Source organism: Demequina sp. NBRC 110054 (genome assembly GCF_002090115.1).
In the GTDB taxonomy this organism is placed as follows: domain Bacteria; phylum Actinomycetota; class Actinomycetes; order Actinomycetales; family Demequinaceae; genus Demequina.
On the sequence record NZ_BBRK01000004.1, the window covers coordinates 454,348 to 509,148 of the forward strand.

The 54,801-nt window shown below is 70.6% G+C and carries 59 protein-coding genes (2 of these 59 cut by a window edge); 16 read left to right on the forward strand and 43 right to left on the reverse strand.

Going from position 1 to position 54,801, the window contains the following annotated elements; all coding sequences use genetic code 11:
- The 4 genes in view from B7K23_RS15800 to rarD are tightly spaced (at most 53 nt apart) and all read left to right on the forward strand, a layout consistent with a single transcriptional unit that may run on beyond the window.
- Positions 1-840, forward strand: the 3' end of a protein-coding gene (locus B7K23_RS15800) for a glycosyltransferase family 2 protein (RefSeq protein WP_200809755.1). 2,262 nt of this gene lie to the left of the window's left edge; the window shows 840 of its 3,102 coding nt (coding positions 2,263-3,102); its start codon lies off the left edge, out of view; it ends in the stop codon at positions 838-840.
- A gap of 42 nt (positions 841-882) precedes the next feature.
- Positions 883-1,608, forward strand: a complete 726-nt coding sequence (locus tag B7K23_RS02085; RefSeq protein ID WP_084124680.1) for an HlyD family efflux transporter periplasmic adaptor subunit — start codon at positions 883-885, stop codon at positions 1,606-1,608.
- Positions 1,609-1,661: 53 nt separating this feature from the next.
- Positions 1,662-2,135 carry a tol-pal system YbgF family protein gene (locus tag B7K23_RS02090; RefSeq protein WP_084124682.1) on the forward strand — a complete coding sequence of 158 codons (474 nt, stop codon included), beginning with the start codon at positions 1,662-1,664 and terminating at the stop codon, positions 2,133-2,135.
- Between the two features lie 49 nt (positions 2,136-2,184).
- On the forward strand, positions 2,185-3,183 hold the full coding sequence (rarD, locus tag B7K23_RS02095; RefSeq protein ID WP_234996372.1) for an EamA family transporter RarD: 999 nt from the start codon (positions 2,185-2,187) through the stop codon (positions 3,181-3,183).
- 235 nt (positions 3,184-3,418) lie between these two features.
- Here the strand turns inward: rarD and B7K23_RS02100 are convergent, their stop codons facing one another.
- The 19 genes from B7K23_RS02100 to B7K23_RS02190 all read right to left on the reverse strand — a co-directional run bounded on the left by B7K23_RS02100 (position 3,419) and on the right by B7K23_RS02190 (position 24,028).
- On the reverse strand, positions 3,419-4,924 hold the full coding sequence (locus tag B7K23_RS02100; RefSeq protein WP_084124685.1) for a hypothetical protein: 1,506 nt from the start codon (positions 4,922-4,924) through the stop codon (positions 3,419-3,421).
- Positions 4,921-5,454: an RNA polymerase sigma factor gene (locus tag B7K23_RS02105; protein WP_084124687.1), complete on the reverse strand. Its 534-nt coding sequence runs from the start codon at positions 5,452-5,454 to the stop codon at positions 4,921-4,923. Before B7K23_RS02105 ends, B7K23_RS02100 begins: the two co-directional genes overlap by 4 nt.
- Positions 5,455-5,570: 116 nt before the next feature.
- Positions 5,571-6,587, reverse strand: a complete 1,017-nt coding sequence (locus B7K23_RS02110; protein WP_234996373.1) for a polyprenyl synthetase family protein — start codon at positions 6,585-6,587, stop codon at positions 5,571-5,573.
- 10 nt (positions 6,588-6,597) lie between these two features.
- A complete protein-coding gene (gene nuoN / locus B7K23_RS02115) occupies positions 6,598-8,175 on the reverse strand; it encodes an NADH-quinone oxidoreductase subunit NuoN (RefSeq protein ID WP_084124690.1) in 1,578 nt (525 codons plus the stop codon).
- Entirely contained in the window at positions 8,175-9,665 is a 1,491-nt protein-coding gene (locus tag B7K23_RS02120; RefSeq protein ID WP_084124692.1) for an NADH-quinone oxidoreductase subunit M, read from the reverse strand. Before B7K23_RS02120 ends, nuoN begins: the two co-directional genes overlap by 1 nt.
- A complete protein-coding gene (gene nuoL, locus B7K23_RS02125) occupies positions 9,666-11,546 on the reverse strand; it encodes an NADH-quinone oxidoreductase subunit L (protein WP_084124694.1) in 1,881 nt (626 codons plus the stop codon). It lies immediately after the preceding gene.
- Between the two features lie 3 nt (positions 11,547-11,549).
- Complete coding sequence (gene nuoK / locus B7K23_RS02130) at positions 11,550-11,849, reverse strand: NADH-quinone oxidoreductase subunit NuoK (protein ID WP_084124696.1); 300 nt, start codon at positions 11,847-11,849, stop codon at positions 11,550-11,552.
- Positions 11,846-12,646 (reverse strand): NADH-quinone oxidoreductase subunit J, encoded by an 801-nt coding sequence (locus B7K23_RS02135; RefSeq protein ID WP_234996374.1) that lies wholly within the window; start codon positions 12,644-12,646, stop codon positions 11,846-11,848. The genes nuoK and B7K23_RS02135 overlap by 4 nt, the downstream gene beginning before the upstream one ends.
- A 2-nt stretch (positions 12,647-12,648) precedes the next feature.
- Positions 12,649-13,419, reverse strand: coding sequence for an NADH-quinone oxidoreductase subunit NuoI (nuoI, locus tag B7K23_RS02140; RefSeq protein WP_084124698.1), 771 nt, complete (start codon positions 13,417-13,419; stop codon positions 12,649-12,651).
- Positions 13,416-14,948, reverse strand: a complete 1,533-nt coding sequence (gene nuoH, locus B7K23_RS02145; RefSeq protein ID WP_084124701.1) for an NADH-quinone oxidoreductase subunit NuoH — start codon at positions 14,946-14,948, stop codon at positions 13,416-13,418. The genes nuoI and nuoH overlap by 4 nt, the downstream gene beginning before the upstream one ends.
- Positions 14,948-17,404 (reverse strand): NADH-quinone oxidoreductase subunit G, encoded by a 2,457-nt coding sequence (locus tag B7K23_RS02150; protein WP_084124703.1) that lies wholly within the window; start codon positions 17,402-17,404, stop codon positions 14,948-14,950. The genes nuoH and B7K23_RS02150 overlap by 1 nt, the downstream gene beginning before the upstream one ends.
- The gene (nuoF, locus tag B7K23_RS02155; RefSeq protein ID WP_084124704.1) at positions 17,401-18,714 is read right to left on the reverse strand and encodes an NADH-quinone oxidoreductase subunit NuoF; all 1,314 of its coding nucleotides are present in this window, start codon (positions 18,712-18,714) and stop codon (positions 17,401-17,403) included. The genes B7K23_RS02150 and nuoF overlap by 4 nt, the downstream gene beginning before the upstream one ends.
- Positions 18,711-19,373 carry an NADH-quinone oxidoreductase subunit NuoE gene (nuoE, locus tag B7K23_RS02160; RefSeq protein ID WP_084124705.1) on the reverse strand — a complete coding sequence of 221 codons (663 nt, stop codon included), beginning with the start codon at positions 19,371-19,373 and terminating at the stop codon, positions 18,711-18,713. Before nuoE ends, nuoF begins: the two co-directional genes overlap by 4 nt.
- The gene (locus B7K23_RS02165; protein WP_084124706.1) at positions 19,370-20,719 is read right to left on the reverse strand and encodes an NADH-quinone oxidoreductase subunit D; all 1,350 of its coding nucleotides are present in this window, start codon (positions 20,717-20,719) and stop codon (positions 19,370-19,372) included. The genes nuoE and B7K23_RS02165 overlap by 4 nt, the downstream gene beginning before the upstream one ends.
- Positions 20,716-21,420, reverse strand: a complete 705-nt coding sequence (locus B7K23_RS15805) for an NADH-quinone oxidoreductase subunit C (protein ID WP_084124707.1) — start codon at positions 21,418-21,420, stop codon at positions 20,716-20,718. The genes B7K23_RS02165 and B7K23_RS15805 overlap by 4 nt, the downstream gene beginning before the upstream one ends.
- Entirely contained in the window at positions 21,417-21,968 is a 552-nt protein-coding gene (locus B7K23_RS02175; protein WP_084124708.1) for an NADH-quinone oxidoreductase subunit B, read from the reverse strand. The genes B7K23_RS15805 and B7K23_RS02175 overlap by 4 nt, the downstream gene beginning before the upstream one ends.
- A 4-nt stretch (positions 21,969-21,972) precedes the next feature.
- A complete protein-coding gene (locus B7K23_RS02180; RefSeq protein WP_083979643.1) occupies positions 21,973-22,332 on the reverse strand; it encodes an NADH-quinone oxidoreductase subunit A in 360 nt (119 codons plus the stop codon).
- A 39-nt stretch (positions 22,333-22,371) separates the two neighbouring features.
- Positions 22,372-23,715, reverse strand: a complete 1,344-nt coding sequence (locus B7K23_RS02185) for an NAD(P)/FAD-dependent oxidoreductase (RefSeq protein WP_084124709.1) — start codon at positions 23,713-23,715, stop codon at positions 22,372-22,374.
- A gap of 52 nt (positions 23,716-23,767) precedes the next feature.
- Positions 23,768-24,028 carry a hypothetical protein gene (locus tag B7K23_RS02190; protein ID WP_084124710.1) on the reverse strand — a complete coding sequence of 87 codons (261 nt, stop codon included), beginning with the start codon at positions 24,026-24,028 and terminating at the stop codon, positions 23,768-23,770.
- A 169-nt stretch (positions 24,029-24,197) separates the two neighbouring features.
- Here B7K23_RS02190 and B7K23_RS02195 point away from each other — a divergent pair, with 169 nt between their 5' ends.
- Positions 24,198-25,463, forward strand: coding sequence for an isochorismate synthase MenF (locus B7K23_RS02195; RefSeq protein WP_234996376.1), 1,266 nt, complete (start codon positions 24,198-24,200; stop codon positions 25,461-25,463).
- Between the two features lie 64 nt (positions 25,464-25,527).
- On the opposite strand, the gene B7K23_RS02200 is transcribed toward B7K23_RS02195, so the two are convergent.
- The 7 genes from B7K23_RS02200 to B7K23_RS02230 form a co-directional block, all read right to left on the reverse strand.
- The gene (locus B7K23_RS02200) at positions 25,528-26,967 is read right to left on the reverse strand and encodes an HNH endonuclease signature motif containing protein (protein WP_084124711.1); all 1,440 of its coding nucleotides are present in this window, start codon (positions 26,965-26,967) and stop codon (positions 25,528-25,530) included.
- A 137-nt stretch (positions 26,968-27,104) separates the two neighbouring features.
- Entirely contained in the window at positions 27,105-28,385 is a 1,281-nt protein-coding gene (locus tag B7K23_RS02205; RefSeq protein WP_307175065.1) for an alpha-amylase family glycosyl hydrolase, read from the reverse strand.
- 99 nt (positions 28,386-28,484) lie between these two features.
- On the reverse strand, positions 28,485-29,633 hold the full coding sequence (locus B7K23_RS02210) for a hypothetical protein (protein ID WP_143338047.1): 1,149 nt from the start codon (positions 29,631-29,633) through the stop codon (positions 28,485-28,487).
- A complete protein-coding gene (gene menD / locus B7K23_RS02215; RefSeq protein WP_159451272.1) occupies positions 29,630-31,402 on the reverse strand; it encodes a 2-succinyl-5-enolpyruvyl-6-hydroxy-3-cyclohexene-1-carboxylic-acid synthase in 1,773 nt (590 codons plus the stop codon). Before menD ends, B7K23_RS02210 begins: the two co-directional genes overlap by 4 nt.
- Positions 31,399-32,286, reverse strand: a complete 888-nt coding sequence (locus B7K23_RS02220; RefSeq protein ID WP_084124715.1) for an o-succinylbenzoate synthase — start codon at positions 32,284-32,286, stop codon at positions 31,399-31,401. Before B7K23_RS02220 ends, menD begins: the two co-directional genes overlap by 4 nt.
- A 108-nt stretch (positions 32,287-32,394) precedes the next feature.
- Positions 32,395-33,819, reverse strand: a complete 1,425-nt coding sequence (locus tag B7K23_RS02225) for a hypothetical protein (RefSeq protein WP_084124718.1) — start codon at positions 33,817-33,819, stop codon at positions 32,395-32,397.
- Positions 33,816-34,367 (reverse strand): RNA polymerase sigma factor, encoded by a 552-nt coding sequence (locus B7K23_RS02230; protein ID WP_084124720.1) that lies wholly within the window; start codon positions 34,365-34,367, stop codon positions 33,816-33,818. The genes B7K23_RS02225 and B7K23_RS02230 overlap by 4 nt, the downstream gene beginning before the upstream one ends.
- A gap of 119 nt (positions 34,368-34,486) precedes the next feature.
- Here B7K23_RS02230 and B7K23_RS02235 point away from each other — a divergent pair, with 119 nt between their 5' ends.
- The gene (locus tag B7K23_RS02235) at positions 34,487-35,416 is read left to right on the forward strand and encodes a 1,4-dihydroxy-2-naphthoyl-CoA synthase (RefSeq protein WP_084124723.1); all 930 of its coding nucleotides are present in this window, start codon (positions 34,487-34,489) and stop codon (positions 35,414-35,416) included.
- A 75-nt stretch (positions 35,417-35,491) separates the two neighbouring features.
- Here the strand turns inward: B7K23_RS02235 and B7K23_RS02240 are convergent, their stop codons facing one another.
- Positions 35,492-36,556 carry a DUF3048 domain-containing protein gene (locus tag B7K23_RS02240; RefSeq protein WP_084124725.1) on the reverse strand — a complete coding sequence of 355 codons (1,065 nt, stop codon included), beginning with the start codon at positions 36,554-36,556 and terminating at the stop codon, positions 35,492-35,494.
- Between the two features lie 43 nt (positions 36,557-36,599).
- On the opposite strand from B7K23_RS02240, the gene B7K23_RS02245 reads away from it, so the two are divergent.
- Positions 36,600-37,703, forward strand: coding sequence for an AMP-binding protein (locus tag B7K23_RS02245; RefSeq protein WP_200809756.1), 1,104 nt, complete (start codon positions 36,600-36,602; stop codon positions 37,701-37,703).
- Complete coding sequence (locus tag B7K23_RS02250; protein WP_084124727.1) at positions 37,700-38,569, forward strand: 1,4-dihydroxy-2-naphthoate polyprenyltransferase; 870 nt, start codon at positions 37,700-37,702, stop codon at positions 38,567-38,569. Before B7K23_RS02245 ends, B7K23_RS02250 begins: the two co-directional genes overlap by 4 nt.
- Before the next feature lie 69 nt (positions 38,570-38,638).
- Here the strand turns inward: B7K23_RS02250 and B7K23_RS02255 are convergent, their stop codons facing one another.
- The 3 genes from B7K23_RS02255 to B7K23_RS02265 all read right to left on the reverse strand — a co-directional run bounded on the left by B7K23_RS02255 (position 38,639) and on the right by B7K23_RS02265 (position 40,201).
- Positions 38,639-39,481 carry a DUF2202 domain-containing protein gene (locus tag B7K23_RS02255; RefSeq protein WP_084124729.1) on the reverse strand — a complete coding sequence of 281 codons (843 nt, stop codon included), beginning with the start codon at positions 39,479-39,481 and terminating at the stop codon, positions 38,639-38,641.
- Between the two features lie 145 nt (positions 39,482-39,626).
- Positions 39,627-39,971: a type II toxin-antitoxin system PemK/MazF family toxin gene (locus B7K23_RS02260; protein WP_084124731.1), complete on the reverse strand. Its 345-nt coding sequence runs from the start codon at positions 39,969-39,971 to the stop codon at positions 39,627-39,629.
- A complete protein-coding gene (locus tag B7K23_RS02265) occupies positions 39,968-40,201 on the reverse strand; it encodes a ribbon-helix-helix domain-containing protein (RefSeq protein ID WP_084124733.1) in 234 nt (77 codons plus the stop codon). The genes B7K23_RS02260 and B7K23_RS02265 overlap by 4 nt, the downstream gene beginning before the upstream one ends.
- 142 nt (positions 40,202-40,343) lie before the next feature.
- Here B7K23_RS02265 and B7K23_RS15605 point away from each other — a divergent pair, with 142 nt between their 5' ends.
- Positions 40,344-40,508: a hypothetical protein gene (locus B7K23_RS15605; RefSeq protein ID WP_159451273.1), complete on the forward strand. Its 165-nt coding sequence runs from the start codon at positions 40,344-40,346 to the stop codon at positions 40,506-40,508.
- Here B7K23_RS15605 and B7K23_RS02270 read toward each other — a convergent pair.
- The gene (locus B7K23_RS02270; protein ID WP_159451274.1) at positions 40,505-40,771 is read right to left on the reverse strand and encodes a DUF4229 domain-containing protein; all 267 of its coding nucleotides are present in this window, start codon (positions 40,769-40,771) and stop codon (positions 40,505-40,507) included. The genes B7K23_RS15605 and B7K23_RS02270 overlap by 4 nt on opposite strands.
- A 37-nt stretch (positions 40,772-40,808) precedes the next feature.
- Here B7K23_RS02270 and B7K23_RS02275 point away from each other — a divergent pair, with 37 nt between their 5' ends.
- Together B7K23_RS02275 and B7K23_RS02280 are read left to right on the forward strand one after the other, a co-directional pair.
- Positions 40,809-41,114, forward strand: a complete 306-nt coding sequence (locus B7K23_RS02275) for a PLD nuclease N-terminal domain-containing protein (RefSeq protein ID WP_084124737.1) — start codon at positions 40,809-40,811, stop codon at positions 41,112-41,114.
- Positions 41,115-41,190: 76 nt separating this feature from the next.
- Complete coding sequence (locus B7K23_RS02280) at positions 41,191-41,487, forward strand: PLDc N-terminal domain-containing protein (protein WP_084124739.1); 297 nt, start codon at positions 41,191-41,193, stop codon at positions 41,485-41,487.
- Positions 41,488-41,494: 7 nt separating this feature from the next.
- On the opposite strand, the gene B7K23_RS02285 is transcribed toward B7K23_RS02280, so the two are convergent.
- The 7 genes from B7K23_RS02285 to B7K23_RS02315 form a co-directional block, all read right to left on the reverse strand.
- Positions 41,495-42,613 carry a glycosyltransferase family 4 protein gene (locus B7K23_RS02285; RefSeq protein WP_084124741.1) on the reverse strand — a complete coding sequence of 373 codons (1,119 nt, stop codon included), beginning with the start codon at positions 42,611-42,613 and terminating at the stop codon, positions 41,495-41,497.
- Between the two features lie 75 nt (positions 42,614-42,688).
- Positions 42,689-43,744 carry a c-type cytochrome biogenesis protein CcsB gene (gene ccsB / locus B7K23_RS02290; RefSeq protein WP_084124742.1) on the reverse strand — a complete coding sequence of 352 codons (1,056 nt, stop codon included), beginning with the start codon at positions 43,742-43,744 and terminating at the stop codon, positions 42,689-42,691.
- On the reverse strand, positions 43,744-45,414 hold the full coding sequence (locus tag B7K23_RS02295; protein ID WP_084124743.1) for a cytochrome c biogenesis protein ResB: 1,671 nt from the start codon (positions 45,412-45,414) through the stop codon (positions 43,744-43,746). Before B7K23_RS02295 ends, ccsB begins: the two co-directional genes overlap by 1 nt.
- A gap of 13 nt (positions 45,415-45,427) precedes the next feature.
- Positions 45,428-46,207, reverse strand: a complete 780-nt coding sequence (locus B7K23_RS02300) for a cytochrome c biogenesis CcdA family protein (RefSeq protein WP_234996382.1) — start codon at positions 46,205-46,207, stop codon at positions 45,428-45,430.
- Positions 46,204-46,842, reverse strand: a complete 639-nt coding sequence (locus B7K23_RS02305) for a TlpA disulfide reductase family protein (RefSeq protein ID WP_084124744.1) — start codon at positions 46,840-46,842, stop codon at positions 46,204-46,206. Before B7K23_RS02305 ends, B7K23_RS02300 begins: the two co-directional genes overlap by 4 nt.
- Positions 46,839-47,459, reverse strand: coding sequence for a histidine phosphatase family protein (locus B7K23_RS02310; RefSeq protein WP_084124745.1), 621 nt, complete (start codon positions 47,457-47,459; stop codon positions 46,839-46,841). Before B7K23_RS02310 ends, B7K23_RS02305 begins: the two co-directional genes overlap by 4 nt.
- A gap of 88 nt (positions 47,460-47,547) precedes the next feature.
- Entirely contained in the window at positions 47,548-47,799 is a 252-nt protein-coding gene (locus B7K23_RS02315; RefSeq protein ID WP_084124746.1) for a glutaredoxin family protein, read from the reverse strand.
- 96 nt (positions 47,800-47,895) lie between these two features.
- Here B7K23_RS02315 and B7K23_RS02320 point away from each other — a divergent pair, with 96 nt between their 5' ends.
- Positions 47,896-48,744, forward strand: coding sequence for an HAD family phosphatase (locus B7K23_RS02320; protein WP_084124747.1), 849 nt, complete (start codon positions 47,896-47,898; stop codon positions 48,742-48,744).
- A gap of 133 nt (positions 48,745-48,877) precedes the next feature.
- Here the strand turns inward: B7K23_RS02320 and B7K23_RS02325 are convergent, their stop codons facing one another.
- Positions 48,878-48,976: a 30S ribosomal protein bS22 gene (locus B7K23_RS02325; protein WP_005504750.1), complete on the reverse strand. Its 99-nt coding sequence runs from the start codon at positions 48,974-48,976 to the stop codon at positions 48,878-48,880.
- A 65-nt stretch (positions 48,977-49,041) separates the two neighbouring features.
- Complete coding sequence (locus tag B7K23_RS02330) at positions 49,042-49,281, reverse strand: helix-turn-helix domain-containing protein (protein WP_084124748.1); 240 nt, start codon at positions 49,279-49,281, stop codon at positions 49,042-49,044.
- A gap of 198 nt (positions 49,282-49,479) precedes the next feature.
- Here B7K23_RS02330 and B7K23_RS02335 point away from each other — a divergent pair, with 198 nt between their 5' ends.
- From B7K23_RS02335 to B7K23_RS02350, 4 genes are all read left to right on the forward strand, one after another.
- Positions 49,480-50,871 (forward strand): TrkH family potassium uptake protein, encoded by a 1,392-nt coding sequence (locus B7K23_RS02335; protein ID WP_084124749.1) that lies wholly within the window; start codon positions 49,480-49,482, stop codon positions 50,869-50,871.
- The gene (locus tag B7K23_RS02340) at positions 50,864-51,526 is read left to right on the forward strand and encodes a TrkA family potassium uptake protein (protein ID WP_084124750.1); all 663 of its coding nucleotides are present in this window, start codon (positions 50,864-50,866) and stop codon (positions 51,524-51,526) included. Before B7K23_RS02335 ends, B7K23_RS02340 begins: the two co-directional genes overlap by 8 nt.
- Before the next feature lie 203 nt (positions 51,527-51,729).
- Entirely contained in the window at positions 51,730-52,710 is a 981-nt protein-coding gene (locus B7K23_RS02345) for a DUF4349 domain-containing protein (RefSeq protein ID WP_159451275.1), read from the forward strand.
- A gap of 67 nt (positions 52,711-52,777) precedes the next feature.
- Positions 52,778-53,395 carry a hypothetical protein gene (locus B7K23_RS02350; RefSeq protein WP_084124752.1) on the forward strand — a complete coding sequence of 206 codons (618 nt, stop codon included), beginning with the start codon at positions 52,778-52,780 and terminating at the stop codon, positions 53,393-53,395.
- On the opposite strand, the gene B7K23_RS02355 is transcribed toward B7K23_RS02350, so the two are convergent.
- The 3 genes in view from B7K23_RS02355 to B7K23_RS02365 are tightly spaced (at most 55 nt apart) and all read right to left on the reverse strand, a layout consistent with a single transcriptional unit that may run on beyond the window.
- Positions 53,344-53,985 carry a phosphoribosyltransferase gene (locus B7K23_RS02355; RefSeq protein WP_084124754.1) on the reverse strand — a complete coding sequence of 214 codons (642 nt, stop codon included), beginning with the start codon at positions 53,983-53,985 and terminating at the stop codon, positions 53,344-53,346. The two genes, B7K23_RS02350 and B7K23_RS02355, sit on opposite strands and share 52 nt — an antisense overlap.
- A 55-nt stretch (positions 53,986-54,040) precedes the next feature.
- Complete coding sequence (locus B7K23_RS02360; protein ID WP_084124756.1) at positions 54,041-54,763, reverse strand: anti-sigma factor; 723 nt, start codon at positions 54,761-54,763, stop codon at positions 54,041-54,043.
- Positions 54,747-54,801 carry the end of an RNA polymerase sigma factor gene (locus B7K23_RS02365; protein ID WP_234996384.1) on the reverse strand. Its footprint extends 551 nt past the window's final position, so 55 of the gene's 606 nt are visible here — the last part of the coding sequence; its start codon lies beyond the right edge, outside the window; its stop codon occupies positions 54,747-54,749. Before B7K23_RS02365 ends, B7K23_RS02360 begins: the two co-directional genes overlap by 17 nt.

A 54,801-nucleotide genomic window follows, 5' to 3' on the forward strand; every position in this document is an offset into this window, starting at 1 on the left:
CCCCTGCCCGGCGACCCCGAGAGCGCGGGACCGGTTCCGGCCGGACCGCGCGAGGCGCCCTTCGCTCCCGCCCCGGCGGCGGCGTGGGGCCAGCCCTACGAGCCCGGCGACTATCCCCTCCCGGGAGACTTCCCGCAGTTCGAGGAGGCGGGCTACGGGTACCCGGCCTATGGCCAGCCGCCGTACGGTCAGCCCGCATACCCTCCGCCGGGCTATGGCCAGCCCGGATACGCGGCGGCGTACGGCCACTCACCCTATGGACCGCAGGCCGGCTACCCCGGACCTCAGGGTCCCGGCCAGTACGGCGCGTACGACCGGTGGCAGGGCTATCCGCCGCAGGCGCCTCCGAACTACCAGGGGCACCCGGCGAGCCAGGGCTATGGCGGTCAGCAGGAGCGCCCGGGCGCGCAGGCCTACCCGACCCAACCCGGCCATGCCGCACACCCGGGATACGACGCGCCCCAGGAAGCGCCGTCGCCGGGCCAGTGGTACGCGGGCCCGCCCGCACGCGAGTCGGGGTACCCGCCCTACGGCGCCCCGACCGGCTACGACCCGTACACGGGTCTGCCGTACCCGCCGTCGGCACCGTCCGCTCAGGCCTATCCGTACCAGGAGGCGGTCGGCTACGGCTGGCAGCCTCCGCAGGCCCCCTACCCGCCGTCGCCCGCCTCGCCGGGAGCCGGTGCCCCCGCGATGCAGGACGGCGCCGCCTCGGGCCACCCCGGGGCACAGGGCCCCGCCCGGTCGCGCCAGCCGCGACCTCCCCATGCGCCGTCTCCGTACCCCACCGACGCGACCGGCCGCTTCCCCGGCGCCGGCGGGCCGACCCCGCGCTCCTGACGTGACGACGTCCCCTCTCGATCTGCTGAAGGACCTCCCCTCATGCTTCTGACCAACCAGCTTCGCTTCGCGCTCGGTCTCGTCGTGGTGCTGCTCATCGGCGCCATCGCCACCGTCGTCTTCAACCAGCGCGAGCACCGGCTCGACAGCGTGACGGGCTCGATCCAGGCCGTCGAGCACCCCGTCGGCACCGACTACGCGGGCATCGTGACCGCGACCTTCATCGCGAAGGGCGACGAGGTCAGCGCGGGCGACGCCCTGATGCAGATCTCGTCGACCACGCTCGAGCGCGACGTCGCCGAGGGCCTCGTGGACGCGGAGGACGGCCTCGTCACCGCGGACGGCGTGATCACGATCGTCGCCTCGGTCGACGGCATCGTCACCGACGTCGCCGTCAACGCGGGCAGCTACGCGTGGCAGGGCTCGCCAGTCGCCACGATCTCGGAGCGGGACACCCTGTACGTGACGTCGGACTTTCAGGTCAACCGCCTGGACTTCGACAGGATCCCCCACGTCGAGTCGGTCGACATCACGCTGCCGGACGACACGATCATCACGGGCATGCTTGAGGACTTCACCGTCGAGCAGGCGGGCGACTACTCGACCGTCACCGGCGTGATCACGTCCGACGAGCTCGGGTGGGGCGACGTCAACGGGCTCGTGGTGCCGGGCACCCCGGTGCTGTCCACGATGAACCTCGAGGACTCGGGCCTCCTGTCGGGCGTCGGCGACATGCTCCAGCAGTTCGTCCACCGCATCGGCCTGTGACGGCGGCACTTCCCCGGCGCCGCACGGGGCGCCGGACCTATGGCGAATCCGCAGTGGACCAGCGGCTCGACGCCGTGCTCGCGGCCCGCGATCTCGACGATCTGGGTCCAACGCTGGCCGCGCTCGAGGAGCTGGCGGCGGAGCACCCGAACTCCCCGCAGGTGCTCTACGAGCTCGGCGGCTCGCACCTCATGCTCGGAGACCTCGGCGCTGCCCGCCGGTGGTTCGAGGAGACGCTCGCGACGGGACCCTCGGGCGAGCTGCTGCGGCGATGCCTGATGCGCTACGCGAACGTGCTCCACGCGCTCGGGCATGAGGACGATTCGACGCAGATCATCGCGGAGGTGCGTCGCCGCTTCCCGGGAGCCCCCTCGCAGAAGGTCTTCGACGCGATCGCGCTCCACACTGCGGGCGACGTGGACGAGGCGTTCCTCACGCTGCTCGAGGTGCTCGCCGAGGCGTACGGCGTGACCGAGGAGGATCGCTTCCACTCGGGCTTCCTGCGCGCCCTCGCCGTGCGCGACTGACGCCAACCGCGGGTGGCGTGGCACCGTGCCACGGGACGAGACTGGCGAGGTGACCGAACCCTCACCAGCGACCGCATCGTCCGTCTCCACCGCATCGTCCGTGCGCCCGGGGGTGCTCGACCGCACCGGCCTGGGGCTCGGTCTGGGCGCCTACCTGGTGTGGGGGCTGTTCCCGATCCTCATGCACGCGCTCGAGCCCGCATCGGCCGTCGAGATCACCGCGCAGCGGATCCTGTGGTCCGTCGCGGTGTGCGCGGTGATCGTCACCGCGGTGCGCGGCTGGGGTCGGCTGCGCGCCGCCCTGACCGACCTCAAGACGCTCGGCACGCTCGCACTCGCCGCCGCGTTGATCGTCACCAACTGGCTCACCTATGTGTTCTCCGTCGTCACCGACCGCGTGGCGCACGCGTCGCTCGGCTACTACATCAACCCGCTCGTGCTGGTGGCGCTCGGGGTGCTGGTCCTCGGCGAGCGGCTGCGGCGGCTGCAGATCGTCGCGGTCGGCATCGCGACGATCGCGGTCGGCGTGATCAGCGTCGAGCTGGGCGGGGTCCCGTGGATCTCGCTCGTGCTCGCGTTCTCGTTCGGGATCTACGGGCTCATCAAGAAGCGCGTGGCCGTCGACCCGATCACGGGGCTGAGCGTCGAGACGATGGTCCTCGCGCCCGTCGCCGCGGTCGTGGTGTGGCGGCTGTCCGCGTCCGGCGAGGCGACGTTCGGCGTGCGCGGCTCGGCGGGGCTCGGGCTCTCCCACGATCTGCTGATCGCGTCGACCGGCGTGTTCACCGTCGGCGCGCTGCTGCTGTTCTCCGGCGCCGCCCAGCGGCTCCCACTGAACGTCGTCGGACTGCTCCAGTACCTCGCGCCGACAATCATGTTCATGCTGGCCGTGTGGCTGTGGGGCGAGGAGATGTCCCCAGCGCGCTGGGTGGGCTTCGCGCTCGTGTGGATCGCGCTCGTGGTGCTGACGGTGGACAGCCTGCGCGCCTCGCGGTCGTCGCTGCGCGACCCGCGCGAGGCCGAGGTCGAGCCGGCCGAGCCGGTGTAGCGCCCGCCCTCCATGCACTCCGCACGGATTCTCGCGCGACACGCGAGCGTGTCGCCGTCCGCGCAGGCGTGGCGTTCGGGGTGTCGAACCGAAATCCGTGCCCAGTGCTTGGGCACGGACGATGCGCCACTCGCCTCCACGACGAGAAGCCCGGACGATGCGGTGGTCGCGTCGTCCGCGCCGCATCGTCCGGGCCTCGTCAGGCGTACCCCCGCCTGCCTGGTCTGGGGCTAGCTCAGTCCTGGATCACCTCGTACCATGCCCACTCCATGGTCTCGACGGAGGCGCCGTAGCCGGTGAGCAGCACCGGGGTCGCGACGGCGATCTCCTCGTCGGTCGTGTCGCCGCAGGCGATCCGCTCGGCCGAGTCGAAGACGTGGACCTGCGTGGGCGCGCTGAGGCCTCCGCCCCACACATTGAAGGTGTCGTCGTCCGACCACGGATCGGAGTAGCCGACGATGGCGCCGTCCTCATCGACGAAGACCTCGAGAAGGTAGTCGAGGTAGCCGGTTGTCGGCTCACCCGTCTCCGGGTCGTACCCGTACGCCCCACCCCAACCCTTGCTCGTGTAGCCGTCGTACTGCTCGTAGTCCTCGAACTCCTCGCTGCGCTGCGGGAGCGCGACCACCGTCGCGCCGTCGCCGTAGTCGATCTGCATCGCCTGTTCCTCGTCGTAGTAGATGCCGCTGCGGCGCTCCTCCCAGACGGTCTCCGCCTCTAGGTCCGGGTCGAGCGGCTCCCTGCACGCGAAGACCTCCGCTTCGGGGCCGTCGAGGTAGGCGACCTCGCGCTCGGGCTCGGCGGATGCCGAAGCCTCCGCGTCCTGCGCCGCCATCTCGTTCTGCCACTCCGACGTGTTCTCGCCGCACTTCGCCTCGTAGGTCTGCGACGCGTCGTACGTGGAGACGATCTCGGTGACCTCGCCCTCGGGCGACGTCACCCGCGTCGTGACGCTCGCAAGGTCGGTAGTGTCCTCGATCTCGCCGGTCGGCTCGCCGAACAGGATGCGCGTGGTCTCCTCGGTGCCGTCGGTACGCGTGACGATCTGCTCGACCAGATCCTCCTCGCCCACCATCGTGGCGTCCACGCCGTAGCCGGTGTGCACGATCGGGTACTGGTGCACCTGCGCGAGCATGTACAGCGTGATCTCCTCGGGCGCCTCATCCGGCACGACGGTGGTCCACTCGTAATACAAGTCAGTGGGGTCCTCGACGTAGTTGAGTCCGCCCTGCGTGGTGACGTCAAAGACCATGCGGTCGAGGCCCCACTCCACGACTCCGTCCGGGCCGTAGATCTCCATCAGCTCGCTGTAGTCGTACTCCGTCACCGGGTCCAAGAGTGCACCGCCCTCTACCTGCTCGAGCTGGTGCAGCTCGCCGTCGAGGGTTCGCAGCATGTACGTCTCTGTCGTGAAGTCCGCGTAGAGCCGGCCCTCGAGCCCGTAGTACGGCACGGCGTCCACGTTCGGCACCGGGTAGTCATCCAGGTCGCACCAGGCGTTCACACCGTCGCCCGTCGGCGCCGCCGGCACCGACTCCTCGGGCCCGAGCGCCGCCATCGCGGTCATCCCGAGCGCACCGACGGCGGCCGCGGCGACCAGCCCTGTGGCACTCGCCCGGAACACCCGGCGACGCCGGATAGAGGCCACCACCCGCATCGTCCCTGCATCGTCACCGCGCGCGCCCAGCGCCGCGGCGTGCGCGTCTCCCGCGCCCCTGATCATGTCTCCGAGGTCGCTCATCGCCGCCTCCTTGCCGTCGTCAGCTCCACCACTTCGGGCTCGGGTCCCGGATCGTCGACGCCCAGCATGGGTGCCAGCCGGGCCGTCGCATCGTGCAGGTACCGCTTGACCGAGCCCTGCGCGAGGTGCAGGGCCTCGGCGATCTGCGGCACCGTGAGGTCGTCGTAGTAGCGCATCGCCACGCAGGCCTGCTCGCGGGGCGAGAGCGTCCTCAGCGCCCTACGAACGTCGAGCCCGGCGTCCAGGTCGGCGGGCGCATCGTCCCGCTGGAACGACCGCACCGTGGCGCGGGACCCGGCGCTGCGGCGGCGGGCCCTGTCGATCGCGAGCGTCGGCATCGTCCTGCGGACGTACGCCTCGGCGTGATCGATGTCGCTGAGCGCTCTGCCGCGCGAGAACACCTTGACGATCGCGTCGTGGACAAGGTCCTCGGCGTCACCGTCGCGGCCCACGAGCATCGCGGCGTACGCGGTGAGCCGTGGCCCGCGCTCGCGCATCAGCCGCTCGACGAGCGCCTGCCAGTCCCCCATGAGTTCCCCTTCTTGCGTCCCTTACCCTGTCACACGCAGCAGGGGGTCAAAGCGTTGGGGGTCGCTTCAGGACGATGCGGCGGTCGCCCTGGTGCGGGCCGCGGGGAGCTCGTCGGTCAGGCCGCGCGGGCGACGAGGGCGTCGGCGAACGCGATCAGCGCGTCCTTGACCTCGCCCTCGGGCAGGCCGTCGATCGCGGCCTTGGATCGTGCCGCCCAGTCGTGGGCGAGCGCGGCGGTCTCGTCGACCACGGGGTGCGCACGCAGGCGGTCCACCACCGAGGCGAGGACCTCGTCCGAGCTGAGGTCGCCATCGATGTCGGCGAGCAGCAGTACATCGGCGGCGTGCTCCTCCTTGGAGACCTCGTCGCTGACGCCTGCCTCGACGCGGCGGCGCAGGAGCAGCGTGGGCATCGTGTCGACGCCCTCGCGGAGGTCGGTGCCGGGCGTCTTGCCCGAGACCTCGGTGTCGGAGCGGATGTCGAGCACGTCGTCGGCCAGCTGGAACGCGACACCCGCGAGCTCGCCGTACTCCGTCACCTGCTTCACGAGCGAGGGAGCGCAGCCGGCGAACATCGCGCCGAAGCGTGCGGACATCGCGACGAGCGAGCCGGTCTTGTCCGCGAGCACCTGGATGTAGTGCTCGACGGGGTCGTCGCCCTCGGCCGGTCCCACGGTCTCGTGCAGCTGGCCCAGGCACAGCCGCTCGAAGGTCGCGGCCTGGAGTCGCACGGCCTCCGGACCCAGGCCCGCCACGACCACGGAAGCCCTGGCGAACAGCAGGTCCCCCGTGAGGATCGCGACCGAGTTGCCCCACACCTCGTGCGCGGACGGGGCCCCGCGCCGGGTGGGCGCGGAGTCCATGACGTCGTCGTGGTAGAGCGTCGCGAGGTGCGTGAGCTCGCACACCACGGCGGCGTCGAGCACCTCGGGCCGCGCGCCCTCTCCCAGCTGCGACGCGAGCAGCACGAGCATCGGACGAAGCCGCTTGCCGCCCGCGTCCACGAGGTGCCGCGAAGTCGCGTCCGCGAGGCGGTCGGACTGGGCGACGGCGTCACGCAGACGCTCCTCGATCAGCTCGAGTCGCGGCGTCAGAGACTCCTGCAGCGCAGATGTCTGGAGTGGGACGGGCATGCGTTCGAGCCTACAGCCCGAGCAGGAGCACCCCGGCATCGCCAGCCAGCGCGAGGGCGCCCGCGGGAAGCACACCGAGGAGCAGCGTGGCCGCGGCCGTGACCCACACGACGACGCGCGTGTACGGGTGGTAGTCGACCTCAACCGCGCCAGCCTGGTCCTCGGGCACGTCGGTGAGGAACATCAGCACGATGAGGCGCACGTAGAAGAACGCCGCGGCGGCCGACGCGAGCACCGCGACCACGACGAGCGGCCAGCCGCCCTCGTCGATCGCGGCGGCGAAGACCTGGAACTTCCCGATGAAGCCGGCCGTGAGCGGGATGCCCGCGAACGACAGCAGGAACAGGCCCATGGCGCCGGCGAGCAGAGGATCGCGGCGACCGAGGCCGGCCCACTGTCCGAGGCGCGTGGCCTCGCCGCCGACTGTCCCGTCGTCCGCCTTCTCGCGCACCTGGGTGATGATCGCGAACGCACCGATCGTGGCGATGCCGTACGTGAGCAGGTAGAACGGCACGGCGGACAGCGCCTCGGCGGAGAAGCCCGCGAACGCCACGAGGATGAAGCCCGCGTGCGCGACCGACGAGTACGCGAGCATGCGCTTGATGTCGGTCTGGACGAGCGCGACGATCGTGCCGACCGCCATCGTGAGGATGGCGATCGTCCAGATCATCCAGCTGAGCTCCCACTCGAGCGGGTACAGCGCCACGTAGACGATGCGCAGCAGGGCGGCCGCGGCGGCCGCCTTCGTGGCGGCGGCCATGAAGGCTGTCACGGGGGTAGGCGCGGCCTGGTAGGCGTCCGGCGACCACGTGTGGAACGGGACGGCGCCCAGCTTGAACAGCAGACCGACGAGCACGAGCACCGCGCCGGGGATGATGAGCGTGAGGTCGCCGGGGCTCGCGAGCACCACGGTGAGGATGTCGGCGTAGCCGGTCGACGCGGTCGCGCCGTAGAGCAGCGCGGCGCCGAACAGGTACACGGCGGACGAGAACGCGCCGAGCAGGAAGTACTTCAGCGCGCCCTCCTCGGACAGGAGGCGCTTGCGGCGCGCGAGCGCGACCATGAGGTACAGCGGGAGCGAGAACACCTCGAGCGCGACGAACAGCGCGAGCAGGTCGGTCGCCGAGACGAACGCCATCATGCCGCCGATCGCGAACAGCAGCAGCGGGAAGACCTCGGTGACCTCGAGGCCGCGACGGTGCGCCTCGGCCTCCTCGGGCGAGCCGGGAGCGGCGGAACCGAGCGGCGTGAAGGCCTCCTCGCCTGCGCGGGTGCGGGCCGCGAACAGCAGCGCGGACAGCGCCCCGAAGACGAGGATCATGCTGTGCCACGCGAGCGCCTGGCGGTCCATGACGAAGTAGCCCGTCTGACCCACGACGCCCGCGGAGTCGGGCGCGTACATCGCCCACTGGATGATGACGGTGCCGAGCGCGCCGAGGATCGCCACGAGAGCGAGCACGAGCTGGACGGTCCGGCGGGTCGCGGGCGTGCGGACGAAGGCCTCGACAAGCACGCCGGCCGCGCCGCCGAGGAGCACGACGATCATCGGCGCGAACGCCACGTAGGAGATCTCGGGTGCGGTGAACATCACTCGGAAACCTCCGCGTTGACGGTCGTGAGCACCGCGGCGGTGGGCTCACGTAGGTAGTCGATGGCGAGACTCGGGAAGAATCCGAGCACGAGCATCAGGGCGATCAGGGGCCACAGCACCAGGCGCTCGCGCAAGCCGAGCTCGCGCGTCTTGCCGAGCTTCGCGTTCGGCGGGCCCGTGAACACCTTCTGGTAGGTCAGCAGCACGTAGAGCGCCGCGAGGACCACTCCGAGGGCCGAGACGATGACAGCGATCTTCGCGACGCCGAACGCGCCGACGAGCACCATGATCTCGGAGACGAACGGCGACAGGCCCGGCAGGGCGAGCGCGCTCAGGCCGATGATGAGGAACGTGCCCGCGAAGACCGGCACGGCCTTCTGGAGGCCGCCGTACTCACCGACGTAGGGCGTGCCCTTGCGCTCGATCAGGAAGCCGACGACGAGGAACAGCGCGCCGGTCGAGAGGCCGTGGTTGAACATGTACAGCGCGGCGCCCTCGACGGAGGTCTGCTGGAACGCGTAGATGCCGAGCACCATGATGCCGAAGTGGCTCACCGAGGTGAACGACACCAGGCGCAGCATGTCGGTCTGGCCGATCGCGGCGATCGCGCCGTAGATCACGGAGATCACCGCGAGCACGATGATCACCGGTGCGGCCCACTTCGAGGCCTCGGGGAACAGCGCGAGCCCGAGCGTGATCATGCCGAACGTGCCGATCTTGTCGAGCACGGCGACGAGCAGCGCGGTCGTGCCGGGACGCGCGGTCTCGGCGACCGTGGGCAGCCACGTGTGGACGGGCACCATCGGCGCCTTGATCGCGAACGCGAGGAAGAACGCGAGGAACATGAGGCGCTCTGCGGTGGTCCCGAAGTCGTAGCCCGTGAGGTTGTCGATCAGGTAGGCCTGCTCGCCACCGGGTCCCACGAAGTACAGCGCGACGACGCCGACCAGCATGATGAGGCCACCGACGAGCGAGTACAGCAGGAACTTCACCGCGGCGTAGCGACGCTGCTCTCCCCCGAAGCCTCCGATGAGGAAGTACAGCGGGATCAGCATGGCCTCGAACATCACGTAGAACAGGAAGACGTCACGGGCGGCGAAGATGCCGACCATGAAGGCCTGCAGCACGAGGATCAGCGCGAGGTAGCGGGCGGCACGCGCCGGGTCCTTGTCCTTGCGCCACTCGGCGAGGATCACGAGCGGCGTGAGGATGAGCGACAGCACGATCAAGGACAGACCGAAGCCGTTGACGCCGAGCGCCCAGCTGGTGCCGATCTGCGGGATCCACGCGTAGGTCTCGGTGAACTGCTGCGTGCCCGCGTCGGCGAGATCGAACTGCGTGAGCATCACGAGGCCCAGCAGCGCCTCCACGGCGGTGAAGCCGAGCGCGATCTCGCGCACTCGGCCGCGCGCACCCTCGGGCAGCGCGCGCACCACGACTGCCCCGACGAGCGGGAGCAGGACCAGGACGGTCAGGAACGGGAACATCTACAGCACCCCCAGGACGACGCCGGCGATGAGGCCGGCGACAGCGATCAGGATCAGTGCGGCGTAGCTGCGCACCTGCCCGGACTGGAACTTGCGCAGGAACTCTCCGAGCCTCAGCAGCGCGGTGCCGGTGCCGTTGACGGCGCCGTCGACCACCGCGGCGTCCGCGTACACGAGCGTGCGCGTGAGGTGCGTGCCCGGGCGCTGGAGGGCGGCGCGGTTGAAGGAGTCCTGATAGAAGTCGTTGCTCGCGACGAGGACACCGAGCGACGGCGCCGGAGCCTCCTTGGCCACCTCGCTGCGTCCGAACTGGAGCCAGGCGACGACGACGCCGAACGCGACCAGCACGAGCGTGAGCGTCATGATCACCGGCACCGACAGCACGGGCTCGTGGTGCTCGGCGTGGCCGGTCACCGGCTCGAGCCAGGTGGTGAAGCGGTCGCCCGAGGCAAGGAACCAGCCCAGCAGGGCCGAGCCGACGGAGAGGACGATCATCGGCACCGTCATGAGCCAGGGCGACTCGTGCGGGTGCGCGTCGTCCGTCCACCGGGCCTTGCCGTGGAACGTCATGAAGAACAGGCGCGACATGTAGTACGCGGTGAGGCCCGCACCGATGAGGGCGGTGAGGCCGAACACCCAGGGCTGCCAGCCCTCGCCGACGAACGCGGCCTCGATGATCTTGTCCTTCGACCAGAAGCCCGAGAACGGCGGGACGCCGAGGATCGCGAGCCAGCCGAGGCCGAACGTGACCCAGGTGACGACCATCGCGGTGCGCAGCGCGCCGTAGCGCCGCATGTCCACGCTGTCGTTCATCGCGTGCATCACGGAGCCGGCGCCGAGGAACATGCCGGCCTTGAAGAAGCCGTGCGTGATCAGGTGGAAGATCGCGAACGCGTAGCCGATCGGGCCCAGGCCCGCAGCGAGCATCATGTAGCCGATCTGCGACATGGTCGAGGCGGCGAGTGCCTTCTTGATGTCGTCCTTCGCCATACCGATGATCGCGCCCATGATGAGCGTCAGCGCGCCGACGGCGGCCACGACCACGCGGGCGGTCTCTGTGAGGGCGAAGATGTCGCCCGAGCGGACGATGAGGTAGACACCGGCGGTGACCATGGTCGCCGCGTGGATGAGGGCCGAGACGGGGGTCGGGCCGGCCATCGCGTCGCCCAGCCAGGACTGGAGCGGGAACTGCGCGGACTTTCCGGTCGCGGCCACGAGCAGCGCGAGGCCGATCGCGGTGAGCTGGCCGGTCGAGACCGAGTCGACCGACTCGAAGATCTCAGCGAAGCCGAGGGTGCCGAAGTTCGCGAACAGGAGTCCCATCGCGACGATCAGGCCGATGTCGCCGATGCGGTTGACGATGAACGCCTTGTTCGCGGCGGTCGCGTACTCCGGCTTGTGGTTCCAGAACCCGATCAGCAGGTACGACGCGAGACCCACGCCCTCCCAGCCGACGAACAGCAGGAGGTAGGAGTCCGCGAGGACCAGCAGCAGCATCGCCGCGATGAACAGGTTGAGGTACGCGAAGAAGATCCGACGGCGCGGGTCGTGCTCCATGTACGCCACCGAGTACAGGTGGATGAGCGTGCCGACGAACGTCACGAGCAGGACGAACGAGATAGACAGTGGGTCCACCAGCAGGCCGGCGTCGACGGTCAGCTCGCCGCCCGAGATCCAAGTGAACAGGTGCACCGCGTGCTCGCGGGACTCGGCGTCGAGGCCGAGCATCTGGAGGAAGGCTCCGAATCCGACGACGAACGCCGTCGCGGACGCGGCCACGCCCATCCAGTGTCCCCATGCGTCGGCGCGCTTGCCGGCCAGGATCAGCACGAAGCTGCTGGCCAGCGGCACGGCGATGAGGAGCCAGGTCAGGTCAAGCATCGATCAACCCTTCAGCTCTGCAGGCTCGTCGAGCGAGATGGTCTGGCGTGCGCGGAACAGCGCGATGATGATCGCGAGCCCGACCACGACCTCGGCGGCGGCCACCACCATGACGAAGAAGGCGATCACCTGGCCGTCGATCTCGCCGTGGATGCGGGAGAAGGCGACGAACGCGAGGTTGGCGGCGTTGAGCATGAGCTCGACGCCCATGAACGCGATGATCGCGTTGCGCCGGGTCAGGACCGCCGCCGCGCCGATGCCGAACAGCACCGTCGCGAGGTAGACGAAGGCGATCGGGCTCACGACTCGTCCTCCTTCTTGTCAGTCTCGGGTTCCTCGGCGGCCGAGGGCGCCTCGTGCACGGGCTTGTCGCTCACGCGCTTGGACGGGTCGCTGAGGTGCGCCTCGTACTGCGCGGCCGTGTCCATCTGGTGGCGGATCTCGAGCACGCGGGAGACCGAGTCCTCGATGACCTTGCCCTCGGGGTCGAGCGCGGGGACGTCGAGCGCGTTGTGGCGGGCGTAGACGCCGGGCATCGGCTTGTTGACCGGGTTCGCTCCCGCGAGCACGCGCTCGCGCTGCTGCTCCTTCTGGGTGCGACGCGGCGCGAGGCGCGGCGTGTGCGTGAGCACGAGCGCGCCGACCGCGGCGGTGATGAGCAGCGCGCCGAGGATCTCCATGAGCACGACGTAGTCGGTGAACAGGAGGCCAGCGACCGCATCGGGCTCACCGGTGGTCATCTCCTCGGCGGGCTCGACCGTGACCTGCGCGATCACGCCGAGGAGCAGGACGGTGAGGCCGCCGGCGCCGAACAGGGCGATCCAGCGCTGGCCGGCGAGCGTCTCCTTCATCGACTCGCGCTGGTCGACGCCGACGAGCATGAGCACGAACAGGAACAGCATCATGACGGCGCCCGTGTAGACGACGATCTGGACCACGCCGAGGAAGGGCGCGTCGAGCGCGACGTACGCGACCGCGAGGCCGACCATCACCGCGACGATGCTCATGGCGATGTGCACGGCCTTCTTGGCGAAAAGCAGGGACAGCGCGGGCACGACCGTGAGGAAGGCGACGCACCAGAACAGGATCGGGCTGATCACGGTCAGATGCCCCCCATCTTGTGGTGCTGAGCACCGAACGCGCCCCGCGCACCCGACTCGCCTCCGACAGCCGCGGGGTTGTGCGGCACGTGCTCGTCGTTCGGGTCGTACGAGTTCTCCGGCAGCGTCGGGTCCTCGGGACGCTCGCGGCGCACCCACTCGGTCTGCTCCTTGACGACCTTGGTGACGTCGCCGCGGTAGTAGTCGCCGTCCGTGGTGCCGGGCACCATCGGGTGCGGCACCGCGAGCATGCCGTCCTCCATCGGAGCCAGCAGGTCCTGCTTCTCGTAGATCAGGCCCTCGCGCGTCGGACCCGCGAGCTCGTACTCGTTGGTCATCGTGAGCGCGCGCGTGGGGCACGCCTCGATGCACAGCCCGCAGAAGATGCAGCGCAGGTAGTTGATCTGGTAGACGCGGCCGTAGCGCTCGCCCGGGCTGAACTGCGCGTCCGGGGTGTTCGAGTCGGCCTCGACGTAGATCGCGTCCGCGGGGCAGGCCCACGCGCACAGCTCGCAGCCGATGCACTTCTCGAGCCCGTCCGGGTACCGGTTGAGCTGGTGGCGGCCGTGGTAGCGCGGCATCGGCGGGGTCTTCTTGCGCGGGTACTGCTCGGTCACCGTCGGCTTGAAGAAGTTCCGCAGCGTGATGCCGAAGCCCGCGACCGGGGCGAGGGCCTGGCCCAGCGCGCCCTTCTTCGGCAGGTTCGACTCGAAGGGCTTCTCCTGGCCGTCCTTGGCCCGGTTGACCTCCCAGGTCTCGTCGGCGTCGCTCATTCGGCGCCTCCCTTCTCGGTCTTCGCATCGTCGGTGCCGGAGGCATCGTCCTCGGCCGTCGCATCGTCCGCGTCGTCGGTGGAGACCGCGACGCCCTCCGTCGGCGTCGCGAGCTTGATCGCGGCCTCGACGGTCCGCCCGGAGCGCGGCGACGGCGGCAGCGTCTGGCCGGGCATCGGGGGCACGGGGTAGCCGCCGGCGAACGCGTCGAACGGCTCCTCGGTCTCGTCGGCGCCCGCGGCCTCCTCGGCCTTGCGCTCCTTCTCGGTGCGCGAGTCCTTGATGAAGCCCCAGGTCGCATAGACCAGGAGGATCGCGACGAGCCAGGCCACCGCATCGAACAGGTTGAGGTCGCGGTTGTACTCGGTCATGAACTGGCGGCCGACCGCGAAGAACACGAGCCAGCCCAGCCCGACGGGGATGAGGACCTTCCAGCCGAACTTCATGAACTGGTCGTAGCGGAAGCGCAGCAGCGTGCCGCGGACCCACACGAACACGAACATGAGGAGCCAGATCTTGATGATGAGCCAGATCGGCGGGAAGATCCCGGAGTTCAGGAAGTCCGCGCCGGCCCACGACGCGGGCCACGGCGCGCGCCATCCTCCGAGGAACAGCACCGAGGCAACGGCCGAGACGTTGATCATGTTCATGTACTCCGCGAGGAAGTACCAGGCGAACTTCATGGACGAGTACTCGGTCATGAAGCCCGCGACCAGCTCTCCCTCGGCCTCGGGGAGGTCGAACGGCAGGCGGTTGGTCTCACCGATCATCGAGATCACGTAGAGCACGAATGCGGGCAGCAGCGGCCAGATCCACCACCGGTCGGTCTGCGCGTCGACGATCTGCGACGTGCTCATCGAGCCCGACAGCATGAAGACCGTGACGAGCGACAGACCCATCGCGAGCTCGTAGGAGATGATCTGCGCGGTCGAGCGGACCGCACCCATGAGCGGGTAGATCGAGCCGGAGGCCCATCCACCGAGGACGATGCCGTACACGCCGATCGCGGCGCACGCGAGGATGTAGAGCACCGCGACGGGGAAGTCGGTGAGCTGCAGCGGGGTCACGATGTTCGTGCCGGGGATGTGCGTCGCCGGGCCGAACGGGATCACCGCGAAGATCAGCAGCGCGGAGAACACCGAGATCATCGGCGCGAGGATGTACAGCGCCTTCTCCGAGGCGCGGACGGTGATGTCCTCCTTGAACAGGAGCTTCATCGCGTCGGAGACGGACTGCAGCAGGCCGAACGGGCCGCGCATGTTGGGGCCGGGGCGCTGCTGGAGGCGGCCGATCACGCGGCGCTCGAACCACACCGCGAAGAGCACCGACGTGAGCAGGAACACCAGGATCAGCACGGCCTTGACGATCACGAGCCACACCGGGTCGCCCGCGAGGGTGCCCCAGTTGTCGAGGCAGGTCTGCTGCGCGGCCGTCACCTCGGTGGCGCCGTCCGCGACGCCGCAGTACGCGTTCCTGAGCTCGTCGGCGTTGTACGCCGCGACCCCGGAGATGCCGGTGAACAGTGACATCACGCACCCACCTTCACGGTGACGACGTTGCCGGGAACGGTCTGCAGCTCCTGAGCCACCCAGCTGCCGGGCGACTTGGTCGGGAGCCACACCACGTCGTCGACCATATCGGTGACGACCGCGGGCACGGTGATGCCCTGGCCGCCCGCACCGGTGACGGTGATCGCGCCCTCCGTGAAGCCGAGGGCGTCGGCGGTGGCCTGGGACACGCGGGCGACGGTCGCGCGAGCAGTGCCGGCGAGGTAGGGCTCGCCGTCCTGCAGCGCGCCCTCGTCGATCAGCTGGTGCCACGACGCGAGGACGACCTCGCCCTTCTTGGGCGCCTTCGCCGCCTTCGCCGACGGGGCCTTGGGCCGGTGAGCCTCCGAGGCCGCGCCGAGCGCGGCGATCTCCGCGTTCACGGCGCCGATCGAGCCGGTGCCGAGCTCGATGCCCAGCTCGCGGGCGAGGATGTCGAGCACGCGGTGGTCGGACAGCGCGTCGGTCGCGATGGCCGTCGCGAACGAGCGCAGGCGACCCTCCCAGTTGACGAACGTGCCGGCCTTCTCCGACGGCGGGGCGACGGGCAGGACGACGTCGGCGGCCTCGGCGACGGCGGAGAGCCGCACCTCGAGGCTGACCACGAAGCCCGCGTTGTCGATCGCGTCGGCCAGGCCGGTCACGTCGGACGGGCTGACGCCGCCGACGACCAGCGCGTCCAGGTTCCCGGACGATGCGGCGGCGACGATCGCGTCGACGTCGCGTCCCGCGGCGGTGGGCAGGGACTCGACGCCCCACGCCTGAGCGACCGCCTTGCGGGCCGCGGCGACCGAGGCCGCGCGGCCTCCGGGCAGCAGACCGGGCAGCGCGCCCGCCTCGACGGCGCCGCGCTCACCCGCGCGACGCGGGATCCACACGAGCTTCGCACCGGTCTTCTCGGCCAGCTTGAGCGCGGCGGTGAGCGCGCCGGGGGTCCCGGCGAGCCGCTCGCCGACGACGATCACGGCGCCGTCGTCCTCAAGAGCCTCGTACGGGTCGCCGACGAGGCCGTCGAGCAGCGCAGCCTCGCGACCGGGGGCCACGGGCAGCAGGGTTGCGGCGAGCTTCTCGGCGCCGCGGCTCAGGAACGGTGCGGCGGTGAAGACGCGCTGCTTGCCGAGCGCCTTGCGCATGCGCAGGAAGACCACGCCGCCCTCGTCCTCGGGCTCGAAGCCCACCATGAGGACCGCGGGAGCCTTCTCGAGCTCGGCGAACGTCGCACCGAGCCCCGTGCCGGCGACCGCCGAGCCGAGGAACGCCTGCTCCTCGGCGGAGGCGACGCGCGCTCGGGCGTCGACGTCGTTGGTGCCGAGCGCCAGGCGGGCGAACTTGGAGTAGGCGTAGGAGTCCTCGAGCGTCACGCGACCGCCGGGAAGGACGCCGACGCCCTTGCCGTCGCGCGCGGCCTTGAGGCCGGCCGCCGCGGCGGCGATCGCCTCGGGCCACGAGGCCTCGACGAGCTCGCCGTCCTTGCGCACCAGGGGGCGCGTGAGGCGGTTGGACTGGTTCTGCCATGCGAAGGCGAAGCGGTCCTTGTCGGTGATCCAGTCCTCGTTGACGACCGGGTCCTTGTGGGCCATGCGGCGCAGGATCTTGCCGCGGCGGTGGTCCGTGCGGATCGCGGAGCCCGAGGAGTCGTGCTCGGAGATGCCCGGGCTCGACACGAGGTCGAAGGGACGCGAGCGGAAGCGGTAGGCCGAGCTCGTGAGGGCGCCGACCGGGCAGATCTGCACGGTGTTGCCCGAGTAGTACGAGCTGAACGCGCGGCCCGACTCGTCCTCAGCGGCGGGGCCTGCGGGGCTATAGCCGTCGAAGTCGAGGACGTCCTCGTCGAACGTGCCGATCTGCTGCATCGCGCCGCGGTTCTGCAGGTCGATGAACGCGTCGCCCGCGATCTGCTTGGAGAAGCGGGTGCAGCGCTGGCACAGCACGCACCGCTCGCGGTCCAGCAGGATCTCGGAGCTCAGCGCGAGCGGCTTCTCGAAGACGCGCTTGACGTCCACGAAGCGGCTCTCGGGGCGGCCCATGTTCATGGCCTGGTTCTGCAGGGGGCACTCGCCGCCCTTGTCGCACACCGGGCAGTCGAGCGGGTGGTTGATGAGCAGCAGCTCCATCACGCCCTTCTGCGCGCGATCCGCCTCCTCGGAGGTGTGCTGCGTGTTGACGACCATGCCGTCCATCACCGTCATGGTGCACGAGGCCTGCGGCTTCGGGAACGCGCGGACGTTGCCGTCGCGGTCGGGAGCGGCCACGTCGACCAGGCACTGGCGGCACGCGCCCGCGGGCTCGAGCGCCGGGTGGTCGCAGAAGCGCGGGATGTCGATGCCGATCTCCTCGGCGGCGCGGATGATGAGGGTGCCCTTGGGGACCGTCACCTCCTTGCCGTCGATCGTGAGCGTGACGGTCTCGACTGCAGCCTTGGGGTCGGTCGCTGTCATGCGTGCGCCTCCTCGGTGGAGTACTCGAACAGGGCCGATGCGGCGTGGTCGAAGGGGCACTTCCCCTCGGTCACGTGCCGCTCGTACTCCTCGCGGAACTTCTTGACGGAGCTGATGATGGACGACGTCGCGCCGTCGCCGAGCGCGCAGAACGAGCGGCCGGCGATCGAGTCGCACGTGTCGAGCAGCTGCTGGATGTCGGCCTCGGTGCCCTTGCCGGCCTCGAGGCGCTTGAGGATCTGCGTGAGCCAGAACGTGCCCTCGCGGCAGGGCGTGCACTTGCCGCAGGACTCGTGCTTGTAGAACTCGGTCCAGCGCGTGACGGCGCGGACCACGCACGTGGTCTCGTCGAAGATCTGCAGCGCACGCGTGCCGAGCATCGACCCGGCAGCGCCCACGGACTCGTAGTCGAGCGGGGTGTCGAGCTGCTCCTCGGTGAAGATCGGGGTCGACGAGCCGCCGGGGGTCCAGAACTTCAGCTCGTGGCCGTCGCGCATGCCGCCTGCCATCTCGAGCAGCTCGCGCAGCGTAATGCCGAGGGGCGCCTCGTACTGGCCGGGGCGCTTGACGTGGCCCGACAGCGAGAACAGGCCGTGGCCCTTCGAGCGCTCGGTGCCCATCGAGGTGAACCACTCGACGCCGTTGTTCACGATCGCGGGGACCGAGGCGACGGACTCGACGTTGTTGACGACGGTCGGGCGCGCGTAGAGGCCCGCGACGGCCGGGAACGGGGGCTTGAGGCGGGGCTGGCCGCGGCGACCCTCGAGCGAGTCGAGCAGCGCGGTCTCCTCGCCGCAGATGTAGGCGCCGGCGCCCGCGTGGACGGTGACGTCGAGGTCGAAGCCCGAGCCGTGGATGTTCTTGCCCAGGTCGCCGGCCTCGTACGCCTCGCGCACGGCCTGCAGCAGGCGGCGGTAGACGTGGACGACCTCGCCGCGCAGGTAGATGAAGGCGTGGTTGCAGCCGATCGCGTAGGACGTGATCGCGACACCCTCGACCAGCACGTGCGGGTTGGCCATCATGAGCGGGATGTCCTTGCAGGTGCCCGGCTCGGACTCGTCGGCGTTGACCACGAGGTAGCGCGGCTTGCCGTCGTCCGGGGGCAGGAAGCCCCACTTCATGCCGGTCGGGAAGCCCGCGCCGCCGCGTCCGCGGAGGCCCGAGTCCTTGACCATCTGCACGAGGTCGGTCTTCTCGAGGCCCAGGGCCTTCTTGAGGGCGGAGTAGCCGCCACCCTTGACGTAGGTGTCGCGCTTCCAGGACTGCTCCTGGTCCCAGTTCGCGCTCAGGACGGGGGCGAGCTCGGTCACTTCGCACCTCCCTCGAAGGTCCAGCCCTGCTCCTTGGCGGTCTCAAGGCCCGCGAGCGTGGGCTCGCCGGCGCCGACTCCCTGGTCGGCGCGACCGTCCTCGAAGCCCGCGAGCACGCGCGAGACCTCCTTGAACGTCGGCACCTCGTCCGGGCCGCGGCTGGGCTTGACCGCCTTGCCGTCGAGGATGTCGTCGACGAGCTGGAGCGCCGTCTCGGGCGTCATGTTGTCGAAGAACTCCCAGTTGACCATCACCACGGGGGCGAAGTCGCAGGCCGCGTTGCACTCGAGGCGCTCGAGCGAGATCTTGCCGTCCTCGGTGGTCTCGTCGTGGCCGACGCCGCAGCGCTCGGACACGCGCTTCCAGATCTCGTCGCCGCCCATCACCGCGCACAGCGTGTTGGTGCACACGCCCACCTGGTACTCGCCGTTGGGACGGCGCTTGTACTGGGTGTAGAACGTCGCGACGGCGCTCACCTCGGCCGCGGTCAGGCCGAGCTGGTCGGCACAGAACTGGATGCCGTCGGGCGACACGTAGCCGTCGACGGACTGGACCAGGTGCAGCAGCGGCAGCAGCGCCGAGCGCTCGACCGGGTACCGGCCGCGCACCTCGGCCGCGTCGGCCGTGAGCTTCTCGAGCGTGGACTCGTCGTAGGTCATCGGTCGACGCCTCCCAGGACCATGTCGATCGTGGCGATCGCGACCACGACGTCGGCGACCTGGCCGCCTTGCGTGAGGATCGAGAGCGCCTGCAGGTTGTTGAAGCCGGGGTCGCGGAAGTGCGCGCGCCACGGCTTCGTGCCGCCGTCGGAGACGACGTGGCAGCCGAGCAGCCCCTTGGGGTTCTCGACCGCGGCGTAGGCCTGGCCCGCGGGGACCTTGAAGCCCTCGGTCACCAGCTTGAAGTGGTGGATGAGCGCCTCCATCGAGTCGCCCATGATGTGCTTGATGTGCTCGGGCGAGTTGCCCTGGCCGTCGGAGCCGAGGGACAGCTGGGCCGGCCACGCGATCTTCTTGTCGGCGACCATGACGGGCGCACCCTCGAGCTCCTCGAGACGCGCGGCGCACTGCTCGACGATCTTGAGCGACTCGTAGCACTCCTCGAGGCGGAGGATCACGCGCGAGTAGGCGTCACGGTCGGTCGAGGTCGGCACCTGGAAGTCGTAGTCCTCGTACCCGCAGTACGGGTCCGACTTGCGGACGTCGTAGGGCACGCCGGTCGAGCGCAGCATCGGGCCGGTGACGCCGAGCGACATCGCGGGCGCGAGGTCGAGGACGGCCACGTCCTTGAGGCGCCCGATGAAGATCGGGTTCTTCAGCTGGATGTCCGCGAGCTCGTCGAGGCGCTGCTTGACGAGCGGGATCATGTCCCGCACGTACTGCGTGAAGCCCTCGGGGGTGTCCTGAGCGACCCCGCCGGGACGGATGTACGCGTTGTTCGTGCGCAGGCCGGTCAGCATCTCGATGACGCGGAACGTGTCCTCGCGACCGATGAACGCCGTCGTCATGACGGTCGTGGCGCCCATCTCGTTGCCGCCGGTGCCGATCGCGACCAGGTGCGAGCCGATGCGGGTGAGCTCCATCATGAGCACCCGCAGGACGTTGGCCTTCTCGGGCACGTCGTCGGTGATGCCGAGCAGCTTCTCGGTGCCGAGGCAGAACACGGCCTCGTTGAACATCGAGGCGACGTAGTCCATGCGGGTCGCGAACGTGACGCCCTGCGTCCACGTCCGGAACTCCATGTTCTTCTCGATGCCGGTGTGGAGGTAGCCGATGCCCGCGCGGGCCTCGGTGACGGTCTCGCCCTCGATCTCGAGCATCACGCGCAGCACGCCGTGCGTGGACGGGTGCTGGGGGCCCATGTTGATGACGACGCGCTGCTGGCCGAGGCGGGCGGCCTCGTCGGCGATCTCGCTCCAGTCGCCGCCGTACGCGGTGAACTCGGGGGCGTCCGGGTCGTGGAAGTCGGGTCCGGTCGCCTGCGGCATGGTCTGCTCGTGGGTCATCGGTACTGCCTCCGCTGGTCGGGCGACGGGACCTCGGCGCCCTTGTACTCGATCGGGATGCCGCCGAGCGGGTAGTCCTTGCGCTGCGGGTGGCCTACCCAGTCGTCCGGCATCTCGATGCGGGCGAGCGCGGGGTGGCCGTCGAAGACGATGCCGAAGAAGTCGTACGTCTCGCGCTCGTGCCAGTTGTTCATCGGGTAGATCGCGGTGATCGACGGGATGTGCGGGTCGTCCTCGGAGACCGAGACCTCAACGCGCAGACGACGGTTGTGCGTGATCGACTGCATCGGGTAGCACGCGTGCAGCTCCCTGCCCGCGTCGGCCGGGTAGTGGACGCCGGAGACGCCCAGGCACATCTCGAAGCGCAGGTCCTGGTCGTCGCGCAGGTGTCGAGCGACTTCCAGCAGGTGCTCGCGCGCGATGTGGAGCGTGAGCTCGCCGCGGTCGACGACCACCGCGGTGATCGCCTCCGACGCCTTGTCGCCGAGCAGCTCCTCAAGGACGTCAACCACGCCATCGAACCACTCGCCGTAGGGGCGCTCGGTCGCGCCGGGCATCTCGATGACGCGCTTGAGGCCGCCGTAGCCCGAGGTGTCGCCACCGGGGCCGCCGAACATGCCCTGGCGGACGTTGATGAGGGTGCGACCCTCGGGCGCCACGGGCGTGCCGTCGGCGCCGGCAAGGTCCTTGCTCTCGCTCAACGCAGCAGTCCCTTCATGTCGGAGGTCGGCGTCGCGCCGAGCGCCGCGGCCTCGGCTGCGGCCGCGATCTCGCGGCGGTTGCGACCCATCGGGGTGCTCTTGACCTGCTCCTGGAGCTCGAGCAGCGCGTTGATGAGCATCTCGGGGCGCGGCGGGCAGCCGGGCAGGTAGATGTCGACCGGCACGACGTGGTCGACGCCCTGGACGATCGCGTAGTTGTTGAACATGCCGCCCGAGGAGGCGCAGACGCCCATCGACAGCACCCACTTGGGGTCGGCCATCTGGTCGTAGACCTGGCGGACGATCGGGGCCATCTTGTTGGACACGCGGCCGGCGACGATCATCACGTCGGCCTGGCGCGGCGAGCCGCGGAAGACCTCGGAGCCGATGCGTGAGATGTCGAACCGCGAGGTGCCGGTGCCCATCATCTCGATCGCGCAGCACGCGAGGCCGAAGGTGGCGGGCCACATCGAGCCGGCGCGGGCCCAGCCCACGAAGGACTCGACGGTGCCGAGCATGAACGGAGGTGCGCTCTCTTCGATTCCCATCAGATCACTCCCAATCGAATCCGCCGCGGCGCCACTCGTACACGAAGGGGATCGTGATGAGGGCGAGGAAGGTCATGATCGCGATCAGGCCGAACCAGCCGAGCGCGTCGTGGGCGACGGCCCACGGATAGAGGAACACGACCTCGATGTCGAAGATGATGAACGTCATCGCGGTGAGGTAGTACTTCACCGGGATGCGACCGCCGCCCTTCGCGAGGGGGGTCGGCTCGAGGCCCGACTCGTAGCGGTCGAGCTTCGCGGCGTTGTCGCGGTGCGGACCCAGGACACGGCTGGCGGCAAGGCCAGCCACCGCCATGACGGCAGCGATGCCGACCATGACAAGGATCGGTACATAGGGGTTCACTTGCGCTATCCCTCCCGGGGTCCGACAGTCGTTGTCGCGTCAGGCCGCCGGCGCGACTCGAACCATGGCCGACAACAGTTTGTCGGACCAGGCTCCGCCCCGGGGTTCATAGACGTCTGCCAGCAGTCTAGAGACAAATTCCATGATCAGTGGACGAGGCAACCCGTACTTGACGCAGATGCTCATCACTGTCGGGTGCTCGATCAACGAGGCGAACACCCTCCCCAGCGAGTAGTACCCGCCGAGGTCGTCCTTCATCATTCGCGCGTACGCCGCGAGCGCCTGCTCGCGGGCAGCGTCGTCGCTCCCGGCCTCGCGGGCGGCGACGGCCGCCTCGGTGGCGCGGCGCGCGGCCTGCATGGCGTAGGCGATGCCCTCGCCGTTGAACGGGTTGACCATGCCACCGGAGTCGCCCACGAGCATCATGCCCGGGACGTAGTGGGGCTGACGGTTGAACGCCATGGGGATCGCGGCGCCCTTGATGCCGCCGATCTGGTCGCCGAAATCCCAGTCCTTGGCGGAGTGCTCGAGCCAGCCCTTCATGAGGCCGCGGTGGTCGAGGCCGGACGGGGTGCCCTTGGCCGACAGCGTGCCGAGGCCGACGTTGGCGGTGCCGTCGCCGAGGGGGAAGATCCAGCCGTAGCCGGGAAGCATGTCAGAGTTGCCGCGCTCGCCGGACCAGATCTCGACGTGCCCCTCCATCCACTCCTCGGCGTGACGGGGCGTCTCCATATAGGTGCGGACGGCGACGCCCATGGGGCGGTTCACCTTGCGCTCGAGGCCGAGGCCGAGCGCGAGGCGCGCGCTCACGCCGTCGGCGGAGATGACCAGGGGGGCGCGGAACTCGGTGGGCTCGCCGACCTTGCGGCCCTTCTCGTCGGTCTGGCGGGCGACGACGCCGACGACGCGGGCCTCTCCCCCTGGCCGGACGGCGGCGGCCCTCTCGGCGCTGTCGGAGTCGACGACGAACTCGCCCTGGGCGTCGCGAATCAGCAGCGCGTCAACGTGCCAGCCCTCGCGGACGTCCGCGCCGGCGGCGCGGGCGTGCTCGGCGAGACGGTGGTCGAACTGCGCGCGGGGAAGGCTCAGGCCGTAGTTCGGGAAGGACTCGAGCTCGTGCCACGGGAACTCGAGGCGATGCCCACCGCCGACCATCCGCAATCCGTAGTTGGGGATCCACCCCTCCTCGCGGGGGGTCTCGAGCCCGATGAGCTGGATCTCCTTGACCGCGCGTGGGGTGAGTCCGTCTCCGCAGACCTTCTCGCGAGGGAAGCGCGACTTCTCGAGCCCGATGACGTCGAAGCCCTCGTTCGCCAAATATCTGGCGGCGGCAGCGCCACCGGGGCCTGCGCCCACGACGATGACGTCTGCCTCGGTCTTCACCGTCCTAGGTTAAACGTCCTAGAGGGGTGCTCCGACACGGATTTCCGATCCTTCAGGCCTCGGGCTCACGGGATCCGGGCGAATCGGACGCCCGCCGCTCGCGCTTACCGAGCCACCACAGGGCCGCGATCAGGACGGGAAGCCCGACAAGCAGGCCCTCGACCCAGGCGCCGCGCACGACGACGCCGCGCGTCTCGGACAGCCCGATCGTGGCGAGCACGCCGAGGACGACAAGGATCGCGGCGCCGACCCGGTGCTTCTGCAGGACCACCAGAAGGCCCGCGCCCGCCGTCACGGCGAATCCACCTGCCATCGCAAGAACCATGCTCGCCACCCTAACCGCGTCGCGCACTCCCAACCGCCAAGAACCCCACCGCCGCCACCCCCGCATCGTCCGCTCCCACGCCGCCCCGCCACCGCCAACGTCCCACCGAGCCCCCGCATCGTCCGGTCCGCTCCCGTCGCCGCCCTAGGCTGGCGGTGTGACCCTGCAGCTTCCCGCCATGCCGACGCTGGCCGCCCGCACCGTCGCGGTCGAGGCCCCCGACGATCTCCTCGCGCTCGTGCCACCGGGCGGGATGGCGTGGGTGCGCCGCGGCGAGGGGATGGTCGGCTGGGGCGAGGTGGCGCGCTTCGAGTCGCGCGGCTCGTCCCGCATCGACGATGCGTCGACGTGGTGGCGCCGGATCACCCGCCACGCGGTGGTCAGGGACGATGCGCGCATCAAGGGCTCGGGCCTCGTCGCCTTCGGCTCGTTCTCGTTCGCCGACGGCTCAGGTCATGGGGGCGCGCTCATCGTGCCTCGCTACGTGCTGGGTGTGCGCGACGGCCGAGGCTTCCTCACGGAGATCTCGACGGATGGATCGCACGGCCGCTCCCCCGACCTGGCGGATGCTCTCGGCAACGCCTCTGCACCCCCAGCCCTGCCGACCCTCACGCAGGCGCCGGGCGATCGCGAGGCGTGGGACGCGGCGGTCGACTCGGCGGTCGCGCGCATCCGCCAGGGCGAGGTCGACAAGGTCGTGCTGGCGCGCGCCGTGAACGCCACCGCGGCGGCCCCGGTCGACCCGCGCTCGGTCATGCCGACGCTCGCGCGCGCCTACGACGGCTGCTGGACGTTCCACGTCGATGGCCTGGTGGGGGCGACTCCCGAGCTGCTGGCGCGCGTGGACCACGGTCTTGTCACGTCGCGGGTGCTGGCGGGCACGATCCGCCGCACCGGTGACGAGACGGCCGATCTGGCCCGCGCGGCGTCGCTCGCGCACTCGTCGAAGGACCGCGAGGAGCACGGCTACGCGGTGCGGTCGGTGACGCAGGTGCTCGCGTCGCACTGCGCGTCGGTGAACGTGCCCGACGAACCCTTCGTGCTGCACCTGCCGAACGTCATGCACCTGGCGACGGACATCACGGGCTCGCTCGACCACGCGGCGACGGTGCTGGAGATGGTCCGGGAGCTGCACCCGAGCGCGGCCGTCTGTGGGACACCGACCCTGGCAGCGGCGCGCATGATCGATGAGCTCGAGGGCTGGGACCGCGGCCGCTACGCGGGGCCGGTCGGCTGGATCGACGCGGCGGGCGACGGGGAGTTCTGCATCGGGCTGCGTTCGGCGGAGATCGACGCCAGCGACCCGCGCAAGGTCAGGATGTTCGCGGGCTGCGGCATCGTGGCGGCGTCCGAGTCGGCGTCGGAGTGGGCGGAGTCGGAGGCGAAGCTGGAGCCGATGCGCCAGGCGCTCGGTCTGGGCTGAACTGCAAACTGTCCTGCCTGGCAGCCCAGTGGCCGCATCCACGCACGCCACGCACGCCACGCGGTCACGCCGCCGCATCGAGGCGCGCGCGTCCACCGAGCCTGGGGGTTCGTGCGGGGTCGACGTGTCGGGGTGGGATCGAGTAGACACGGTTGTCGCGAACCTGAACCTGCCACCCTCGGTGATGGATGTCGCCATGACAGCCACGGCACAAGAGGACGCCGTTCGACAGGTCGGTAGGTCCGCCATGTTTGTCCCAGAACCGTATGTGGTGCGCCTCGCAGTACGAGGGCGGGGCGAAGCATCTGGCGCATCCGCCGTCGCGTTCGGCCAACGCCAGCCGCTGGGCACGGGTGAAAAGCCGTTGGCTTCTTCCCAGGTCCAGCACCTCGCCTTCGCCGCCGAGGACGACGGGGATGAGCTCGGCGTCGGCGGCGAGCTGACGTGCGGCGGAGACCGAGATCGGCGTGTGGGCGCCGTCCACCTCCGCCAGGCCCTCCCCGGACTCAAGATCCGCGAGTGACAGACGGACGACGACGGTCGTCCTGACGCCGGCGTGAGAGTCCTCGCATCCCTGGGCGTGGCGCGCAAGATGCACGAGCGCGTCTGCGCGCAGCTGAGGAGCGGTCGCGGCGGGAGCCTCCGGTGTCGGGTTCCCCGCGCCACAGCCTCCCTCCCCACCGTCTCCCTCGCTCATACGCTGGTCACGGCGCTGCTGAAAGGCGTCGCGGACGATGTGGTCGATCATGGCGCGGACCGGGGCAGCGGAGACGGGGTCGAGCAGCGCGGTGATCTTCATCGATCCGTCGGGTTGAGGGCTCATCGTGAGGTACCGCCGCTCGAAGGCCTGTGCCTCACGCTCCTTGAGCTTGTCGGGGCTCACCGCGGCCTCGGCCGATGCCACCAGGCGCCGCACCTGTGCCAGCGGCAGGCCCATCGCCTTCGCTACGACACGCGCCTCCCACGCGGCCAGATCTTCTGCGTCGACGATGTCGGCCACCCTTTCCAGCGCGCGGATGATCACGTCTGCGGACTCCAACGACAGCTGCGTGCTCATGATCGCCTCGGCGACCACGGGGAAGACCGGCCCGGTCGGCTCGGGCAAACCACCCAAGTCCAACGCCTCGTCGTCGCCAACAGTCTCGAGCGCATCGTCACTCTCCTGGGCGCGCTTCGCGTCGGCCATGACCTTGCCTGCACGGGCCTGCCGACCGGCCTCGGCCATCGAGCCGCCCGAGGCCTCGGTGATCAGACTGTTGGCGGACGAATGCCCCTGACCGCGCGCGAGGCCCACGCCCTTCTCGACCTCCGAGCGTCGCGTCGTCTCCGCGGCCATCCATGAGGTCACGACGTCGATCTCGCGACGGAGTGCGAACACCTCACGCTGACACCCGAGCAACTCCTGCTGCGGCCACGACTCGACACCGCCGACGAGCGCTCGCACGGCCGCCATCGCTGCCTGTGCCTGGGCGATCGCCTCGCCCATCTGGCTCGTCTCGGTCATGGGTATATTCCATCACCGGGGTCTGACATTCCGGACAAAACGGGTGACGTTCGCGCCGAACGTCGCGCCCGCGCGAGTTCCACGAGCACACGGGTCGCGACGCTAGCGGGCTTCCCGACCCGCCCCACTCCCGAGCCCTACCCCGCGAGCACGCACCACCCGTGCGCCCCGAGCCTGACCGAGGCATCGTCCGGGCCTGCACCCTCGAGCGAGCACGACCCGGCCAGCACGTGCGTGGCACCCGGCACGGAGAGCCGCACCTCGGAGTCCGAGACGGACAGCGCGACGATCACCCGCTCGTCGGAACCAGCCGAACCGACGCACGCGTAGACGATGTCGGAATCCGTCACGGACAGCACCGACACTCGCGCGTCATGCAGCCACGGCAGCCTCCGCCGGAGCGCCAACAGTTCTCGGTGTACCGCGACCGAGTGTTCCCCCACCCCGGCCAGCTCCGAGGGCGACACGGGGAAGGCCTGACGCACCGCATCGTCCCCTCCCGCGCGGTCCTCCTTGATGCCGGGCAGCGCGTGCTCGTCGCCGTAGTACACCGCGGGGGTGCCGGGCAGCGTCGCGAGGATCACGACCGCATGCTCGAGGTGGCGCGCGTCGGTGAGCCTCGACGCGATGCGGGTGACGTCGTGGTTGCCGATGAACGTGAACGGCACGAAATCCTCCAGGAAGGCGTCGTGCCGTCCCAGGCAGTGCGCGAGCTCGTGCATGTTGGAGTCGTTCAGCGAGGACCAGGTCGCCTTCCACAGCTCGTACTGCGTCACGGAGTCCAGGCCGCCGGAGACCACGAACGACGCGTAGTCACCGTGGATCACCTCGCCCATGAGATACGCATCCGGGTGGGAGGCGCGCACACGCTCGGCCACGGACGCCCAGAAGTCCACGGGCACGGCGTACGCGGCGTCGAGCCGCCACGCGTCCACCCCCCGCTCGAGCCAATAGCCCATCACGTCAGCCACAAGATCCACGACGGCAGGCGAGGAATGGTTGAGCGCCACGAGCGCGCCGTGACCCTCGAAGTCCGCGTAGTGAGGCTCCATCCCCGGCGCCCATGCCTCGGGCCCGCCGGGCCACTCGAGCCGGAACCAGTCCGCGTACGGGGACGACGGGCCCTTCACGAGCACGTCGCGGAAGGCCGGATGCCCGCGACCCACGTGGTTGAAGACCCCGTCGAGCATCACGCGGATCCCCCGCGAGTGACAGGCCGCCACGAGCGACTCGAAGTCCGCCATGTCGCCGAGCCGCGGATCGATCGCGTAGTGATCGAGGGTGTCGTAGCCGTGACTCTCCGACGCGAAGATCGGCCCGAGCGCGAGGCCCGACAGCCCGAGCTCGATCAGGTGGTCGAGCCACCCCTCGAGGTGCGGCAGCCGATGCTCGAGCGGCGCCACAGAGACCGGACGCACCGGCGCTCCCGTGAATCCCAGCGGATAGACGTGCCACCAGAGGGCATGGCGCACCCAGTCTGGTTCGGAGCGAGGATCTGACACCCCGCCAACGTACCCCTACTCGAAGTAGGCCGCGGCGGGAACCACCTGGGCGAATCCCACGTAGCCGTCGGGCACCGAGGCGATTCCCGAGAGGTCGCCCGTCGACTTCACGAGCGCGATCGTGTCGGGCAGTCCATCGTCGCCAGGCGACCACAGCACGAGCGTCGTCCCGCTGAAGGCACCGGCGGTCGCGTCGTCCACGTCCCCAGGCAGCTCGTAGCGCAGCGTCCCATCGACCCCGTAGACCCCGCCGGCGACGAGCACACGCGAGCCCGACGCGGCGAGCGCGAGGTCCCCGGACGATGCGAGGGTCGCCGCCTGCGCATAGGTTCCGGTGGTCGCCTCGAGGGCCCAGACGGTCGTCTCGGAGTCGGCGCAGAGGACGATGGCCTGGCGGTCCGCCTCCCACGCGTACGGCGCGCAGTCGGTCCCGCCGAGCGGCGCCCCGAGCGACGAGTCGGCGGCGCCGGACGAGGACGCGACGACATCGACCGGGGACTCGCCGACGACCGTGAGCACGGTCGCGCCGTCGGCGCTCGAGACCGGACTGCTACGGTCCGCTGCGTCCGCGACGTCGTCAACGTCGCCGGTGAGGGTGTCGACGGCGCTGACGGCGCGCTCGCCATCGGGTCCAGCCACCACGAAGATCCGTTCGACCGAACCGTCCGCGGGGATCGCGATCTCGGGATCCTCCCATCCCTCGCCGAAGGAGGTCTTCTTGCCGTCGACGATCACGACCTCGTACATCTCGGTCGTTGACGGGTCGTAGACCACGGCTTCGGCGGTCGCGAGCCATCCGAGGAGCTCGGAGCCCTCGGGCAGGGACACGCCCCGATAGACATCGCCGACGGGGTCGATCGCCATGAGCGTCACGGCACCGGCGTCGTCGACGGCGGTCGCGAGCGCCCAGCCCTCACCGACCGCCTCGAGCGCCTGGTAATCCATTGCGTAGTCCCCCGTTGTCGTGGCAGCCGGCACCGACGATGCGGAAGCCGACGCGGTCGGGGACGGGTCGGAGGCGGACGCAACGGCCGAGGCGGGCGCCGCATCGTCGCGACCCTCGAGCACGTACGGCAGGGTCAGCGCGAGCAGCCCACCCACGACGACGACGCTCAGCACTGCCGTCAGCCCGCCCCAGAAGCGGGGCCCGCGGATGGGTCTCACCTGGCCCCGCCGGGGCGAGAGTCGCTGCCGACCTGGGGGATCTCCCCGGTCGCCTCGGCGTCGTGCCCCGTGGACTCGGCCCCGGGATCGGCCGGCGCGGGGGTGAGCCGCGCCTCGACGATCTCGACGCCCGACACGGGCGAGGCGAGCGCCGACGCAAGGGCCGCCGCATCGTCCACCGCGAGATGACGAGCGCCGTACGCAGCTGCGAGCGGCGCGATGTCGACGCCGTGGGGCGTCGTGAAGACGCGCTCGACCACGTCAGGGTCGGCGCCGGCGTGCTCGAGACGACCGAAGATCGTGCCGCCGCCGTCGTTGGCAACGACGATGCGCAGGTCGGGACGTCGCTCGCGCGGGCCGACCAGCAGCCCTCCGACGTCGTGCAGGAACGTCACGTCGCCCATGTACGCCGTCACCCGGCCGCGAGACGCGAGCGCGACGCCCATCGAGGTCGCGATCGTGCCGTCGATGCCCGCGAGGCCGCGGTTCGCGATCAGCGTCGGCGCAGCCCCGGGCTCCCAGGCCGGCGCAACCCGATCGAGCGAACGGATCGGCCCTGACGAGCCGACCACACACACGTCGTCGGGGCCGAGCGACGCGACCACCTCGGCCGCGACCCGGTCCGCGCACCAGCCGGACACGGAAGGCACTGGCGCGGCCCGCCAGTAGTCGAGCCACGCATCGTCCGGCTCCGCCGCGCCGAGGTCGCGCTCGAACCACTCGTCGGGTACCCGGCCCACGACCTTGGTCGCATGCCGCGGCGCCTCGCGCCAGCGGGCGCCATGGCCCGCGACGCGCAGGTCCTTGGCGGTGCCGATCAGCTTCTGCACCTCGCGGGTGAGCGTCGGGCGTCCGACCACGACGACGATCGACGTCTCTCCCGAGACTGTCTGGCCTCGCTCGGAGCGCAGGAAGTCCACGTAGCCGGGGATCGCGCACTCGCCCGTGCGCGCGCCCGAGGTGGGCTCCGCGAGCAGCGGCCAGCGGTGAGCCTCGGCGAGACGCCGCGCATCGTCCCCCGCACCGTCGCCCGCGATGACCACTCCGCGCTTCTTGTCCGGGAGGTGCATCGAGCCGGTGCCCTTGAGGGCATCGATGAGCCCGATCGAACGCCGCCGCGCGCGGACGATGGGCTCGCGCTTGACGATCGGCCACGCTCCCCCGTCGTCCTGGAGCGGCGCGCGGAACTCGAGGTTCACGTGCACGGGACCCATGCAGGGCAGGCTGTCGTGCTCGTCGTCGGCGCCGATCGCGGCGTCGACCACGCGCGCTGCCAGGCGGGCCGCGCGGCCCTCGCCCTCGCGCGGGGTCGGCGCGGCCGACTCCGCGGCCCACCGCACGAAGGAGGCGAAGATCCCCACCTGATCCGTCGTCTGGTTGGCGCCGACACCCTTGAGCTCACCGGGCCTGTCGGCAGTGAGCAGCAGGAGGGGCACTCCCGAGTGATGCGCCTCCATCACCGCGGGCAGCAGGTTGCCGACGGCGGTGCCGGACGTGGTGACGATCGCGACGGGGCGGGGCTCGCCCGCGGCGATGTGGGCGCGCGCGATGCCGAGCGCGAGGAAGCCGGCGGCACGCTCGTCGATGCGGACGTGCAGGTCGATCTTGGGAGCGAGCGCGGGCCGGTCGGGGCTCGCGGCGGCCGCGAGCGCGTGGGCGAGCGGGCCGGACCGCGATCCCGGGCACAGCACGTAGTCGCGCACGCCGTGGACCGCGAGCGCCGCGATCAGCTCGCGCGCGAAGGACGCGGACGGGAGCGTCGCACTCACACGATCACCTCCATCGGCCTCATCCGCATCCTTCCACTCTCGGGAACGAGCGGCACGGCCACGGTGTCCCTGGCGAGCAGCTCGCTCGTGCCCAGGCCGCACGCGTACGGCAGGTCCGGCAGGGCGAGCGCGAGCGCGAGGCCCGCCGCGAGGCCGACCGAGGACTCCATCGCGCTCGAGACGACGATCGGCACGTCGTAGCGGTCGACGACGTCGAGGCACGCGCGCACACCGCCCATGGGTGCGGCCTTGAGGATGAGGATGTCGGCGGCGCCGAGGCGCATGACCTCGTCCGCGTCGCCGGGGATGCGGACGGACTCGTCGGCCGCGACCAGCACATCGGTGCGGCGCCGCACCTCGGCGAGCTCCGCGGCGGTGCGGCACGGCTGCTCGACGTACTCGAGTCCCTCACCCCCTCCGGCGCGGGCCGCCGCGTCGAGCTCGGCGAGCGACGTCACCGCGGTGTCGACGTCCCACGCGCCGTTCGCGTCCACGCGCACCCTGCCCTCGGGCCCGAGCGCGCGGGCGACGGCCTCGACACGCCGCACGTCGTCCTTGAGGCCGCCGGTGCCGGCGACCTTGACCTTCGCGGTAGTGCAGCCGTTCGCGACCGCGAGCTGAGCGGCGCGGCCGGCGGGCAGCTCAGGCACGATGCTGTTGACAGCCACGCTGTCCCTCACCGGGGAGGGCCACAGGCCGCGGGCGGCCTCCATCGCGGCCTCCCACCAGCGGCTCGCCCTCTCGGGCGTGTAGTCGGGGAACGGGGAGTACTCGCCCCACGCGTCGCTGCCGTCGGGCGCGGTGCCGCGGATCAGGACCCCCGAGCGCTCCGTCACCCCTCGAAAGCGGGTCGAAAGCGGCACTCGGAACGGGCGGAACTCCATGGGCACACTCTAGGGGTGGGCGTGTGTCCCTCAGATGTCCGCGCGGCGCACGGGCCTCGACCGCCCGGGTCTTGTCGACCCCCTTCTCGACGACGGGACCCGCGCGGCTCAGCCGACGGGGTAGGCGTATGCCGCGTGGTCCCGGCCTCCGTCATCGAGCGGCAGGTCGATTCCCCGGTACACAGCGTCTGTTCCGATCACTCCGACAGCGTCCTGATCGAGCCACACCAGGTCGCCGTTCCCGCCATACCCCACCGACGCGTCCGGATCGACCTCGATCTCGGTGTCACCAGAGGGCCGGTACCAGACAGCCGTGGTACCGCCCGATTCGAACGCTGGCCCCTCCAGATACCCGTTGCCGAGCGAGGCCAAGCCAGACCCGCCCGACGGCGCCGGAAGATCCTCCGCGGCGAGCACCTCCCCGGTCGCGACATCGACGCAGCCGATGCCGTCCTCGGACTCTGCTCCGAGGAGGTTCTGGTACTCGATGAGGTAGCAGTCGCCGGATCGGCCGATCACATTGCCCCACGTGCCCTCCACCACGTAGACCGTGTCGTCGCGGTTCACGAGCACCGTGGTGTCCTCCGCCACGTCGTACAGGACCACGAGCCCCGGCTGCGTGTAGACCGCCTGCCGTACCGTCATCCCCTTGGTCCACGGCACCCACGCGTCGTCGACTCCCAGCGCTGCTGCTCCGCCGGTGACGGATAGACCGAACGCGAGAGGGGTGTCGTCCGCGTAGCCCCACGCGAGCCACTCCGTCTCGCTTCTCCACGAGATCGCCTCGACGTAGACGCCCTCTCCGAGCGAGAACGCCCATGTGTCGCCCGAGGCGAGGTCCATCCAGACGATCGCGGTTCCGGCGTCACCGAACAGCACCACCATGGCCTGCGGGGACTCGGTCGAGGACGCGACCTGCTGCACGTAGAGCCCGCCGCCGAGGCCGAGCTCGTCGGCCAGCGCGACGAGGTCGGCCGCCTCGACCACGCTTCCGTCGGGGGAGGCGAGCAGGAGCACCGAGGAGGCTGCGGCTCCCTGATCGTCAGTGATCTCATCCTCGACGAACGCCCAGCCCTCGCCGTAGCCCTCGAGGTCCGCCGCGGGGACGGGATCGAGCGCGGGGCGCACGTCGAGGATGTCGATTCCCGTCTCCGCGAACTGCTCGTTGCTCCACGAGGCGAACTCGACCGTGCCACCGCCGGCGAGGTCCATGGACACGGGAACCCCCTCGAGCGACGAGTCGCCAAAGGTCAGGACACCGTCGCTCTCGGACTGGGACGATGCGGCGGTGGGGCTCGGCGTGCTCGTCGAGGCCGCGGGACCGGCGTCGCGCGACCCTCCCGATGCGAGCGCGAGGGTCGTCGCGCCGACCACCAGCACGCCCGCGAGCGCCGCAGCCGCCGTGCCCATCGTCCGGCGTCGGCGCCCGGCGCCGACCCTCCGACGGATCGAGGCCCGCTCGGCGCCGTCCGCCGCGGCGCCGTGACCGGCGGCGTCGCTCGCGCCGCGCAGCATGTCGTGGAACTCGTTCATCGCGCGCCTCCGATCTTGACGTCGACCTTCTCGACGGCCGCCGCGTCGGCGACCTCCTGCGTCATGAGTCCCGAGGCGACCAGCGCCGCGAGCCCGTCTGAGGTGTACCGCTTGACCGCGCCGTCGCTGATGCCGAGCGCGTGCGCCGTGTCGGCGACGGACTGGTCCGCGAGATGACGCATGACTACGCAGGCGCGCTCCCTAGGCGACAGCGTCGCGAGCGCGGCGACCACCGCATCGTCCATCCCCACCGACTCCTCGGGCCCGGGGGCGAAGCGCGGCGCGAGCGCCGCCGCCCGGTCCTCGCGGCTCACCCGTCGCAGCCAGCTGCGGCGCGCGTCCACGTGCCTGGACGCGATCGCGCGCAGCACGTAGGAGTACGCGTGGTCGAAAGAGTCGAAGCGGCGCTTCTTGGAGAACACCGACACGACGGCGTCGTGCACCAAGTCCTCCGCGTCTTGGCGCGAGCCGGACACGAGCGTCGCGTACCCCACGAGCGACGCGTAGCGATGCTCGAGCAGGTGCTCGAGCGCTGGTTCGTCCTTCATTCATCCCCCTCGGATGCCATGTCTACCGGATACACGGCACCGCGGGGCGGAACGGTTGGGGGGCGTCGCACATCGTCCCGGTCGCGAGCCTCGGCGCGGGCCCCGACTACCCTGGCGGCATGAGCGAGATCCCCACCCAGGTGTCGGACCTGATGGACCCCAGCCAGTGGCGCGCGATCGACGGCTTCCCGGACTCGGACATCACGTATCACCGGTGGGTCGCGCGCGGCGAGGACGGCGAGAAGGATCTGCCGGCCGTGCGCATCGGCTTCAACCGGCCCGAGGTCCGCAACGCGTTCCGCCCGCAGACCGTCGACGAGCTCTACCGTGCGATCGACCATGCGCGCCAGACCATCGACGTCGCGGCGATCATCCTCACGGGCAACGGCCCTGCGGCGGACGGCGTGCACGCGTTCTGCTCGGGCGGCGACCAGCGCATCCGGGGCAAGGACGGCTATCTCTACGAGGGCTCGGCCGCCGACGCGCCGGCCTACGGCGGCCGCCTTCACATCCTTGAGGTGCAGCGCCTCATGCGGAACTCGCCCAAGGTGACGATCGCGGCGGTCAACGGCTGGGCGGCCGGCGGTGGGCACAGCCTCCACGTCGTGAGCGACCTCTCGATCGCGAGCCGCGAGCACGCGCGCTTCAAGCAGACCGACGCGAACGTCGGAAGCTTCGACGCGGGCTACGGCAGCGCGCTCCTCGCCCGCCAGGTCGGAGACAAGCGCGCGCGGGAGATCTTCTTCCTCGCGCGCGAGTACTCGGCGACCGACGCCGAGGCCTGGGGCGCGGTCAACGAGGCCGTGCCGCACGCGGAGCTCGAGGCCAAAGCCCTCGAGTACGCCGCGCAGATCGCGACCAAGTCCCCGCAGGCGATCCGCATGCTGAAGTTCGCGTTCAACCTCGCGGACGACGGCCTCGCGGGCCAGCAGGTGTTCGCGGGCGAGGCCACGCGCATGGCGTACATGACGGATGAGGCGCAGGAGGGCCGCGACGCGTTCCTCGAGCACCGCGCGCCCGACTGGACCAGGTTTCCCTACGCGTACTGACCCCTACGCTTACTGAGGGGTCACACCCGCCGCGATGCCTCCTCGAGGAGACTGAGGCACCCTCGCCCGCAGGCCCTACTTGGAGATCGTCACCGATCCGGACAGCGGGATGAGCTCGACCCACGTCTGACCCGGGGCGAGCTCGACCTCCTCGCCGTCCGTCGTGGTCATGACGATCGGGTCGGTCATCTCGTCCTTGGACCACTCGATGTCGACGACCCGGTTGCCGGAGATCAGCTGGCCCTCCCCCGAGTAGCCGGCGAGCAGCGTCTCGGGCACGCCCGAACCGCCGCCGGAGTGGTTCGTGGTGAGCGTCACGCGCAGCACGACGATGTTCGTCGCGGAGATCTGCGTGCCGTCTGTCGTCACGTGCGGCGAGTCCCACTCGGACCGCATCCACAGCCCCGTCGACTTGTCGTAGTCCCAGCTCGGGTGCGCCCAGCCGGACATGATGATCGACACGTTCGTGGCCCTGGTGCCCTCGCTCTGCGCGGTCGACTCGTCGATGTCGGTGGCCCAGGCCCACTGCTCGGGCGGCGTCGTCGTGTCGCCCGCCTGCTCGAGGAAGTCGGACAGGTAGCCGTGCAGGTTGTGGGGCGCGTACTTGTCGGTGGTCCGGTAGAAGCCGTAGTCGCCGCGGTCCTGGGTGATCTGGACGATGCCGGCCGCGGCGTTCTGGTAGATGAAGCCGTTCTGCGCACCGGAGAAGATCAGCGGTCCCAGGTACGAGCCCATGATGTTCTTGTCCATCGGGCGCATCGAGCGGATAGGCCCGACGGACTCGGGCATCTGCGAGTGGAAGATCGCCACCAGGCGCGAGATGCCCGCCTCGACGTACTCCTCATAGACGACGTCCGCGTACTGGAGGTTCTCCTGCGGCCGGGCCTCGGCGGAGTTCTCGATCTTGATCGCGAGCGCGGGGTTGCCGTACTCCTCCTCGGTCGCGTCCGACGCGTCGAGACCGGTGAGCGGCCAGACGACCTCGGGCTCTGGCTCCTCGGGGGCGGCGGGCACGGACGCGCGGACGCCCTCGGACTCGTAGCTCGTCGTCACGGCGGGCGAGCTCTCCACGGCGGGCGCGCACGCCGCCAGGAGGATCGCGACCGCGGCCATGGCGGCGGCGCCGCCCTTCACCCTCATGCTGGTCACGTCGTCAGCATAGGTGCCGCCTAGGCTGAGCCAGGTGAACTACGCGCCGCTGTCCTCAGGTCCGGCCGACGCCCTGGCAGCCGCGCTGGCCGGGTCCGTCGCGGGCATCGCCGCGCCGACGTCGGGATCGACGGGAGCGCCGCGCCAGGTGCTCCTGTCCGGCGCGGCCCTGCGCGCGGGGGCCGAGGCGACCGACCGCCGCCTTGGCGGGCCGGGCGACTGGCTGCTCGCGATGCCGACGACCCGGATCGCGGGTGCGATGGTGCTGGCACGCGCGACGCTGTCGGGCTCGCGCGTCGAGGCGCTCGAGCCCGGTCCGTTCACGCCCGAGCGATTCGCTCGCGGGGTCGACGCGCTGGCCGCTTCCGGCGGCGCGCGCCGCTACGTCTCGCTCGTGCCGACCCAGCTCGGACGCCTCCTCGACTCCCCCCTCGGCAGGGAGGCGCTTGGCGCCTTCGACACGATCCTGGTCGGCGGCGCGGCGCTTCACAGGGACGACGCGCCGGGCACCGTAGTGCGGACGTACGGGATGACGGAGACTGCGGGCGGCTGCGTGTACGACGGCGTCCCGCTCGACGTCGCGAGGGTCGCGATCGACGACGAGGGGCGCGTCCTGCTCACCGGCCCGATGCTCGCCGACGGCTACGCGGACGACGCGGGCCTCCCCGTGCGGGACCCTGACGAGTGGGTGGCGCACGAGGGCGAGACGTGGCTGCGCACGCGTGACCTCGGTCGGATCGATCGCGGAGTCCTCACCGTGCTGGGCCGCGCGGACGACGTGATCATCACGGGGGGCGTGAACGTCCACCCGCTGCGCGTCGAGCGGGCGCTGCTCGCGCTTCCGCACGTGGACGATGCGGTGGTCGCCGGGGTCCCGGACGCGGAGTGGGGCTCGCGCGTGGGCGCGCTCGTGGTGCTTTCGCCCGGCGCGAAGACGCCCTCGCTCGTGGAATTCCGCGAGGCGCTCGGCCGTTCTCGGGGCGACGATCCCACCGGAACCGGCGCGCGCGAGCGCCTTGAGGCAGCCGAGCTGCCGAGGCAGGTGCTCGCCGTCGAGTCCCTCCCCCGGCTCGACAGTGGGAAGATCGACAGGACGCAGGCACGACGCCTGCTCGAGGCCTCGAACGGAGACGCATGACCACGATGTCGGACTGGGTCGCAGGCGCGCGACCCAAGACCCTGTGGACCTCGATCACCCCGGTCGCGGTCGGCACCGCCGCGGCGATCGCCGTCGACGGCTTCCGCCTCCTCATCGCGATCCTCGCGCTCGGGGTCGCTGTCTCGCTGCAGATCGCGTCGAACTTCGCGAACGACTACTCGGACGGCGTGCGCGGCACCGACATGGACCGCGTCGGCCCCGACCGCCTCGTCGCGACCGGCAAGGCCACCCCGTCCGCGGTCAAGCGCGCGGCGTTCCTCATGTTCGGCGTGGGCGCGCTGCTGGGCCTGTGGCTCACCGCCGTCGCGGGCCAGTGGTGGTGGCTGATCGTCGGAGCGATCGCGATCGTCGCCGCGTGGACCTACACCGGCTCCTCGAAGCCGTACGGCTACGACGGCTGGGGCGAGGTCTCCGTCTTCGTGTTCTTCGGCCTCGTCGCCGTGCTCGGCACGATGGTCGCGCAGGCCGGTCAGATCACGTGGTGGGCCGTCGTGGCCGCCGCGGGCGTCGGCTTCTCGTCCGTCGCGATGCTGATGATCAACAACATCAGGGACATCGAGACCGACGCCCTCACGGGCAAGCGCACGCTCGCGGTGAAGCTCGGCCCCGCCCGCGCGCGGCACGCGTTCCTCGGCATCATGATGGCGCCGCTGCTGTGCGCGGTGATCGTGTCGTTCGCTCACCCGTGGGCGCTGCTCGCGACCATCACTGCGCTGCCGTCGCTGCTCATCGGCCTGGCCGTGCGCGGCCCGTTCGAGGGCCGCGCGCTCGCGCCGATCTTCCTCGCGACGAGCGGCGTCGGCCTGGCCTACGGGATCCTGCTCGCGGTCGGTATCGCCATCTGACGGGACGATGCGGGCGGTAGGACTTCTCCCCTCGCCCGCATCGGGTTCCCGGTCACGGTCGCCGAGGGCTCACTCCCCCAGGATCGTGGCGAGCTCGTCGTCGCTCAGGACCTGTGCCTCGTAGCCCGCTCCCGCGGCGTCGAGGTTCCTCACGAACGCCACGAGGTGGTGCTCGCTCGCCGACTCGAGCCGCTCGAAGAGCAGGCTCACCGACTCCTCGTCGGTCGCGCGATCCTGGAGGTCGGCGATGTCGGTCTCCTCGACGAGCGCGCCGACCGTGAGGGCGTCCTCCTCGGACTCGAGGCCCTGCGCGAGCAGGGTGTCGTACAGCTCCTGCAGGTCGGCGTCGACGAACTCGCCCTCGTCCATCCCGTCGGTCGGGTCGGTGAGGTCGTACGCATCGAGGACGGAGCGGACCGCCTCGGTGTGCTGGGTCTCGGCGCGCGAGATCATCGCGAAGACTCGCAGGTCCCACTCCTCGCCGAGCGCGACGTACAGGTCGTGCGCGAGCTTCTCCTCCTCGACCATGTACGCGAGCGCCTCAGCGTCCGCGTCGCTGATGTCGTCGTCGACCAGGTCGAGCACCGCGGATCCATCGCCGTAGCCACCGCCCGTCATCCCGCCGGCCATCATGCCGCCGCCGCGCGAGCCGTTCGACCGCGAGCCGCTCGACCCGGTGCCTCCGCGCATCATGTCGTCGCAGTCGCCGTCCCGGTCGCGAGCCGTCGTCCCGCTGCCCGCATCGTCCGCGTCGGCGAGCCCGTAGCCGTTGCCGCGCGCCCCGATGTCGGCGACCGCAGCATCGTCCTGGGCCGCCTCGTTCGCGACGTAGCCGGCTCCCCACGCCGCGACCGGCGCGAGCACCAGGCTCGTGCCGCCGACGATCGCGGCGGCCAGAATCTTCCTGTCCATGGCGTCCTCCTTCTCTCTGACCCCAGGACACCAGCGCCGCCCGACGCGCACGGGGGCGTTCCTGTGAAGATTCGATGAAGATCGTGGGGGACGCACGGCGCCGCAAGCCTCGTCGTTCCCCGGCGGCGGCCGCTCGCTGCGGCGGTCAAAGACCGAGATACACCCGGATCGCCTCGTCCACCTCGACGTTGAGGTCCTCGTCGATCTGCCCGACCTGAGCCAGCAGGCGGGCCGTCGACACGGTCCTGAGCTGCTCGGCCTGGACCTTCGAGTCCCGCGGGAGCCCCGACCGCTCGGCGGGGAGGAGGACCTGGAAGCTGAACACCTTGGCGATGCTGGTCGTGAGCGGCGCCACGGTGACGGTGCCGCCGTCCGCGAGTGCACGGCGGATCAGGGCGTCACGCCCGACGAGGAGGACAGGGCGCACCTTGTTCGCCTCGCGCCCTTGCGCAGGCTCGAGATCCGCGGTCCAGATCGACCCGCGGCTCACAGGCCGTCACCCGCGACCGCATCCCATTCGTCGGCCTGCCCGCTCTCGCGCCACTCCCGCTGCGCCTCGATGAACTGCGCCTCCACGCGGCTCTCGGTCCGCTCGGCCTGCGCCCGGACCACGTAGAGATGGATGGCCTCCGACCTGCTCCGGGCGCGCCCCTCGGCGACGTCAGCGTCGATCACCGCAAGATCCTCCGAGGGCAGGGACACGCTCAGCTTCACGCTCATGCCTCCGCATGCTACCGAGGTGCTACCGCGAGTGCTACCGCGCGACGCGCACGTGGGCGTTCTCGATTTTGGACAGGTGTAACGTAGTTCGCCGCGCTCCGTCCGGGCGCACTGAGGGGAACTGAGGGGAAGGTGCGGCAGCATGCGCACAGACACGATGACCGTGGACGCCGGTGAGGCTGCGGAGACGACCGCTCCGGCCGCCGACACGGCCCTGACCTACGTGGCCCGCGCCCTGGCCGCACTCGGCGCGATCGCCATGGTCGTGGGCCTGATCACCGCAGCGGCGACGCTCGTCTCCGGCTAGTCGTCGCTCGCGTCGGGGCCCGCGGCCTCCGCGTCCTCCTCGGCGTCGAGGTCGCGCAGGCCCTTCTCCGAACGGCTCACCCAGCCCTCCATCTGCACCTGCGCGGCCGCACGCATGCGGGGCAGCGCGACGTAGCCGATCGCCCACGCGATCACGACGGCGAGGACGAGCGTGACGACGTCGAGGACGTCCAGAAGCCAGAGGACGGCCACCACTGCGAGGAAGATTCCGGTGCGGGCGGCCCAGTACGAGAGGACCTTCATGCGGCCACACGATACCGGCATCTAGACTGTCCAGATCATGCGTTATCTCCCGTACCTCGCAGCACTGGCGCTCGCGGTCTACTGCGTGGTGGACATCCACCAGCACACGGACCCGCGCCCCTATCGCCTGCCGAAGTGGGCGTGGTACCTGATCGTGATCCTTGTGCCGTTCCTCGGCCCCGCCGCGTGGTTCTTCATGCGCTTCGTGGACCCCTTCGAGGACTCGCCTGGCAAGAACAAGGGCCCCGTCGCCCCTGACGACGACATGGACTACCTGCGCTGGCTCGAGCAGCAGGAACGACGCCGCAAGCGCGAGGAGGGCAAGCGCCCCGAGGGGAGCTGAATGCGCACCGCGAGAGGTTGTCCCCAGGCTGAGCGGATCCCGAACGCGGCGGCCTACCAGCCGCTACAGTGCGCTCATGCGGATCATCCTGTTCCTCGCGTACATCGCCCTGGTGGTGTACTGCCTCGCGGATGCGATCCAGCATCCGGATCCCGAGCCGCACCGGCTGCCGCGGTGGGCGTGGATCGTGATCATCCTGATGTTCCCGTACATCGGGGCCGGCACGTGGCTCGCGCTCAAGTTCGTGAATGCGGGCGCATCACAACCTCGCACCCAGCAGGGTGCCCTGGCGCCCGACGACGACCCCGAGTACCTGGTCTGGCTTCGCGAGCAGGAGCGGCGACGCCGCCTCGAGGGCGACGCCGAGCGCTGAGCGGGCCTCAGGCCTCGTAGAGCGTGAGCGCGGCCGCGAGCGCGACCGGTGCGTCGAAGTCCCGCACCCGCTCCTGCTGGGCGGCGTGCAGCTCCTTCCGGCGCGCAGGATCGCGCACGAGCCCGGCGAGCACCGTGGCGAATCCCTCGGCGTCGCGCGCATCGACGAGCACCGCATCGTCCTGGAGCACGAAGCGATAGCCGGGGTTGTCTCCCCCGACCACGACGCCCGCGCCCGCGGCCATCGCCTCGATGAGCACGATCCCGAAGCTCTCCCCTCCGGTCGCGGGGAAGCATGCGAGGTCGGCGTCCGCGTAGAACTGCGCCTTGTCCTCCTCGGCGACGAATCCCTCCAGGGAGACGGTGGCGGCGAGGCCGCGCTCGGCAACGAGCGTGCGGACGGGCTCGAGCAGCGGACCTTTGCCGCCCATGCGGACCCGGATGCGCGCGCGCACGTCCTCGGGCAGCGCGGCGACGGCCTCGACCAGCTCGGGCGCGCCCTTGCGGTCCACGAAACGTCCCAGGAAGGACAGCGTGAGCGGACGATCCGTGGCAGCGGGACGATGCGTCCGCACCTGGGCGCGGAACGCGTCGACATCGACCAGGTTGGGGGTGAGCGCGCAGTCGATCCCGAAGGTCGCGCGCGCGAACTCCGCTGCGGGCTGGGACACGGCCGAGAACGCGTCGAACATCCTCAGGTTGGAGCTCAGCACGCGGCCGAGCGCGGCGGTCCCGATCTCGCTCACGCGCCCGTCGGGGAGGATGTGGAAGGTCCCGACGATGCGGACGTCGCCTCCCAGCACGCGCCTGGCCTCGCGCACGACGCGGCCCGCGAAGAACGGCGAGTGGGGCATCTGGACGTGGATCACGTCGGGACGCGTCGCGAGCAGCCAGTCGCGCAGGCGTCGCCGTGAGGCGGGCCGCGGGGTCCTGAGACCGTTGCCGTTGAAGGTGACCGCGATGTTGCCGGTGAGCGACACCGACGGAAGGTCGTCGCGCACGTCGCCCGAGCACGCGTAGACGACCTCGTGCCCGGCGTCCGCGAGCGCCGCGCCGAGCGTCGTCACGTACTGCTGGACGCCGTCGGGCCTGGAGAGGGAGTCATCCAGGACGAACGCGATCTTCACGCGACGAGCCTAGCGGCGCGGCCGGTGCGGGGCGCCCGACGTCGGCCCGGAGTCGGGCGGTGAGGCCCAGGCGACTCAGGCGTACGAGTGGAGCCCCTGGAAGAAGAGGTTGACCACGGTGAAGTTCATGAGCAGCGCGACGAAGCCGACGAGCGACAGCCAGGCGCTGCGCTTGCCCATCCACCCCTGCGTCGTCCTGGCGTGCAGGTACGCGGCGTACAGCACCCAGATGACGAAGGACCAGACCTCCTTGGGGTCCCAGCCCCAGTAGCGGCCCCACGCATGCTCGGCCCACACGGCGCCGGTCATCACGGTGAAGGTCCACAGGACGAAGCCCACGGCGTTGAGCCGGAACGCGAGCGCCTCGAGCTTCTGTGCGCTCGGCACCGCCTCGAGCCAGCGGAACCGTCCGGCCGCCTTGCCGTACTGGATGAGCTGCAGCACGGTCGCGACCGCGGCCACGGTGAAGACGCCCGTCGCGATGATCGCGATCGAGACGTGGATGACGATCCAGAAGCTCTGCAGAGCGGGCCGCAGACCCGTCGACGCGGCGTAGAGCTGGGTGAGCCCCAGTCCGAGCACGAAGGTCGCGAAGCCGGTCACGCCGGTGCCGAGGTAGGCGGCGTCGCGCCGCGACTGGACGATCGCGAACACGAGGACCGCGACGAACGAGCCCGTGATCGTGTACTCGTACATGTTCGACCACGGCACGTGCCCAGCCTCGATGCCCCGGGCGACGAGGCCGACGGCGTGGAGGATCAGGCCGAGGTACATCGCGGTGCGCGCGGTGCCGAGCGCGCGGTTCGCGGCGGACCGCGGCGGCGCGGAGTCCTCGCCGTCATCGACCACGAACGAGGTGGCGCCCGCCGCCATGGCGGCGACCGCCGCATCGTCCCTGCTGCGCGAGTCATCCGCCTCGTCCGCGTGGGACGACGCGGCGGCGTCCTCGGCGCTCGTCGACGCACCGGCGGAGACGGCGACGCGCTCCTGCGCGGGCGCCTCGGCGCCGGCGCGCTCCTGCGCGCGCTCGTCGGCGACCCGGGACAGGCGGATGGACCACGCGACCATCGCGACGGCGTACAGCGCGGTCGCGGACCACAGGGTCAGCACGGAAAGGTACTGCGGGGACATCATTCCTCCTCGATGCGCCGCAGGCGGCCGGTGGCCGCATCGAGGACGCGATGCATCTGGTCGGCGGCCGCGGTGTCGTGCGCGGGGGCCATCGCGGCCGCACGCACCACTGTAACCGCGCCCGCGTCGTCCGCCTCGAGCGAGGCGGCGAGCCACAGCCGCCTGCGGGGCGCGAACAGGCTCAGCGAGAGCCCGATCACGGCGCCGATCGCGGCTGCGAGCAGCCAAGGCAGCGACGGGTCGGCACGCAGGTCGAAGGCGCCGTACCGGGCGGTGTCGTCCCACGTGAAGGTGCCGAGGCCGTCCGGAAGCTCGACGCTCTCGCCCGGGCTCAGCGCGACCGTCCACACGTCGCCCTCCTCGTCGCGCAGCGGGCTGAGCTGCGACTCGTCGAGGACGTACACGTTCTGCGGGATGCCGGAGTCGAGTCCGAGGTCTCCGACGTAGCCGCGCACGACGAGCCTGGGGTTCGCGAGGTCGGGGTGCAGCGACACGAGCGAGCCCTCGGACTCCCCCGCCGTGGGCAGGAGCGTCGCCACGAAGCCGAGCTGCTCGCCGCTCGTGACGTCGGGGACCTTGATCACTCCGGTCGACGTGTAGACGTCGTCCTGGGGGATGAACGGGACCGCGTCGGAGAACGCGACGTTGCCGTCCGCGTCGGTCACGGAGATCTCGGGCGCGTAGCCGTTGCCCTGGAGGTAGATCTTGCCGCCAGCAACCTGGAGCGGGCGGTTGACCTGGATGTCCGTGGAGATGGCGTCCTCGCCGGGCTCCGCGAGCGTCACCTGCGCGGTGAAGCCCTCCGCCAGACCCGAGAGCGAGAACTGCGCGTCGAGCTCGTCGAGCGTGAGGGTGAACGGCTCGAGGCTCGACTCGCTGAACAGCGCGCCCGAGCTGAACGAGTCGTAGTCGACGACGGCGTTCGTGAACGAGTCGCCCTCGACGATGATCGCCTGGCCGCGGTACGTGAGCAGGTTGCCGATGGCCATCGCGGCGAGGATGCCCACGAGCGACAGGTGGAACAGCAGGTTGCCGAGCTCGCGGAGGCTCTCGTTGCTCGCGGACAGCGCGAGCTCGCGGCCACCGCCCCGGCGGTCCCGCTCGTCGACGCGAACCCGCCAGCCGACGAGCGAGGTCAGCCACGCGGGGCTACGCAGGGCGAGCTCGTTCCTGCCCACGGTGAGCCCGGGGAGGAAGTCGGGGCGCAGCATATCCCGCGCCGAGTCGAACGCCTCGGGAACCCGCTCCGCGGCGATCTCCTCCTGGTCCTGATGCTCGAACCTATCGAGGCGGCTCGGCGCGGCCGTGACGGGGCTCATGAGAGCCCGCCAGTACACCGCGATGCGCGGCAGGATGCAGCCGATCAGCGACGCGAACAGCAGGACGTAGATCGCCGTGAACCACGCGGAGCCGAACACGTCGAGGAAGCCGGTCGCGTCGAGCAGCTCGCCCCACCAGCCGTTCTCCTGGACGAACGTGCGCGCGGCCGAGGCGTCCTGCGGATACTGCGGGAGCACCGACCCGGGGATCGAGGCGAGCGCGAGCATCAGGAGCAGGATCAGCGCGACGCGCATCGACGTGACCTGGCGCCAGATCCATCGCAGCCAGCCGCGCAGGCCCAGCCGCGGGGCGTCCGCGACGACGTAGTTGTCGAGCTTCATGCGCGCCATCAGCAGCCACCCATCAGATCGCCACCCAGAATCCGTCGATCCAGCCCTGCAGCAGCGAGGTGAAGCGCTCCCACAGCCCGGTCACGAGCGCGACGCCGAGGATGATCAGCAGGCCGCCGCCCACGCGCATGAGCGCGAGACGATGCCGACGCAGCCATCCGAGCACGCGCCCCGAGCGCTCGAACCATGCGGCGAGCAGGATGAACGGCAGCCCGAGCCCCAGGCAGTACGCGAAGGCGAGGATCGCCCCCTGCGTCACCGAGCCCTCGGTGAGGCCGAGCGTGAGCACGGCCGACAGCGTCGGGCCGATGCACGGGGTCCAACCGAGCCCGAAGGCCACGCCCAGCAGCGGCGCGCCCAGCAGGCCCGCGCGCGGGCTCACGTGGACGCGCTTCTCCGCCTGGAGGAAAGGCATTGCACCCATGAACCCGAAGCCGAGCACGATGATCAGCACGCCGAGCACGCGCGTGACGATGTCGAGCCGCTCCTGGAGCTGCGCGCCCGCCGAGGACACGAGGAAGCCGAGGGCGACGAAGACCACGGAGAAGCCGAGGACGAACAGCAGTGCGCCGGCGATCAGCCGCGGCCGGCTCGCCTTGTCCCGGGTGCTGGCTCCGACGCCCGCACCCGCCATCCCCGACACGTACCCGAGGTAGCCGGGCACGAGGGGCACCACGCAGGGAGAGGCGAAGCTCACGAGCCCCGCGAGCATCGCGACCGGGATGCCGACGAGCAGCGAGCCGGTCAGCACGGTGTTCGCCAGCTCACCGCCGATCGAGGAGGCAAGGGTCACTCGGCGGCCCCCGCATCGTCCGTCTCCCCGGCCTCCGCATCGTCCGTGGACTCGGCGCCGCCCTGATCGAGCGTGACCCCGGACTCGGCCGCCGCGTCCTCGACGAGCGAGCGCAGCGTCGACTCCTCGATCCGCCCCACGGCGCGCGCGTACAGGTTCCCGTCGGGGTCGATCACGAGCGTGGTCGGGACCGCGTTGATCGACACGACGCCCTGGAGCTGCGCCATCGCGGCGCCATCGGAGTCGTCGATGCTCGGGTAGTCGACGCCGAACGTGCGCTCGAAGGCCTGCGCGGTGTCCGCGCTGTCGCGCGAGTTCACGCCGACGAACCGCACGCCGTCCTCGCGGTCGAGCGCCGCGAGGTCCTCGGCCTCGGCGCGGCAGGGCGGGCACGACGCGTACCAGGCGTTGATGACGACGACCTCGCCGGTCCAGTCGGCGGTGTCGATCTCGGAGCCGTCGTACGCGGTGCCCGTGAGCGCGAGCGGATCGCTCTCGCCGAAGATCGTGACGGTACCGTCGCCGCTCACGTAGCCGGGCGACTGGGCGGCGTCCTCGGGCGCGCACGCGGCGAGCGCGAGCACGATGGCGACGACGATCGCGGCGAGGATGATGAGCCGCGACCCACGCTTCATCGAGGGACCTCGATGTGCGCGGCGGGCTCGCGGTACTCCATCCCGACCGGCTCGGTGCCCTCGAAGGTGAAGGACGTGAGCGAGGCGAGTCCGCACTCGCGCTTGCGCGGGTCGTGGATGAGCGAGCGGTGCTCGAACGTGGAGCGGGCGACCCAGATCGGGAGCTGGTGGCTGACCATGATCGTCTCGCCCTCGGGGGTCGCGGCGGCCGCGTCGCGCATCGCCGCCCACATGCGGGCGGTCTGCTCCTTGTACGGCTCGCCCCACGACGGGCGCAGCGGGTTGCGCAGCATCCACAGCGCCTTGAGGTTCAGCAGGTCCTTGGGGCCGCTCGGCAGCGGCCCGCCCGCGAAGTCGTTGCCGGCCTCGATGATGCGCGGCTCGGTGTCGATGCTCAGCCCGAATGCCTCCGCGATCGGGCCCGCGGTCTCCTGCGCGCGCTGCAGCGGCGACGCGACGACCCGACGGATGTCGACGTTGCGGGCGAGGAGATCGTCGGCGACGGCCTGCGCCATGCGGCGACCGGCCTCGGACAGATGGAACCCTGGCAGGCGCCCGTAGAGGATCTTGTCTGGGTTGTAGACGTGGCCGTGGCGCAGGAGATGGACGACAGGCATACGGCTATTCTCTCCCGGCTTCGCGGGCGCGCGGTACAGCCCGCTCCGCGCGCTCCTGCGTGACCTCGGACCTGGGCGGCCTCGCGCCCTACCGGGCCTCGTGTGCGTCGAGCGCGGTCGCGAGCAGCGTCGGGTCGATGCGCCAGAAGCCGATCGTCTCGCCGTCGACCGTGACGACGGGGACCTCGTCGCCGTATCGCTCCTTGAGCGCGGGGTCCGAGTCGATGTCGATCTCCGTCCACGGCACGGCGCGATCGCCGCACACGAGCGTCACGACGCCGCGCCCCTCCTCGCACAGGTGGCAGCCTCGGCGGGTGTACAGGACGACGCGTTCTGTCATGTCGTCAGAATAAGTTCATCTTCCAGACGCTCGCTGTCTCCCACCTCGCGCGGCGGCGTACTGGGGACGGCGAAGGGGCCTCGCTAGAGTGGACAGGTGACTGCCGGTCCTGCCCCCGAACCCGGCACGCGGATCGCGGCGTTCTTCGACGTCGACAACACGATCATCCGCGGTGCCAGCGCGTTCCACCTCGCGCGCGGGCTCAAGCGACGCGGTTTCTTCACGAACCGCGACCTCGTGCGGTTCGGCTGGGAGCAGTTCAAGTACAACGTCTTCGGCGAGTCCAAGGAGCAGATGCGGACGGTGCGCGACGAGGCGCTGTCGATCATCCGGGGGTGGTCGGTCGCGGAGATGAGCGCGATCGGCGAGGAGGTCTACGACGAGGTCCTCGCCCTGAGGGTCTTCCCCGGCACCAAGGCGATCATCGACGAGCACCGCGCGCAGGGCCACGAGGTGTGGCTCATCACCGCGACGCCGGTCGAGATCGGCCGGCTGATCGCGCGACGGCTCGGCGTGACGGGCGCGCTCGGCACCGTCGCGCAGCACAAGGGCGGCTACTACACCGGCGCGCTCGAGGGCAGCTTCCTCCACGGCACCGCGAAGGCCGAGGCGATCGCGGGGCTCGCGACCCAGCGCGACCTGGACCTCGACGAGTGCTTCGCCTACGGCGACTCGATGAACGACGTGCACATGCTCGGCGCCGTCGGTCGTCCGTGCGCGGTCAACCCCGACCACAAGCTGCGCGTCCACGCGAAGCGCCACCGCTGGCCCATCAAGGACTTCAAGGGGCGTAACGAGCAGGGGCGCCGCAGCATCGTCCGGGCGTCGTTCACCGGATCGGTATGGATCGTGATGCAGGTGCTGCGCGGGCTCAAGCGCGCCGCATGCGCGCCGTTCCGTCGCAGCGGCGCCGACGCCGCGGAGCCCGCAACCGACAAGGGCTGACGCCCGCACCCCGCCCGCCGTCGGTGCGCGTCCCGACCCGTCCTGCCCAGCCCCACACAGCAAGAAGCCCGCCCCACACGCGGTGGAACGGGCTTCCCGACGTCTTCTGGCCGCGCGTTGCGGCGGGCCGAGACTACTTCTTGTTACGACGCTGGTGGCGCGTCTTGCGAAGCAGCTTGCGGTGCTTCTTCTTCGACATGCGCTTGCGGCGCTTCTTGATGACGGAACCCATGGGTCCCTCCCTCGAGATCGGCTAACTGACGGGCGTCCTGCGCGCAGGACGCGACAGACAGTGGACTAGCCTACCGCGCCTGCGGACCTGCCGTCATCCTCCGTGGTAATACCGCCGTTGAGCTCGGCCTGCTTGAGGAATTCGTCGACCGCGGCCTGCGGGACGCGAAAGGAGCGGCCGAACCGCACGGCGGGCATGTCGCCCGCGTGAACCCAGCGATACACCGTCATCCGCGAGACCCTCAGCAGGTCAGCGACCTCGGCAACAGTCAGAAACGTCGTCCGCGGCGGGTTCTCGTCGGGCATGGCGCGTATTCTCCTTCAGCTCATCCGGAGCGGATATCGGCCGAATGCTCCTCCCACTGTAGAGGCTGATGTGACAGTTGTGAAGAATGAAGAAAGTGCCGATAGTGGGGGGTGGACCGCTTCCGGGGCGGTCCGGGCAGGGCTCCGCATCGGCCCAGACCGACGATGGGCGCGCACTCGGGCGCGTGAGGGGACGGGATGAGCAAGCCTCAGGGTTGGCGTGACGCCGCCGGACACTGGTTCGACGAGGTCGCCCTCCGCTCGCCCGCACGCCTCGCGATCGGCACGTTCGCCGGCTTCATCGCGATCATCACGGGCCTGCTGATGCTCCCGATCTCCACCGCCGACGGCCACGTCGCGCCCTTCGCTGACGCGCTCTTCACCGCGACCTCCGCCGTGTGCGTCACGGGCCTCACCACGGTCGACACCGGTCTGTACTGGTCGGACTTCGGACGTGCGGTGATCCTCTTCGGCATCAAGGTGGGAGGCCTCGGAATCATGACGCTCGCGTCGATCCTGGGCCTCATGGTGTCGCGCCGCATGGGCCTCACGCAGCGCATGCTCGCCGCGGATCAGGCCCGCACGGGAGGTCTGGGCGACGTGCGCCAGATGCTGCGCACGATCCTCATCGTCTCGTCGGGCGTCGAGATCGCGATCGCGCTCATGCTCTTCCCCCGCTTCGTGCACGACGGACTGCCGATCCTCACCGCCGCGTGGCACTCGGTCTTCTACTCCGTCTCGGCCTTCAACAACGCGGGTTTCGTCCCCAACGCGACCGGCATCGTCGAGTACGCGGGCGACCCGTGGGTCGCCGGACCGATCGCGCTGGGCGTCTTCATCGGCGCGCTCGGATTCCCCGTCTACCTCAACCTCATGCGCGCGTGGCGCAACCCGCGCATGTGGAGCCTTCACACCAAGCTCACGCTCGTGATGGTCGTCATCCTCAGCGTCATCTCCGCGGGCCTGCTCGCGATCTTCGAGTGGAACAACCCGAGCTCGCTCGGCTCCGAGGATGTGGGCACGAGGATCGTCACCGTCCTGTTCGGCAGCATCAACCAGCGCTCCGGCGGCTTCGCCGCGATCAGCCACGAGGGCTTCTACGAGCACACGTGGCTGCTCGAGGAGGTCCTCATGTTCATCGGCGGAGGCTCGGCGGGCACCGCCGGCGGCATCCGCGTGACGACCCTCGCGGTCCTGGTCCTCGCGGTCACCGCGGAGGCGCGTGGCCGCCGCGACATGGAGGCCTTCGGCAAGCGCATCGGCACCGAGTCGCTCCGCCAGGCCGTCGCCGTCACCCTGGTCGGCCTCGCGTTCGTCCTCCTCGGATCCGGCCTGATGCTCTCGTGGACCAAGGAGCTCGGCTGGGACCTCGATCGCGTGCTGTTCCAAGTAGTCTCGGCGTATGCGACCTGCGGGCTCTCGGTGCTCTCGGCGGACCAGGTGGCCGAGATGCCTGACTCGGTCAAGCACCTCACGTCGGTGCTCATGTTCGCCGGACGCCTCGGTTCGGTCACTCTCGCGGCGGCGCTGGCGCTGAACAAGCAGCGTCGAGTGATCCGCTACCCGTCAGAAAGGCCCCTCATTGGCTAACGTCACCACCGCATCGGGCGTCCTGGTCTTCGGCCTGGGGCGCTTCGGCAGCGCGCTCGCGGACGAGCTCGACAGCATGGACGTCGAGGTCCTCGCGGTCGAGCGCGACGCGGACCTGGTCGAGAAGTGGTCGAAGCGCCTCCCCGTGGTCGAGGCCGACGCGACCGACCCGCGCACCATGGAGCAGATCGGCGCGAAGGACTTCGGCGCGGCCGTGGTCGGCGTCGGCACGTCGCTCGAGGCCTCGGTGCTCATCACCGGAAACCTCGTGGACGTCGGCATCCCCGAGATCTGGGCCAAGGCCATCTCCAACGAGCACAAGCGGATCCTACTGCGCATCGGTGCGCACCGCGTCGTCCTGCCCGAGTCCGAGTCCGGCACCCGCGTGGCCCACTCGGTCGGCGGCAAGATGCTCGACTACATCGAGGTCGAGGACGGCTTCGCGATCGTCAAGATGCGCCCGCCCAAGGAGACGCACAACTTCCGCCTCGCGGACCTGGACCTGCGCAACAAGTGGGATCTCCAGGTCATCGGCGTGAAGGTGCCCGGCGAGGACTTCGAGTACGGCGGCGCCGACACGATCATCACCCCCGACTGCATCCTCGTGGTCGGCGGCGACTCGGACGTGCTCGAGCGCTTCTCGCAGCGGCCGTAGCCCCGGGCGGCGGTCGCCGCGGCTCACGCGGCACAGGGACGATGCGGCGGCGGGCGCCTCCTCGCGTCTCGCCGCTACCTTCGCATTCGCGAGATCGGCGCCTCACCAGGGACGATGCCGTGGCCAAAGCGTGGCCGAGCCGTGGCCGGATCGTGACCACCCAACGATTGCGCGCCGCCGCGCGTCGGACTTGTATGAGCATCATGAACGCAGTTCAGGGGGGAACGCGCCGCACAGGCAGGGGTGCCGGCCGCGCGTGGGTCATCGCAGGGCTGGTCGCCATGGCGGGGGTGCTCGCGGGTTGCTCGGGCAGCGCCACCGAGTCGGCCGGGTCGTACGCGTATGACGGCGCCGACTCGGCCGGGGAGTACTACGACGAGGACTACTACGAGGAGACCGACGGAATCGAGGCCTCCGCGGCTGCGGACAGCGCCACGACGACCACGACCCGCTCGCTCATCGTCACCGGCAACATGTATATGACGGTCGAGGACCCGATCGTGGCAGCCGACAAGGCGACGAGCATCGTCGAGGGCGCGGGCGGCCGCATCGACGCCCGCAGCGAGACCGCGGCCGACGAGTACGACGGCGGCTCCGCGTGGCTCACCCTGCGCATCCCGGCCGACAGGCTCGACGCGACCGTGGAGGAGCTGCGCGACCTCGGGACGGTCGACGAGTTCAGCACGAGCTCGTACGACGTCACCACCGAGGTGATCGACCTCGACGCCAAGATCTCGACCCTGCGCGCCTCGACCGAGCGCATCGAGGCGCTGCTCGACGACGCCGCGGACATCAAGGACATCATCCAGCTCGAGGACGAGCTCGCGAGCCGCCAGGCCGAGCTCCAGAGCCTCGAGGCGCAGCAGCGCGGCCTGGGCGACCAGGTGTCGCTGTCCACGATCGACCTGTCGCTCACGACCGAGCCGATCGTGATCATCGAGGAGGAGTCGCCCTCGAACTTCTGGGACGGCCTCGTCGCCGGCTGGGAAGGCCTGGTCGCCTTCCTCTCCGCGCTGCTGGTCATCCTGGGCGTGCTGCTCCCGTGGCTGGCCGTCGCGGCCATCCTCGCGCTCGGCGTCGTGCTGATCTTCCGCTCGCGCCGGGCCCGCAAGGCGCGCGCCGCGGAGGCGAGCCAGACTCGGGCCGAGGCCGATTCACCCCAGCCGGCCCCGCCCTCGGCCTGATCCCCAGCCGCGCCGCGCTCCCCCGCCAGCGCGCGTAGGCTCAGCGCGGGGACGGAGGACAGGGGGCATGGTGAATCGGGACGATGTGGCGGCAGCCGCCGCCGACGCAGGGGGAGCGGCGGTGGAAGTCGCGATCGTCGCGCGAGGCTCGCGGAACGCGCGCGTCAGCACCGCGCTTCACGCCGCCGCGTGGGCCGGGTTCAACGTCACCTACGCGAGTGGCGGCGACGCGCCTGGCCCGATGATGACGGCAGCCAACGCGCTCGGCGTCACATTGATCTTCACGGGGATCGCGTCGTGGATGCTGCTCAGCGAGTGGATGTGCTCCGTCGCGTCCATGCGCAGCGGTCAGGGCGTGGACGTCCCCGGTCGCGGCTGGATCTGGCTCTCGTGGCTCATCCCGATCGCGGACCTGTTCTCCCCCGCCAAGACCATGCGGAGGCTCGCGCAGGGCGCCGTCAGCACGCGGCTGCTGCTTGCCTGGTGGCTCCCGTGGCTCCTCGCCACGCTGCTGATCTACGCGAGGGACGATGCGGTCGATCCCACCGAACCGGCACTCGTGTCCGCCGCGGCCGTCATCGTGTCGTGGTTCGCGCTCACGCGGATCATCCACCAGGTCTCGAGCGCGATCGCTCAGGCTCCCGCGCCGGACAGCGCCGCAGCGACCTCCTCGTCCGTGGTCTGACGGAAGTCCAGGTACCACTGCCCCACCGCCTCCATCGGTGCGGGGATGAGCGCCGCGACAGCGGCATCGGCCTCATCGCCTAGCGACTCGAGGACGTCGGGCGGAGCGACCCCGACCCCGACGATCACCCTTGCCGCTCCCCTGGCTCTGCAGACCTCGATGGCCGCGCGCATCGTCCCGCCGGTCGCAATGCCGTCGTCCACAAGGACGATGGTGCGGCCGGCGATGCTTGCGGCCTCCTTGCCGTCGCGGTACGCGAGCACGCGGCGCCCGAGCTCGATGCGCTCGCTCGCCTCGACCGCGTCGATCGTCTCCTCGCTGAGGCCGAGCATCGCGAGCGTTGCATAGTCGAGCACCTTCACGCCATCCTCACCGATCGCTCCGAAGCCGAACTCCTCGTGCCCGGGGACCCCCAGCTTGCGCACCACGACCACGTCGAGGTCGAGCGAGAGGACGTCGGCGACGGCGCGGCCCACGATCACCCCGCCGCGCGGCACCCCCAGGACGAGGGCGTCCTCGCCGTCCAGCAGCGGCTCGACGAGCCGAGCGACGGCGGCCCCCGCCTCGGCGCGATCACGCAGGAGGACCATGCCTCCAGCGTAGGCACGCTCGGGCAGGGATGCCCATGCGTACGGGTGCGCGGCCTCAGGACTCGAGGATGCCTCGGGTGACGGAGTCGCCCGAGTGGGTCGGCACGCCGTCGAGCGGCTCGACCGAGATGTCGACGATGGGGAACGCGGCGACATCGAAGCCGGCGGGGATCACCAGCTCGGCGTGATCGCCCGTGAGCGGGCCGAGGCTGATCATGCCCTCGACGGACGTGTCGATCAGCCAGACCTCGAGGTACGCGTCGGTCACCGCGGCGGTATCCGTGTCGATCACGAGCAGCTCCGTGCCGTCGTCCCTCACGACCACCTCGGCGCTGCCGGCCGGGGACTCGTCCGACAGCGACGCGAGCGGCGCGGTGGCGACGACGGTGCCCAAGGGGGCGTCGTCGGACCGCAGGAACGTGACTCCGAACGCGCCGACGACGACTCCCGCGGCGGCGGCCACGGCAGCGAACATCCATCGGGGGGCCTGTCGGGAGCGCCTGGCCGCGAGCTCGTCGCCGGTCGCCACGGGGGTGGGCGAGGGTCGGGCCGCGGGAGGCTCGTCCTGCGTGATCTCGTCCCGGATCGCGTCCCAGACGCGCTCGGGAGGGGCGGTCAGCGGCGTCGGACCCGCGGCCGCCGCATGGGCAAGTACGTCGGAATATGCCTCGACCTCGGCGCGGCACTGGTCGCACGTCGCGACATGCGCCTCGTCGGCCTGCGCACCGTCGCCGAGCGCGAGGGCGGCGAGCGCCTCGTCGTCAGGATGCCTGACCATCGCGCACCTCCCAACGTCGGCGCAGGGTGATCAGGCTC

What these genes read in the sequence shown, in the direction of transcription:
- B7K23_RS02085 (WP_084124680.1), top strand. Translation starts at nt 883, where the DNA reads ATGCTTCTGACCAACCAGCTTCGCTTCGCGCTCGGTCTCGTCGTGGTG.
- B7K23_RS02100 (WP_084124685.1), bottom strand. Translation starts at nt 4,924, where the DNA reads ATGAGCGACCTCGGAGACATGATCAGGGGCGCGGGAGACGCGCACGCC.
- B7K23_RS02105 (WP_084124687.1), bottom strand. Translation starts at nt 5,454, where the DNA reads ATGGGGGACTGGCAGGCGCTCGTCGAGCGGCTGATGCGCGAGCGCGGG.
- B7K23_RS02110 (WP_234996373.1), bottom strand. Translation starts at nt 6,587, where the DNA reads ATGCCCGTCCCACTCCAGACATCTGCGCTGCAGGAGTCTCTGACGCCG.
- nuoN (WP_084124690.1), bottom strand. Translation starts at nt 8,175, where the DNA reads ATGTTCACCGCACCCGAGATCTCCTACGTGGCGTTCGCGCCGATGATC.
- B7K23_RS02120 (WP_084124692.1), bottom strand. Translation starts at nt 9,665, where the DNA reads ATGTTCCCGTTCCTGACCGTCCTGGTCCTGCTCCCGCTCGTCGGGGCA.
- nuoL (WP_084124694.1), bottom strand. Translation starts at nt 11,546, where the DNA reads ATGCTTGACCTGACCTGGCTCCTCATCGCCGTGCCGCTGGCCAGCAGC.
- nuoI (WP_084124698.1), bottom strand. Translation starts at nt 13,419, where the DNA reads ATGAGCGACGCCGACGAGACCTGGGAGGTCAACCGGGCCAAGGACGGC.
- nuoH (WP_084124701.1), bottom strand. Translation starts at nt 14,948, where the DNA reads ATGTCACTGTTCACCGGCATCTCCGGGGTCGCGGCGTACAACGCCGAC.
- B7K23_RS02150 (WP_084124703.1), bottom strand. Translation starts at nt 17,404, where the DNA reads ATGACAGCGACCGACCCCAAGGCTGCAGTCGAGACCGTCACGCTCACG.
- nuoE (WP_084124705.1), bottom strand. Translation starts at nt 19,373, where the DNA reads ATGACCTACGACGAGTCCACGCTCGAGAAGCTCACGGCCGACGCGGCC.
- B7K23_RS02165 (WP_084124706.1), bottom strand. Translation starts at nt 20,719, where the DNA reads ATGACCCACGAGCAGACCATGCCGCAGGCGACCGGACCCGACTTCCAC.
- B7K23_RS02175 (WP_084124708.1), bottom strand. Translation starts at nt 21,968, where the DNA reads ATGGGAATCGAAGAGAGCGCACCTCCGTTCATGCTCGGCACCGTCGAG.
- B7K23_RS02190 (WP_084124710.1), bottom strand. Translation starts at nt 24,028, where the DNA reads ATGGCAGGTGGATTCGCCGTGACGGCGGGCGCGGGCCTTCTGGTGGTC.
- B7K23_RS02200 (WP_084124711.1), bottom strand. Translation starts at nt 26,967, where the DNA reads ATGACCGAGACGAGCCAGATGGGCGAGGCGATCGCCCAGGCACAGGCA.
- B7K23_RS02220 (WP_084124715.1), bottom strand. Translation starts at nt 32,286, where the DNA reads ATGGAGTTCCGCCCGTTCCGAGTGCCGCTTTCGACCCGCTTTCGAGGG.
- B7K23_RS02225 (WP_084124718.1), bottom strand. Translation starts at nt 33,819, where the DNA reads ATGAACGAGTTCCACGACATGCTGCGCGGCGCGAGCGACGCCGCCGGT.
- B7K23_RS02230 (WP_084124720.1), bottom strand. Translation starts at nt 34,367, where the DNA reads ATGAAGGACGAACCAGCGCTCGAGCACCTGCTCGAGCATCGCTACGCG.
- B7K23_RS02235 (WP_084124723.1), top strand. Translation starts at nt 34,487, where the DNA reads ATGAGCGAGATCCCCACCCAGGTGTCGGACCTGATGGACCCCAGCCAG.
- B7K23_RS02240 (WP_084124725.1), bottom strand. Translation starts at nt 36,556, where the DNA reads ATGAGGGTGAAGGGCGGCGCCGCCGCCATGGCCGCGGTCGCGATCCTC.
- B7K23_RS02250 (WP_084124727.1), top strand. Translation starts at nt 37,700, where the DNA reads ATGACCACGATGTCGGACTGGGTCGCAGGCGCGCGACCCAAGACCCTG.
- B7K23_RS02255 (WP_084124729.1), bottom strand. Translation starts at nt 39,481, where the DNA reads ATGGACAGGAAGATTCTGGCCGCCGCGATCGTCGGCGGCACGAGCCTG.
- B7K23_RS02265 (WP_084124733.1), bottom strand. Translation starts at nt 40,201, where the DNA reads ATGAGCGTGAAGCTGAGCGTGTCCCTGCCCTCGGAGGATCTTGCGGTG.
- B7K23_RS15605 (WP_159451273.1), top strand. Translation starts at nt 40,344, where the DNA reads ATGCGCACAGACACGATGACCGTGGACGCCGGTGAGGCTGCGGAGACG.
- B7K23_RS02270 (WP_159451274.1), bottom strand. Translation starts at nt 40,771, where the DNA reads ATGAAGGTCCTCTCGTACTGGGCCGCCCGCACCGGAATCTTCCTCGCA.
- B7K23_RS02275 (WP_084124737.1), top strand. Translation starts at nt 40,809, where the DNA reads ATGCGTTATCTCCCGTACCTCGCAGCACTGGCGCTCGCGGTCTACTGC.
- B7K23_RS02280 (WP_084124739.1), top strand. Translation starts at nt 41,191, where the DNA reads ATGCGGATCATCCTGTTCCTCGCGTACATCGCCCTGGTGGTGTACTGC.
- ccsB (WP_084124742.1), bottom strand. Translation starts at nt 43,744, where the DNA reads ATGTCCCCGCAGTACCTTTCCGTGCTGACCCTGTGGTCCGCGACCGCG.
- B7K23_RS02295 (WP_084124743.1), bottom strand. Translation starts at nt 45,414, where the DNA reads ATGGCGCGCATGAAGCTCGACAACTACGTCGTCGCGGACGCCCCGCGG.
- B7K23_RS02305 (WP_084124744.1), bottom strand. Translation starts at nt 46,842, where the DNA reads ATGAAGCGTGGGTCGCGGCTCATCATCCTCGCCGCGATCGTCGTCGCC.
- B7K23_RS02310 (WP_084124745.1), bottom strand. Translation starts at nt 47,459, where the DNA reads ATGCCTGTCGTCCATCTCCTGCGCCACGGCCACGTCTACAACCCAGAC.
- B7K23_RS02315 (WP_084124746.1), bottom strand. Translation starts at nt 47,799, where the DNA reads ATGACAGAACGCGTCGTCCTGTACACCCGCCGAGGCTGCCACCTGTGC.
- B7K23_RS02325 (WP_005504750.1), bottom strand. Translation starts at nt 48,976, where the DNA reads ATGGGTTCCGTCATCAAGAAGCGCCGCAAGCGCATGTCGAAGAAGAAG.
- B7K23_RS02330 (WP_084124748.1), bottom strand. Translation starts at nt 49,281, where the DNA reads ATGCCCGACGAGAACCCGCCGCGGACGACGTTTCTGACTGTTGCCGAG.
- B7K23_RS02335 (WP_084124749.1), top strand. Translation starts at nt 49,480, where the DNA reads ATGAGCAAGCCTCAGGGTTGGCGTGACGCCGCCGGACACTGGTTCGAC.
- B7K23_RS02345 (WP_159451275.1), top strand. Translation starts at nt 51,730, where the DNA reads ATGAACGCAGTTCAGGGGGGAACGCGCCGCACAGGCAGGGGTGCCGGC.
- B7K23_RS02350 (WP_084124752.1), top strand. Translation starts at nt 52,778, where the DNA reads ATGGTGAATCGGGACGATGTGGCGGCAGCCGCCGCCGACGCAGGGGGA.
- B7K23_RS02355 (WP_084124754.1), bottom strand. Translation starts at nt 53,985, where the DNA reads ATGGTCCTCCTGCGTGATCGCGCCGAGGCGGGGGCCGCCGTCGCTCGG.
- B7K23_RS02360 (WP_084124756.1), bottom strand. Translation starts at nt 54,763, where the DNA reads ATGGTCAGGCATCCTGACGACGAGGCGCTCGCCGCCCTCGCGCTCGGC.